The organism is Streptomyces sp. NPDC031225, from assembly GCF_055570355.1.
Genome location: NZ_JBVIHJ010000003.1, coordinates 40,535 through 95,755 on the forward strand (window position 1 = coordinate 40,535; position 55,221 = coordinate 95,755).

Below are 55,221 nucleotides of genomic sequence, written 5' to 3' on the forward strand. Positions count from 1 at the left end.
CGATCTTGACGCTCTGCGTCCGGAACCCGTAGCTCGTCGTCCTTGACCTGCGCATCAACGGCTGCCGACCGGCGTCACCGCCGCCGCCCGGTCCGGCCCCGTCTCTCTCACCCTGGCATGCGGATGCCGCCGCTCCCGCCCGGACGATCCCGCCCCCTTGCGGCCTGGGCCGACGTCTGCGCCTGTCCGCCCGGCGGCGACCCGACCATTCGCGACGACCGGCCGACGGTCGGCGATCTTGACGCTCTGCGTCCGGAACCCGTAGCTCGTCGTCCTTGACCTGCGCATCAACGGCTGCCGACCGGCGTCACCGCCGCCGCCCGGTCCGGCCAAAGCCCTGGCGATTCGTCCGACCACCCACGTACGGTGTGATCATCCGGCACGTTCCTTCGTTAAGGCGGTCCTGCATGCCCCTGTTCGACCTCCCCCTCGACGAGCTCCGCGAGTACCGCAGTGACTCCGCCGAGCCCGAGGACTTCGACGCGTTCTGGTCCAAGACCCTTCAGGAGGCTCGCGAATACGACCTGGACGCCCGCTTCGAACTCGTCGACACGGGTCTGTCCACGGTCAAGGTGTACGACGTGACGTTCGCCGGGTTCGGCGGCCACCCGGTCAAGGGCTGGTTCACGATTCCCGCCGAGGTCTCCGCTCCGGTACCGGTGGTCGTGGAGTTCATCGGGTACGGCGGCGGGCGCGGTCTGCCCCACGAGCACCTGCTGTGGGCGTCGACGGGCCGGGCGCACTTCGTGATGGACACCCGCGGCCAGGGCAGCGCCTGGGGCGGCGGTGGCGGCACCGCGGACCCGGTGGCCAGCGGTCCCGCGTACCCCGGTTTCATGACCCGGGGCATCGACGCCCCCGAGAACTACTACTACCGCCGGGTGTTCACGGACGGGGTGCGTGCGGTGGAGGCGGCCCGTTCGCATCCGCTGACGGACCCGGCGCGCACGGTCGTGCTCGGCGGCAGCCAGGGCGGCGGTATCTCGATCGCGGTGGGCGGTCTGGTCCCGGACCTGGCGGCGGTCGCCCCGGACGTGCCGTTCCTGTGCGACTTCCCGCGCGCTGCGATCTTGACGGACCGTCATCCGTACCGGGAGATCGGCCTTTACCTCAAGACGCACCGCGGCCGTTTCGAGGACGTCCTGAAGACCCTCGCCTACTTCGACGGCGTGCACTTCGCGAGCCGCGGCCGCGCCCCCGGGCTCTTCTCGGCGGCCCTGGAGGACCAGACCTGCCCGCCCTCCACCGTCTTCGCGGTCTTCAACAACTGGGCCCACGACGACAAGGCGATCGAGGTGTACGACTTCAACGACCATGAGGGCGGCGGCCCTTACCAGCAGGCGGCGAAGCTGCGCTGGCTGCGCTCGTACGCCTGAGTCCTGCCAGGGAACTTCCCTCCAGTCCGACCAGTCGGTACGTTCGGGAGGCTCGGTTCGCAGCGTCGCGGGCCGGGCTTCCGGCGACGGCGGAGGGCGCATGTCCGAGCACGAGTCATCCGAGCACGAGTCAGTGGTCCACGGTCACTGCGACGACCGCTTCGCGGCGGTGCGAAGGGCCTTCACGGAGAACTTCCGGGACCGCGGCGAACTGGGCGCCGCGGTGAGCGTCAGCGTCGGCGGCGAGACCGTGGTGGACCTGTGGGGCGGCTGGGCGGACGCCGCCCGCACCCGCCCCTGGGAGCGGGACACCCTGGTCAACGTGTGGTCGACCACGAAGGGCCCGACCGCCCTGTGCGCCCACATCCTCGCCGACCGGGGCCTGCTCGACTTCGACGCCCCGGTGGCCGTCTACTGGCCGGAGTTCGCCGCGGCGGGCAAGGAGAAGGTGCTCGTACGGCATCTGCTGTCGCACCGGGCCGGCCTGGCCGGTCTGCGCGAGCCGCACTCCCTCGCCGAGCTCTGCGACTGGGAGCTGACGACCCGGCGGCTCGCCGCGACGGAGCCCTGGTGGGAGCCGGGGACGCAGTCGGGGTACCACGCGCTGACGTACGGCTTCCTCGTCGGCGAGGTCGTCCGACGGGTCTCGGGGCTGCTCCCGGGGGCTTTCCTGCAGCGGGAGGTGACCGGGCCGCTCGGTATCGACTTCAGCATCGGGCTGCCGGAGAAGGAGGCCGCACGGGCCGCCGAACTGGTGCATCCGCCGACCGCGTCGGCAAGCGAACAGGCCGCGATCTTCGCACAGTTGACTCCCACGGCGATCGCCGCACTGGCCAACCCCCTGGCGGGCGCCGACGAGGCGAACACTCCAGGCTGGCGGGCCGCCGAGATCCCCGCCGCGAACGGACACGGCACCGCCCGGGCCGTCGCCGCGCTCTACGGCATCTTCGCGGGCCGGGGCTCCTACGGCGGTCACCGTGTCCTGTCCCCGGAGTCGGCCGAGCGGGTGCGCGAGGGCCAGGGCAGCTGCCGCGATCTGGTGCTGGGCATCGGGCTCGGGAGCGACACGGAGCTCGGGCTGGGCCTGTGGCTCAGCGGGCCGAACGGGTCGTACGGGCCCAACCCGCGGGCCTTCGGGCACGACGGTTTCGGCGGTTCGTGCGGTCTGGCGGATCCGGAGGCGGGGGTCTCGCTGGGGTATGTGATGAACCGGATGGGCCCGCATATCGCCAACGACCCACGCAAGATGGCCCTGGTCGACGCCTTGTACGACGCGCTGCGACAGCGGACCGACTAGGCAGGGCGCCTCGCCACGACCATGCGGACCCGTGGGCTGCCGTCGTCGCGTTCCCCGAACTCGGGCAGGGCGTGCAGCTCCACCTGGAGACCCGCCCATTCCAGGTCCCGTCGCACGTCACCGAGCCGGAAGTCCCGGTAGTACATGACGAAGGGCGGCCGCCACACGGCGTTGCGCACCCGCATCACCGTGTCGAAGCCGAGGAGCATCCAGTAGGCGCGGGACCGGGGGTGGGGTGGGGCGACGATCGGGAAGGCGAAGCAGCCGCCGGGCCGGAGCACCTCACGGGCCTGGGCGAACAGGCCAGGCAGTTCACCCGGCAGGAAGTGACCGAAGGCCCCGAAGCTCACGACGAGGTCGAAGGAGGCGGGGGCGAAGGGCAGGGCGCGCGCATCACCCCGCACCCAGGACACACGGGGCCCACCGGAGCGCGTCCGCTGCCGGGCCACGTCCAGCATCCCGGCACTGAAGTCCACTCCGGTGACGCTCTCCCGGCAGACCCGTGTCAGCACCCGGGCTCCGGCTCCGGTGCCGCAGCACAGGTCGAGCCCGGCATCGAAGGGGCCCGTCCGCCGGAGCGCGGACGCCACGGCGTCCAGGACGGAGTCCGGTGTGCGGAAAGGCGTGTGGTCGAACTTGGGGGCGAGCAGGTCGTAGCCGCGCTCGACGGACGACAGCGCCTGGACGGCGAGTTCGCGGACGCTGGGGCCTTCTGGGCTGAACATCCGCGTCAGCTTAGGGGAGCCCGGTGCCGCAGAACCACGAGAACCCGCTCGCACCAGCGGACGTTCTCCGATTCGAGGGCGATCCCGCCCATGAGCGTGAGGTAGGGGCCGACCCGGTCGGCCTCCGCGAGGTACTGCTCCTCGGTGCGGCCGTCGAGGAGCCGGTCGCGCAGGCGTTCGTATCGGGCGAGTTTGCCGCGTGCCCACGACAGGCGCTCCTCGACGAGTTCCCGTGTGACCTCGGGGTCGGTGCCGTCCATGGCCTGGATCTTGATCAGGAACTCGTCGCGCAGGGCCGCCGGCCTGCGGGGCGGTTCGGCGGCGAAGGCGCTCAGTTCGCGCCTGCCGGTGTCGGTGAGGGTGAACAGCCGCTTGTTGGGCCTGCGTTCCTGCTGCACCACCCGCGCCTCGATCAGTCCGTCCTGCGCCAGGCGCTCCAGTTCGCGGTAGAGCTGCTGCGGCGTCGCGGGCCAGAAATTCGCCAGTGAGGCGTCGAAGGACTTGGACAGTTCGTAGCCCGAGGCCTCGCCCTCCAGCAGGGCGGCCAGGACGGCGTACTTCAGCGACATATGGACACGCTAGCAGTCGGTGATTACCCTACTCCACACCTACTCAACAAATTGATTATGGAGGCTCGATGCGGGCGTTCCGAGAAGCGGTCGAAGCGGGCGACCTCGGTGCCGTCGAGGCGCTGCTGGCCGAGGACGTGGTCTTCACGAGTCCGGTGGTGTTCAAGCCGTACGAGGGCAGGGCCATCACGGCGGCGATCCTGGGCGCGGTGGTGAAGGTCTTCGAGGACTTCCGCTATGTGAGCGAGCTGAGCGGCGAGGACGGTCGCGACCACGCGCTGGTGTTCGCGACCCGGGTGGGTGAACGGGCCCTGGACGGCTGCGACTTCATCCATCTCGACGAGGAGGGGCTGATCGACCGGCTGACGGTCATGGTCCGTCCGCTGTCGGGCGCGCAGGCCCTGGCGGCGGCGATGGGGGCGCGGTTCGACGAGATCGCGAAGGAGGCGCAGGCGCGGGCCGCCACCGCCTCCTGAGTTCACACGTCAGCTCACAGCACGGTCAGGGTGAGCGTCCCTGTGCGGGTCGGGTGGGACGTCAGGGCCGTACCGGGCGTACCGGCGGCGGCCCCTGCGCCGGTCGGCAACCCGCCAGACGCTTGGCCAGGAAGGTCCGCTCGGCGTCGTTCTCCACCAGCTCCAGCGCCCGCTCGTACGCCGTGGCCGCCTCCGTCGTACGGCCGCTGCGGCGCAGCAGGTCGGCGCGGGTGGCCGGGAGCAGGTGGTAGCCGTTCAGCTCGCCCTCCCGCTCCAGTTCCGCGACCAGTGCCAGGCCCGCGTCGGGGCCCTCGGCCATACCGACGGCGACCGCGCGGTTGAGACGGACCACGGCCGAGGGCACGAAGCGGAGCAGTTCGCCGTACAGGGCGGCGATGTCGGCCCAGTCGGTGTCCGCGGCCGTGGCCGCGGTGGTGTGGCAGGCGGCGATGGCGGCCTGGATCTGGTACGGGCCGGGGCGGCCCCGGCGCAGTGCGGTCTCCAGCAGGGCGGCGCCCTCGTCGACCTCGGCGTGGTCCCACGCCGTGCGGTCCTGGTCCTCCAGGGTCACCAGCTCACCGGCCCCGTCCACCCGGGTCTCGCGGCGGGCGTCGTGCAGGAGGAGCAGTGCGAGCAGGCCGAGGGCCTCGGGCTCGTCGGGCATGAGGCGGGCCAGGACGCGGGCCAGCCGGACGGCTTCCGCGCACAGGCTCCGCCGTACGAGATCGGCGCCCGAGGTGGCCGCGTACCCCTCGTTGAACAGCAGGTAGAGCACGCCGAGCACACCGGTCGTGCGTTCGGGCAGCAGGTGGGCGGGCGGTACACGGTAGGGGATGCCGGCGTTGCGGATCTTTTTCTTGGCCCGCACCAGGCGCTGCGCCATCGTCGCCTCGGGGACGAGGAAGGCGCGGGCGATCTCCGGTGTGGTGAGCCCGGCGAGGGTGCGCAGGGTCAGGGCGACGCGGGCCTCGATGTGCAGCGCGGGGTGACAGCAGGTGAAGATCAGGCGCAACCGGTCGTCCTGGACGCCGCTGTCGTCGTACGGCTCCTCGTACCCCGTGAGCATCGCCGCCTCCTGCACTTTTCGCGCCCCGACCGCCTCCCGGCGCCGCACGTCCATGGCCCGGTTGCGGGCGGTCGTGGTGAGCCAGGCACCGGGGCGGCGCGGGACGCCGTCGCGCCGCCACCGGTCGAGGGCCTGGGCGAAGGCGTCCTGCGCGCACTCCTCGGCGAGGTCCCAGTCGCCGGTCACCCGGATCAGGGTGGCGACGACCTGGCCCCACTCCTCGCGGAAGGCGGCGGCGACGGCTTCTTCCGGGGTCACTCCCACACGGGCCGCACTTCGACCGAGCCGCCCCCGAGAGCCGCCGGATGCCGGGACGCGAGGGAGATCGCCTCGTCGAGGTCGGCGACCTCGATGATGTCGATCCCGGCGATGTACTCCTTGGACTCGATGAACGGCCCGTCGGTGAGCAGGACCTCGTCCCCCTGGACGCGCACGGTGGTGGCGTCGGAGGCGGGACGCAGACGGGCACCGCCCTTGACGATGTCGCGGCTGCGGACCTCCTCGATGTAGGAGGTGAAGTGGGGGTTCTCGGCGATCTCGGCCGGGCTCAGTTCCGCGCCGCCCACGGGGGTGCAGATCAGCAGGGCGTACTTCATGACCGGTCCTCCTCGACTCCGGCGTCGAACGCGACGGATGTGTGCTGGTGGGCGATCAGCCACCGGTCGGTGGGCAGCCGGTAGCCGGTGGTCACCCGCAGGGTGCTGTCCAGGCGTTCCCCCGTGGTCAGCGCGGCCCGCATCCGTACCAGCGCGTGGCTGAACGCGACGCTTTCGTCGACCCGGAGCCGGAACTCCAGCACGTCGCGCTCCACGGGCCCGGTGACGGTGGAGAACCACCACTCCTGGGCCTTGCGGAAGGCGTCGATCCCGCGCTGTTCGAGGCCGGTCATGGGATGGAACACCTCGACGTCCGGGGCGTAGCAGGCGAGCATGCCGGTGAGGTCGCGGTCCCGGACGGCCCGGGTGAGTTCCGCGTCGAGGCGCCGGATTTCCCCCTCGGTGTCCTCGTCCTCCCAGAAGGGCCGCACCTCCATGGCCCCGACGGAGGCCACGGGGTGCCGTGCGGCCGCTTGGACCGCCTCCTCCAGGCTGTCGCACTCCAGGATGTCGAAGCCGGCGACGTACTCCTTGGTCTCCGCGAACGGCCCGTCGGTGCGCAGTACTTCACCGCCGCGCACCCGCACGGTCACCGCGTCGGCGGGCAGCGCGAGCCGGTGCCCGTGCCGCCGTACGCCACGGTCTCCGAGCTCCTCGACCCAGGGTTCGACCGGGGCCATGCCCGAGGCGTCGTTGGTGTCGTCGCCGCAGACGAGCAGCATGTATTTCATGGATCCTCCCGGTCCTCATGAGCTTCCTACACCCCACCGACGAACGCGACCGACCCGAATCGACACCCGACGCGCACGAAAAATGAGGAGCCGGAGATCCAGCCCCTCAGGCTGTACGTCGGTCCGGCGACCGCGGACTGCACCGCCGCCTCCGTCGGCGGGTATGCGGCGTGTCACGGCCCGGTTCGCGGTTGGATGACTTCATGACCACTGACGAGCACGAGCGGCTGATGCGGGCCAACCAGGCCAACTGGGACGCCCGCACCCCCGTCCACCTCGGCAGCCGGTTCTACGGCCTCGACCAGGACCTCGATCACGAGCGCTGGTTCGCCGCCTTCGAGTGGGAGGACCTCGGCGACCTCACCGGCCGCGATGTGCTCCACCTCCAGTGCCACCTCGGCACGGAGACCCTCGCCCTGGCCCGCCGCGGAGCCCGCGCGGTGGGGCTCGACTTCTCGGAGGCGTCGGTGGCCGCCGCGACCGGCATCGCGGCGAAGGCGGGCGTGGACGCCACGTACGTACGGGCGAACGTGTACGACGCCGTCGAGGCGCTGGGCGGGCGGCGCTTCGACGTCGTCTACACCGGCAAGGGTGCCCTGTGCTACCTCCCGGACCTGGAGCGCTGGGCGGGCGTGATCGCCCGACTGCTGCGCCCCGGCGGCCTGTTGTACATCGTCGAGTTCCATCCGCTGCTCAACTCGCTGGGCCCGAAGCCCGAACCGGGCCAGGGGCCCGAACTCCTGCTGCGTCATGACTACTTGGGCGGCGCGGGACCTGTCCACCGGGACGCGACCCACACCTACACCGACGGTCCGGCCGTCGACGGCGCCACCGACAGCTTCGAGTGGATGCACGGAATAGGAGAGGTCGTCACCGCGTTGACGGGGGCGGGACTGAATGTCCGGCGTCTCAGGGAGAGTGACGAGCTGCCCTGGCCGCGCTGGCCGCAGATGCAGCGCACTCCGTCCGGTTGGTGGCGGCTTCCCGCACCGCGGATCCCGCTCCTCTACGGCCTTCTCGCCCAACGCTGACGGATACGTGCTACTCTCCCGACAGCGCTTGTGTACGCCCCGCTGTGGGCGCCGGTGCCAGTTCCCTTCGAATCGCTGAACCTCCCGTCGCCTTCCGACCGGATTTCTCAGCTTCTCAGCACCACCTCGTGATCAAGGCCCCCTCGCCCTGTGCGAGTTCGCCGTACCCGAGGTGCTGTTTCCCGCCGCCCGAAGGCGCTGTCCGTCTTCCTCGCGCGGCTTCCCCCCTTCCTTCCGCATGTCCCATGCCTTCCGTCCTCGAAAGGACAGACCACCATGACCACCACTCTCGAAAACCCCCAGGTACAGCAGCAGCCCCCGGTCCGCGCCGTCACCGGCGTCCTCGACATCGACGCGAACGGGAAGGGGCATCTGCGCGCCGCGAGCCTGCTTCCCTCGCCCTCCGACCTCCAGGTCTCCCCCGCACTGATCCGCAGGTTCGGCCTGCGCAAGGGAGACACCGTCGACGGGGTGCGCGGCACCCAGCGCGCCCTCACCGAGGTCGCCCGCGTCAACGGCGGCACCCCCGACACGGGCCGCCGTCACTTCCGCGACCTCACGCCGCTGCACCCCAACGAGCGGATCCGTCTCGAACACCCGGCGTCCGGCCTCACCGGCCGCGTCGCCGACCTGATCGCCCCCGTCGGCAAGGGCCAGCGCGGGCTGATCGTGGCCCCGCCCAAGACCGGAAAGACCGTTCTGCTCCAGCAGATCGCGGCTGCCGTCGCCGGCAACCACCCCGAGTGCCGCCTGATGGTGGTGCTGCTCGACGAGCGTCCCGAGGAGGTCACCGACATGCGGCGCTCCGTGCGCGGCGAGGTGTACGCCTCGACGTTCGACCGCCCGGCCAAGCAGCACATCGCGCTGGCCGAGCTGGTGATCGAGCGGGCCAAGCGGCTCGTCGAGGCCGGTGAGGACGTCGTGATCCTGCTCGACTCACTGACCCGGCTGTGCCGGGCGCACAACAACGCGGCCGCCGGTGGTGGCCGCACCCTCAGCGGCGGGGTCGACGCGACCGCGCTGATCGGGCCGAAGCGGTTCTTCGGTGCCGCCCGGCTCACCGAGGAGGGCGGCTCGCTGACCATCCTCGCCACCGCCCTGGTGGAGACCGGCTCCCTCGCCGACAACTTCTACTTCGAGGAGCTCAAGGGCACCGGCAACATGGAGCTGCGCCTGGACCGCGAGCTGGCCTCCCGGCGTGTCTTCCCGGCCGTCGCCATCGACCCCTCCGGCACCCGCCGCGAGGAACTCCTGCTGCCCCCGGCCGAGTTGGCGACCGTACACGGTCTGCGCAGGGCGCTGCGGACCCGGGACGGCCAGGCCAGTCTGGAGACCCTCCTGGAGCGCATGCGCGAGAGCCCGGACAACGCGACCTTCCTGCGCCGGATCCAGCCGACGCTGCCCGCCGGCTAACCGAGCCGCAGAGCGGCCCAGCCCGCCTCGTCGAGGGCGAGACGGCTCTCGACCTCCGCCGGGGCGAGTGCCGTGGGGACATCGCCGAGGCTCGCCATGGCCGTTGCGGCCATCAGGTGCCCCAGACGCAACGCCGCCTCGGTGTCTCGCCGTTGGAGCCGCGCAGCCAGGTACCCCGCGGCGAACGCGTCACCCGCGCCCACCCGTTCGACAACCGCCGAGTCGGGCGTGGCCACGAACACCTCCTCGCCGTCGCCGGTGAAGGCGACCGCCCCGCGTTCCGCGTCCTTGACCACCACGGTGGGCGCCGGGGACAGCAGGTCGCGGATCTCCCCGGGCTTGCCTGTACCCCAGAGGGTCTCCGCCTCGTCGCGTCCCACGAAGACGATGTCGGCGGCACGCGCCGACTCCAGCAGCACGTCCGCCGGGTCCACGGGCCGGTGCCGCCACAGGGCCGGGCGGTGGTTGACGTCGAACGACACCTCCGGGCCCGGGCGGGACAGCAGGGTCCGCACCAGTTCGGCGCAGCTGTCCGACAGCGCCGCGGTGATGCCGCTGAGGTGCAGCATCCGGGCCCTGCGCAGGTGCGGACGGTGGGCGAGGGCGGGGCCCATCAGGGTCGCCGCGGAGCCCGAGCGGTAGTAGTGCGTGCCGGTCCCGCCGGCGCCGGTGTCCTTGAAGTACACGCCGGTGGGCCGGTCGGGGTCGGTCTCGACGCCCGAGACGTCGACACCGCGTACCGCGAGGTCCGCCAGGACGCGTCTGCCGAGCGGGTCGTCGCCCACGCGGCTGACCCAGGCCGCGCGGTGCCCGAGGGCGGCGAGCCCGCACGCCACGTTGGACTCGGCACCGCCGACCTCCAGATGCAGGGTGCGCTGCCGCTCCAGCGGTCCACCGTCGGACGGCACCAGGACGGCCATGGTCTCGCCGACGCAGACGACCTCGGCATCCGGCTCGTGCCTCACGTGTCGAGCACCCGGTGCAGGAACTGCTGGGTGCGCGCCTCGGCCGGACTGCCGAACACCTGCTCCGGCGTGCCCTGTTCGAGCACGACACCGCCGTCCATGAACACGACCCGGTCGGCGGTGTCCCGCGCGAACCGCATCTCATGCGTGACGACGACCATCGTCATGCCGTCCTCGGCGAGCGAGCGCATGACACCGGTGACCTCGCCGACCAGCTCCGGGTCGAGCGCGGACGTCGGCTCGTCGAAGAACATGATCGCCGGGTCCATGGCGAGCGCACGGGCGATGGCCACCCGCTGCTGCTGGCCGCCGGACAGCTGCGCCGGGTAGGCGTCCGCCTTGTCGGCCAGCCCCACCCGGTCCAGCACGGCCCGGCCGCGCTGCTCGGCCTCCGCCTTGGCGAGCCCGCGGACCTTCAGCAGCGCCAGAGTGACGTTGCCCAGGGCGGTCTTGTGCGGGAAGAGGTTGAACTGCTGGAAGACCATGCCGACACGGCCGAAGATCTCGTGCGCGCGCTTGCGTTCGTGCAGGGGGACGTCGTTCACCCACACCTCGCCGCTGTCGGCCCGCTCCAGGTCGCACATGATGCGCAGCAGGGTGGACTTGCCGGAGCCGCTGGCGCCGATGAGGACGACGACCTCACCGGGTTCGACGTCGATGTCGACGCCCTTGAGGACCTCCAGTGCGCCGAAGCGCTTGTGGACGCCGGAGAGGGAGACCCGGGCGGTCTGCCGGTCCGTGAGGGTGTTCGTCATGCGGTGACAGCCTTTCTCTCCATCCGCCGTACCAGGACCGACAGCGGGTAGCAGATGACGAAGTACAGGACGGCGACGGCGAGGTAGGAGGTCGCCGGGTCGCCGACGCGGTCGATGACGGCCTGTCCCTGGCGGACCAGTTCGACGTAGCCGATGACCACGGCGATCGAGGTGTCCTTGATCAGGGAGAGGTACTGGCCGACCAGCGGGGGCAGCACGATCGCCCTGGTCTGGGGGAGGATCACGCCCACGAAGGTCTGGATCCGGCCCAGCCCGAGGACCCGAGAGGCCTCCCACTGGCCGCGCGGGACTGCCTCGATGCCGGCCCTGAAGATCTCCGCGATGTAGGCGCCCTGGTAGAGGGTGAGGGCGAGCAGGGCCGCGCCGAAGACGCTGATGGCGAACCCGCTCAGATAGGCCGCGCCGAAGTAGATGAAGAGCATCTGGATCAGCAGCGGGGTGCCGCGGAACACCTCCAGGTAGCCGCGCGCGAGCTGGGCCAGGACCGGGATCCGGCTGGTCCGCACGGCCGCGACGAGCAGCCCCACGAGCGTCCCGGTGGCGATGGCCGCGAGGGACAGCAGGACTGTGGCCCGCAGTCCGGAGAGATACACCTCGCGGTTGTCGGAGATGACCGACCAGTCCATCAGGCCTCCTTACGGCGAGGAAGGGCCGGCAGCAGCCGTCGTACGGCGTCCAGCGGCCGGGGTCGTACGGCGGCGGGGTTCAGCGGTGGTTTGAAGACGGCCCGTCCGACGAGTCCGGCGGCGAGCGCGACGAGGTTGGTGAGGATCAGGTAGAGGGCCGCGGCGATGCCGAAGACCTGAACCGTGAGCAGGGTGCGGGAATTGACGACCATGGCCGTGCCGGTGAGTTCGGGCACGGAGATCGCCGAGAGCAGTGACGAGCCCAGGATGATCTGGACGAGCTGGTTGACCACGGCCGGGTAGACGTTGCGCAGCGCCTGCGGAAGCACGATGTGGGCGAAGGCGCGGGCCGGGCTCAGTGCCAGGACGCGGGCTGCCTCGCGCTGGCCGCGCGGCACGGCCTGGATTCCCGCGCGGAAGATCTCGGTGAGGTAGGCGCCGACGTTCACGCCGAGGGCGAGCACGCCCGCCTGGACCGGGCTGAGCCGGATTCCGGCGGACGGCAGCACGAAGTAGGCGACGAACATCTGGAGCAGGACAGGGGTGTTGCGGATGACCTCGACGTAGACGGCGGCGACCGCCCGCAGGACCGCATGGCGGGATCTGCGGGCCGCGGCGCCGAGCAGGCCGAGGGCGCACGCCAGGGCGAAGGCGGCCAGCGACAGGCGCAGCGTCAGCCAGGCCGCGTCGACATAGGTGGACCAGTCCCGCAGGGCGTACGTCCAGTCGGTGAGCATGAGACTCCTCAACGGGCCGTTCAGTACGAGGGGTTGAGCGGGAACGAGCGGCTGACGCCGAACCACTTCTTGTAGAGCGCGTCGGCCTGCCCCGAGGTGTTGAAGTCGCGCAGCCAGGTGTTCACCCACTGGAGCCAGGTGGCGTCGCCCAGCGGCACGCCGATGCCGTTGTACTCCAGCGGCACGACGGAGTCCTTGGTGACCTTGAGCGAGGAGTCCAGCTTGGCCTGGTAGTTGAGGAAGTTGGAGTCCTCGACCATGGCGTCCGCCTGGCCCTGCTTGACCGCGAGGACGGCCGCGGACGAGGTGTCGTACTCCTGGATCCGCGCCTTGGGGTTGCCTGCCTTGACCGCGTCGCCGTTGGTGGAGCCCTTGGTCACGGCCACCGTCTTGCCGCTGAGGTCCGCAAGTGCCGCTATCCCGCTGGACTTCTTCACCAGCATGACCTCGCCCGCGACGATGTACGGGTCACTGAAGGAGACCTGCTTGGCGCGTTCCGCGGTGGTGGTGAAGTTGCAGACGACCGCGTCGACCTTCTTGGTCTGCAGGTTCGGGATGCGGTTGGCGGAGGTCGTGTCGACGATCTTCACCTTGACGCCGAGGGCGGTGGCCATGGCGGTGGCGACGTCGACGTCGAAGCCCTGCGGCTTGTTGCCCTTGCTCGTCGAACCGAACGGCGGGAACGTCAGACAGCTGGCGACGTTGAGGGTGCCGCGCTTGATGACCTGCTGGAGGGTCGAGGAGCCGGCGGAGGAACCGGTGGCGCCGGCGGCGGAACTGCACGCGGAGAGCGATGCGGCGGCGGTCACACTGGCGCAAATCACCATCAAAGGCCGGGTACGGTGACGAAATGGCATGGCGGGACACCCTTCGGGGACTCACGGGGAGAGGGCGAAGCAGGCGGGGAGGTGGCGGTCGTCATCGGCCGCAGACGGTGATGTTCTGCAATGCAAAACCTTGTTTCACATTGCGTTGCGCAGAAGCTAGCCCCGACATTCCTGAACCGTCAACCATGGATTTCGATATGTGACACACCGTTTTGCTATGCAGCACGATAGGATGCGTCGCATGGTCTCCCCCGACGACGCCGCTCCCCGCCGCAACTCCTCGTCCTCACTGCGCCGCGCGCTGGGCATCCTCATGTTCCTCGCCGAGGAGCGGAGTCATCCGCACGGCTCCACCCTGAGCGACCTCGCCACCGGCCTCGAGCTGAGCAAGAGCACCGTGCTGCGGCTGATCGCCCCGCTCAGGGACGTCAGGCTGGTCGACCAGGACCCCGAGTCCGGCCGCTACCGCCTCGGGCCGCAGAACGCCCTGCTCGGACAGGCCTACCTGGAACGGCGCGACACCCGGCAGATCACCTCACCTCTTCTGCACCGCGTGGCCGAGGAGAGCGGCGAGACGGTCCACCTGGTGACCTTCGACCCGCCGGAGATCGTCTACATCGACAAGGTCGAGAGCCCGCGGGCGGTCCGTATGCACTCCCGCATCGGCGGCCGCCTCCCCGCCTACTGCACGGCGACCGGCAAGGTGTTCCTCGCCCACGCCGCCGACGACGTGGTGGACAGGGTGATCGCGGCGGGCATGCCGGCCCGGACCCCGACCACCATCACCTCTCCCGACCGGCTGCTCGCCGAGCTCGACCTCATCCGACGGCGCGGCTACGCCGTCGACGACGTGGAGAACGAACAAGACATCCGCTGCGTGGCCGCTCCCGTCCACGACCACACCGGTGCCGTCACCACGGCCGTCAGTATCTCGGGGCCCGCCGCCCGGGTCACCCGCGAACGCGTCTCGGGGCTCGGCACCCTGCTCATCTCCGCCACCCGCACCATGACCGAGGACCTGGGGGGCACGGCACCGACGCTTTCGCAGGGCTGACACGCGGGCGGCGTGCGGCATCCGGGTGCTCGCGCACGCTCCTCGGCCGGGGCAGCGCGGTGTATGGCCGGTCTCTTCCTAGCTTTGCGGTATGACAATCGGACTTCCCTCTCGGATGGCCGTCTCAGCCTGCGCACTGTGCACGACCGGCCTGCTGGTGTTCGCTCCTGTGACGGCGGCCGCGCACCCGGCCTCCGGACCCGCCGGGCCCGGCGGACCTCGGACCTCGGCCGTGTCGCCCGCCCTGCTGTACCGCTCCGGCACCCAGGTCCGGCCGCACCCGGGCGCGCCGAGGGTCCCGGACGTCTCCGCGCTGTCGTGGGTGGTGGCGGACGCCGGCAGCGGAGCGGTGCTCGCCGCGCACGACGCCCACCGGAAGCTCCCCCCGGCCAGCACGCTCAAGACCCTGTTCGCCCTGACCGTGCTGCCGACGCTGCCCGGGGGCCTCAGGCACAGGGTCGGGCAGGACGAACTGGCGGACGTCGCGCCCGGCAGCAGCCTGGTCGGGGTCGCCGAGGGGCAGACCTACCGGGTGGCCGACCTGTGGCGCGGGGTCTTCCTCAACTCCGGGAACGACGCCGTGCACGTCCTGGCCGGGCTCAACGGCGGCTGGCGTGCCACGGCAGGCCGGATGCAGGCCAAGGCACGGGCCCTGGGCGCCCGTGACACCCACGTCCGCTCCCCCGACGGCTACGACACCCCGGGCCAGGTCTCCTCGGCGTACGACCTCGCGGTCTTCGGCCGGGCGGGGCTGCGCAACCCGGACTTCGCGCGGTACTGCGGCACGGCCGAGTCGACGTTCCCCGGCCGGGGCGGGTGGTCGTACGGCATCCAGAACACCAACCGGCTACTGACGGGCGCCAACGGCGTGGCGCGTTATCCGGGGCTGATCGGGATCAAGAACGGCTACACGAGCCGCGCAGGCAACACGCTCGTCGCCGCCGCCCGGCGGGGTGACCGGACGCTGGTCGTCACGGTGATGAACCCTCAGCAGAGTGGCGGCTTCACCGTCTACGAGGAGGCGCGCGACCTGCTCGACTGGGGGTTCGGCGCGGCCGGCCGGGTGGATCCGGTGGGCTCGCTGGACGCGCTGCGGGTCAGGCCCCGGCCGGGCCCGGCGGCGGTGCCGGTCGCGGCCGCGCTGTCGCCGGACGAGAAGAAGGGCGGGCCGGGCTGGCTGGAGACCTGGGCCATTCTGGGCGCCGCCGGGCTCGGCGCGGGATCGATGGCGATGGCGCTGCGGTCCCGGGCCGGCCGTTCGGCACGGGGCTGAGCGACCGGCAGCCACAGCAGCAGGCCGAGCGTGATCCAGGTGTAGGTGTTGGCGCCGAGGAAACCGTCGACGCCGGACGCGTCGTCGAACCACAGCCACACCACGCTGGTGCACAGCACGCCGTACAGGGCGCCTGCGATCCGCGCGTGCCCGGTCCGCACGAGAACGGCGAAGGACGGCAGCAGCCACACCAGGTGGTGGACCCAGGTGATCGGGCTGACCAGGCAGGCGGTCAGCCCGGTCAGCGCGAACGCGGCCGCCCAGTCCCCCGCCCCCGCGGCCCGCCGGGCCCGTACGGCCCACACGCACAGGGTCAGCAGCACCGCCCCGGCCCACACCGCGCGGTCCGGTTCGCCCAGCCGGGCCAGGATGCCCTGCAACGACTGGTTGGAGACGTAGTCCAGGCGGCCCACCCTGGTCGTGTCCCACAGGGCGTCGGTCCAGTAGAAACGCGAGGCGTCGGGGGCCACGACGGCCGTGAACCCGGTGGCCGCCAGGGCCACCACGGTGGCGACGGCCGCCGCCCGCCAGCGCCGCGCGATCAGCAGCAGACCGATGAACAGGGCCGGCGTGAGCTTCACCGCGGCGGCCAGACCGATCCCGACACCGGCCCGGCGTTCCCGGCCGGTCGCGAGCAGCCACGCGTCGACGAGGACGAGGGCCAGCAACAGCAGGTTCACCTGGCCGAAGCTGAACGTGTCGCGCAACGGTTCGAACAGCGCGAGCACGCACGCGCCCAGCGCACAGCCGTACCAGCCGTAGCGCCGCCAGGCGCGGCCGGTGAGGAGGCGGACGACCACGGCCAGCGCCGCCAGGTTGAGCAGCAGGCCCGCCACGATCGCGGCGCGCAGACCGAGCAGGGCCATCGGCAGCATGGCGACGGCCGCGAACGGAGGGTAGGTGAAGCCGTACGGCGTCCCCGGCACCCGGTAGTCGTAGAGCCCTCCGCCGTGGTGCACCCAGGTGTCGACGGCCCCGTGGTAGACGCGCAGGTCGAACCAGTCACGCAGGAGCGGCACGGTCGCCGTGAACACGGTGACCGCGGCGGCGAGGGCCAGGACCAGCGTCAGCCGGCCGCGATCCGTGGTCGGCGTCCTCATGCCGTACGTTCCGTCGCCGTGGCCTGTGCCGTCTGGTGGGCCTGCACCAGCACCATCAGGGCGAGCACGCCGCCGGAGACGGCCAGGACCAGTTGCCCGACGTCGGCCGCGCCGCCGCTCGGCAGGGTGGCGAGCGCGAGCACGCCCGTCACGGTGGCCACCCGGCGCCGTACCGACGCGCTGGGCGCGGCGGCCGCTATGAGGAACAGGCCCCACAGGGCGTACCAGGGACGGACCGCCGGGCCCAGGGCGGCGACGGCGGCGAGGCTCAGACCGAGGGCGTAGAGGGGCCGGGGGCGAAGGCGCAGCCAGATGCAGCCGATGACGGCGACGGCGGTCACGATGCCGAACGCGTGCCAGGCCGGTACGGCCAGCGGGGCGAGGTCGCTGCCGAGCCGTTCCAGCAGGGCTCCGGTGGCCCGTCCGAGGAGGCTGGTGAGGGCCCAGTTCCCGGACGACACCGGGGTGTTGAGGGCGCCTATCCAGCCGTAGCCGGTGCCCGCGACGGCCGTGGCGGCGACCGTGGTCGCGGCCGCCGACGCGGCGGCGGTCAGGACGGCTCTCGCCGGACGGTCGCCGGCCCGGATCCGCAGCACGACGATCGCCGCGAGCCCGAGAACGGCGGGCGCCTTGACCAGCGCGGCGAGCGTCACGAGCACGGCTCCCAGGATCGGCCACCGGCCCAGTGCGGCGACCAGGCCGAGGCCGAGCAGGCCGAGCATCACGGCGTCGTTGTGGGCGCCCGCGACCAGGTGGAGCAGGACGAGCGGGTTGAGGGCGCCGAGCCAGAGCGCTGCGGCCGGGTCGGCGCCGCTGTGGCGGGCGAGGCGGGGCAGGGCTGCCGCCATGAGTGCCACGCCCAGCAGGGCGACGAGCCGCATACCGAGCAGCCCGACGGGGAGTTCACCGCGGGACGCCTTCGCCAGTGCGGAGGCCACGCCGAGGAACACGGGTCCGTACGGGGCGGCCGTGTTGCGCCACATCGGGGCGACCTCGTCGGCGAGCGGGCCGCCGAGCAGGGCGGGCCCGTGGCTGTAGACGTCCATGTGGGCGTCGGCCATGGCGCCTTGGGCAAGGTAGCTGTAGACGTCCCGGCTGAACAGGGGCGGGGCGAGCAGCAGCGGCGCCGACCAGATGACCAGGACGGCCATGAGCTCGCGCGTGCTGGGTCTGGTGTCGGGACTGCGCACCAGGCGGCCGAGGAGGAGCCAGGCCGCGATCAGGAGGACGACGCCGAAGTAGGCACCCACCAGGCCCAGTGCGGCGCGCGGAGACGACGGGGTGAGCAGTTCCCCCACCGGGAGGGCGCCGGCCGTCTCACCCCCCGCGGCCAGGAACGTGGTGCCGACCAGACCGAGGATCTGGCAACGGCGGAGATCGACGGAAACGGTGGCCAACACATCAGCAGCGTGTCAGGTTCGGGTGGCTGGAAGGCGACGCGGTGGCGACCGGGGTGTGACCGGTGCGTAGTCGCACACGAGATGTCCCACCCTGCTTCGAGCCCGCTCCGCACACCTCCCGCTCAGAACACCGAGACACCCGTCAGTGTCGTGAACCGGTCCAGGGCCGCCACTCCCGCCACGGAGTTGCCCCGCTCGTCCAGTCCCGGACTCCACACGCACAGCGTGCAACGTCCCGGCACCACCGCGATGACACCGCCGCCGACCCCGCTCTTGCCCGGCAGCCCCACCCGGTAGGCGAAGTCGCCCGCCGCGTCGTACGTGCCGCAGGTCAGCATGATCGCGTTGATCTGCTTCGCCTGGCTGAGGGTGAGGAGGCGGGTGTCGTCTGCACGGATGCCGTGGCGGGCCAGGAAGGTGGTGGCGAGGGCCAGGTCGGCGCAGGAGGCCCGGATCGAGCACTGGCGGAAGTACTGGTCGAGCAGGGTCGGGATGTCGTTGTCAATGTTGCCGTACGCGGCCATGAAGTGGGCCAGGGCCGCGTTGCGGTCGCCGTTGGCGGACTCGGAGGCGGCCACCTCCTCGTCGAAGTCCAGGGCCGGGTTTCCGCTCTCCTCCCGGAGGAAGGACAGCAGTTCGCCCGCCGCGTCCCCGGTACGGGTATGGAGGCGGTCGGTGACGACGAGGGCGCCGGCGTTGATGAACGGGTTGCGCGGGATGCCGCTCTCGTACTCCAGCTGCACCAGGGAGTTGAAGGGGTTGCCGGAGGGTTCGCGGCCCACGTGCTCCCAGAGTTCGTCGCCCTCGCGGGCCAGGTCGAGCGCGAGGGTGAAGACCTTGGTGATGGACTGGGTCGAGAACGGCTCGCGCCAGTCCCCCACGCCGTACACCGTGCCGTCCAGCTCGGCCACGGCCATGCCGAAGCTGCGTGGGTCGCAGGCGGCGAGTGCCGGGATGTAGTCGGCGGGCGTGCCCCGGTCCGGGGTGCGTTCGATCTCCTCGGCGATGCGCTCCAGGACCGGCTGGAAGGTGAACGACGACGTCGTTGTCATGATCACTATTGTGCCTCCGGGCAGGTCCTGGCGCGTATCGACTCAGGGGGACGGTCAGGCCTGGGGTGCGCCGCTGCCCGCGAGGACCTCGGGCCGCAGCAGTTCGGCGAGCGTCTCGGCGGGCAACAGGCCCTTCTCCAGGACGAGTTCGGCCACTCCACGGCCGGTGGCGAGGGCTTCCTTGGCGATGTCCGTGGCTGCGGTGTAGCCGATGTGCGGGTTGAGGGCGGTGACCAGGCCGATGGAGTTCTCGACGGTCCGGCGCAGCACTTCGGTGTTGGCGGTGATGCCGTCCACACAGCGCTCGGCGAGGGTGAGACAGGCGGCCCGCAGGTGGGTGATCGACTCCGACAGGGAGTGCAGGATGATCGGTTCGAAGGCGTTGAGCTGGAGCTGTCCGGCCTCCGCGGCCATCGTGATGGCGACGTCGTTGCCGATCACCTCGAAGGCGACCTGGTTGACGACCTCGGGGATCACCGGGTTGACCTTGCCCGGCATGATCGACGAACCGGCCTGTACGGGCGGCAGGTTGATCTCGCCGAGCCCGGCGCGCGGACCGGAGGAGAGCAGGCGCAGGTCGTTGCAGCTCTTCGAGAGCTTGACGGCGATCCGCTTGAGCACACCGGACATCTGGACGAACGCCCCGCAGTCCTGGGTCGCCTCGACCAGGTTGGCGGCGGTGACCAGCGGCAGCCCGGTGAGGGCGGCGAGATGCCGGCGGGCCGACTCGGCGTATCCGGCGGGGGCGTTGAGCCCGGTGCCGATGGCCGTGGCACCCAGGTTGATCTCATGGATCAACGTGACGGCCTCGTCAAGACGACTGCGGTCCTCGTCAATCATGACGGCATACGCCGAGAACTCCTGACCGAGCGTCATGGGTACCGCGTCCTGCAACTGTGTACGGCCCATCTTGATCACATCGCGGAACTCGACGGCCTTACGGGCGTAGGAGTCCTGCAGTACGGCCATCGCGTCGAGCAGTCCCTGCACCGCGAAGACCGTCGCGATCTTGACGGCGGTCGGGTAGACGTCGTTGGTCGACTGGCCGAGGTTGACGTCCTCGTTGGGGTGCAGGAAGGCGTACTGCCCCTTCTCGTGCCCCAGCAGCTCCAATGCCCGGTTGGCGATGACCTCGTTGGCGTTCATGTTGGTGGACGTGCCGGCCCCGCCCTGGATCACGTCCACCACGAACTGGTCGTGCAACTTGCCCTCGCGGATCTCCCGGCAGGCCTCGACGATCGCGGCGGCCTTCCTGGGCTCCAGCAGCCCGAGCTCCTCGTTGGCGAGGGCGGCGGCCTCCTTGACGGCGGCGAGGGCGTCGATCAGGTGGGGGTAGGCGGAGATCGGGGTGCCGGTGATGGGGAAGTTCTCCGTGGCACGCAGGGTGTGCACACCCCAGTAGGCATCGCCGGGAACATCCCGATCGCCCAGCAGATCGTGCTCACGGCGGCTGAGGTCGTTCATGAGGGTGCAGATCCTCTTTCCAACGGGGTGAGGGTGAACGCGCCCCAAAGGGGCGCGGGAAACGGCGCGACCAGCCACAGCAAGCCGGCACCGGCAACGCGACACAAGCAAGCGCTATAGGGGCGCGGGGAACTGCGCGACCGGCCACAGCGGACCCGCACCCGCTACGAAACAGAAGTAAGCACATCCAGGGGCGCGGGGAACGGCGCAACAAGCCACAACGAACCCGCACCCGCTACGAGACACAAGCAAGCACCACCAGGGGCGCGGGGAACGGCGCGACCAGCCGCAACGAACCCGCACCGGTTACAGAACGGAGGCCGCCGCGAGCGGATCCAACGCCCGTACCGGCCGAACCGCACCCACCGGCTCCCCGCCACCGAGCAGCGGTTCACCGGCGAACTCCGTGAGCAGCGCAGGATCGACGCCCGCCCACGCCAGCGCCGCCGCGGCGACCGGCACCCGCGCCCGGTTCGCCCCGTCGGCGATCTTCACGGCGACGGCCCGCCCGTCGGGCAGCGCGGCGACCTGGACCCCTTCGAAGCCGTCCTTGGCCAGCAGCCCCGGCACGGCCCGCATCAGCGCGGCCACATCGCGCCCCGCACCGGAGGCCATCTCGGCGTGCTCGCGCATCGCGTCGGCGACCCGGGCCTCAGGGGTTCCGGGAACCGCCGAGGTGATCCGGGCAGCGGCCCGGGCGAGCCCGTGCAGCGACACGGAGAACAGCGGCGCGCCACAACCGTCGACGGTCACCCGTGCGATCCGCTGCCCGGTCAGGTCCTCCACGATCTCCGCAATCGCCTGCTGAAGCGGGTGCGCGGGATCGAGGTACCCCTCCAGCGGCCAGTCGTTGAGCACGCACGTGTACAGCATCGCCGCGTGCTTCCCCGAGCAGTTCTGCGCGAGCCGCGAGGGCGCGCGACCCTCGCGGATCCACGTGTCCCGGACGGCCGGGCCGAACGGCATGTCCGGGACGTTGCGCAGGGCGTCCTCGGACACTCCCGCCAGTTCGAGAATCCGCCGGGTCCCGGCGAGGTGGCGTTCCTCGCCGGAGTGGCTGGCCGCGGTCAGCGAGAGGAGCTCGCCGTCGAGCGGCAGGCCGGCCCGGACCATGGCGACGGCCTGGACCGGCTTCAGCGCGGACCGCGGGTAGAACGCGGCCTCGATGTCGCCGAGCTGGAAGCGGACGTCCCCGCCGGCGTCGAGGACGACGACGGAACCGTAGTGGGTGCCCTCGATCAGGCCACCGCGGAAGAGGTGGGCGACGGGAGCGTGAAGGGGTTCACGGACAAGGGGTGCGTCCGCGGGGGAACTGCTGTACATCACTGCCTTCTCTTGGAGCGCGTCACACGGATCACGTGTGAACACGTCGGGGTCGGGGCCCGGCACCCGCGCGAGCGTTCACTCGTCGGTGCCGGTGGTGGATTTCTCTGCGACCCGGCCGCGGACGGCGAACCATCCGGCGACCAGGGCCGCGACGATCAGCGGAAGGCACAGCACGGTGGTGCGGCCGGCGCCGCCGTCGGCGTACATGAGGACCAGGACGGAGGCGAGGAAGGCCAGCGTCACGAGTTCGGTCCAGGGTGAGCCCGGCAGTCGGTAGCCGGGGCGGGTGAGGTCGCCCTTCTCGGTCTTCTGCCAGAAGAGCAGGTGGCAGACCATGATCATGCCCCAGGTGGACAGGATCCCGATCGCGGCGAAGTTCAGCACGATCTCGAACGCGTCGGCCGGGACGACGAAGTTGAGGCCGACGCCGAGGACGCAGATGCCGCTGGTGAGCAGGATGCCGCCGTAGGGGACCTGGCTGCGGCTCATCACCGAGGTGAACTTCGGGGCCGAGCCGGACATGGCCATGGAGCGCAGGATGCGGCCGGTGGAGTACAGGCCGGAGTTGAGCGAGGACATGGCCGCGGTGAGGACGACGAGGTTCATCACGCCGCCCGCCGCCGGGATGCCGATGTTGGACAGCACGGTCACGAAGGGGCTCTGGCCGGACGTGTACTTGTTCCAGGGCAGCAGCATCGAGAGCAGGACGACCGAGCCGACGTAGAAGACGCCGACGCGCCACATGATCGAGTTGATCGCCTTGGGCATGATCTTCTCGGGGTTCTCGGTCTCGCCCGCGGCGACTCCGACGAGTTCGACCGAGGCGTAGGCGAAGACCACGCCCTGGATGATCAGCAGCATGGGCAGCAGGCCGTTGGGGAAGACGCCGCCGTTGTCGGTGATCAGGGAGGGGCCGGGGGTGGTACCGGCGACTTCGTGCTGGGTGACCAGCAGGAAGATGCCGATACACATGAAGATCACCAGCGCGCCGACCTTGACGATCGCGAACCAGAACTCCATCTCGCCGAAGAACTTCACCGAGATGAGGTTGACGGTCAACACGACGGCGAGGGCGATCAATGCGATCAACCATTGAGGGATGTCGGAGAACAGACCCCAGTAGTGCGTGTAGGTCGCCACCGCGGTGATGTCGGCGATGCCGGTGGTGGCCCAGTTGAGGAAGTACATCCAGCCCGCGGTGTACGCGCCCTTCTCGCCGAGGAACTCCCTCGCGTACGACACGAAGGCGCCGGAGGAGGGCCGGTACAGGACGAGTTCGCCGAGGGCGCGCACCACGAGGAAGGCGAAGACGCCGCAGACCGCGTAGGCGATGAACAGGGAAGGACCGGCGTCGGCGAGGCGGCCGCCGGCACCGAGGAAGAGGCCGGTGCCGATCGCGCCACCGATGGCGATCATGTTGACGTGTCGGTGCTTGAGGGACTTGCTGTATCCCTCGTCTCCGGCGTCGACATGGCCGGAACGTTTCTGCACGCCATCGTGCAGGGACTGCTCGCTCACGCCTGGGGTTCGCCTTCCGTGGGGATGTCCGAGCCCGTGCGCGAGGAACGCACGATGTCGGTGAGGGTGGTCTCGACGCGGTCGAGGTGGTGGGACATGGCCTCCACCGCGTCGTGCTCGGAACCGTCGATCAGCGCCTCGACGATCGCGCGGTGCTCGCGGTTGGACTGCTCCCGGCGGCCGCCCAGTTCGTTGAGGAAGGCCGACTGACGCGCCAGCGCGTCGCGGATCTCCTCGATGACCCGGCGGAAGACCGGGTTCTGGGCGGCCTCGGCGACGGCGAGATGGAAGAGGGTGTCCATCGCGACCCACGCCGTGGTGTCGGTCTCCCGTTCCATCCGGTCCAGGAGGTGGGCCAGGTGGTCCAGGTTCTCCGGGGTGCGGCGCTGCGCCGCGTACCCGGCGACCGGGATCTCGACATGGCGGCGCACTTCCAGGAGGTCGCTGGCCGCGTAGTCGCCGAAGGTGGGGTCCTCCACCGCGTCGGCGACGACGAAGGTGCCCTTGCCGGTCTTGGAGACGGTCAGTCCCATGGTCTGCAGAGCCCTGAGGGCCTCTCGCAGGACGGGCCGGCTGACCTCCAGGGTGCGGCAGAGCTCGGCCTCCGAGGGGAGCTTGTCGCCGATGGCGTACTCCCCGCGCTCGATGGCGCCACGCAGATGCGCCAGCACCGCCTCCATGGCGCTGATACGCCGTGGAGGCTGACTGGCTGTCCGGCTGTCTGACAGGTTCACGGGGACGATACTCCGGGCGGCGAGAGGGTGCTGTCAAGGGTGGGCGAGGAAGAGGCCCATGGGGTGTGGGACGGGAGCGCCGCCTCACACCCCCCGCGGTCAGCTGTCGAGGGTGCCCGTGGCCAGCAGGCCGAAGAGCAGGACGCCGACGACGATCCGGTAGATCACGAAGGCGTTGAAGGAGTGCTTGGCCACGAACTTCAGCAGCCAGGCGATCGACCCGTAGGCGACGACGAAGGAGACGACGGTGCCGACGGCGAGGGGAGCCACGCCCACGCCCGCGCCGAGGGCGTCCTTGAGCTCGTAGATACCGGCGCCGGTCAGGGCGGGAATGCCGAGGAAGAACGACAGCCGGGTGGCCGCCACGCGGTCCAGGTCGAGGATCAGCGCCGTCGACATGGTGGCGCCGGAGCGGGAGAAGCCGGGGAAGAGCAGGGCGAGGATCTGCGAGCTGCCGACCAGCATGGCGTCCTTGAAGGTGGTGTCGTCCTCACCGCGCTTGTGCCGGCCCATCTGGTCCGCCGCCCACATCACCCCACTGCCCACGATCAGGGAGCCCGCGACCACCCACAGGGAGGCCAGGGGCCCCTCGATGAGCGGCTTGGCGGCGAGACCGACGATGACGATCGGGACGGTCGCGGCGATCACCCACCAGGCGAACTTGTAGTCGTGGTGGTACCGCTCCTCCTTGTTGGCCAGGCCCCTCCCCCAGGCGGAGACGATCCGCACGATGTCCTTGAAGAAGTACACGAACACGGCGGCGATCGCGCCGACCTGGATGACGGCCGAGAACCCGACGACGGCGTCGTCGTCGACGGGGATGTTCATCAGCCCCTCGACGATCTTCAGATGGCCGGTGGAGGAGACGGGCAGGAACTCGGTCACCCCCTCGACGGCTCCGAGGACGACGGCCTGACCGACGCTGATGACGCTCATGGGATCCAGTTCTTCTCGGGGGACGCGGGTGCGGCGGGGACAGTCCTACTACACCCGGACGAGGACCGGTTTCCTACGCCCACACCGCCTGCGCCAGCGCCACTCCCGCGAAGGCCGCTCCCAGCCCTGCCACCACGCTCGCGACCACGTTGGCGGTGGCGTGGAACCGGGCCCCGGTCTCGGTCAGCCGCAGGGTCTCGTACGAGAACGTCGAGTACGTCGTCAGCGCCCCGCACAGGCCGGTGCCCAGCAACAGCTGAAGGTGGGCACCGGCGGCGCCGGCGGCGACCGCGCCGGTCAGCAGGCCGAGGACCAGACAGCCCGTGACGTTGACGGCGAAGGTGCCCCAGGGGAAGACCGAGTCGTGCCGGGACTGCACGGCGCGGTCGGTGAGGTAGCGGAGCGGGGCACCGACCACGGCACCCGCTACGACCAGCAGCCAGTTCACAACGACTTCTTACCCTTCGTGCCCGCTTTGCCCCGAGTCCGGTCCCGGGTGTCGTCGCGGCCGATGTACCGGACGACCTCGCACGCGTCGAGCGTCACCAGGCCCTCGGTGACGAGTCCGTCGAGCTGCGGCAGGAACTCCCGTACGCGCGTGTCGGTGTCGACGATCACGACGGCCACGGGCAGGTCCTCGCTCAGGGACAGCAGCCGGGAGGTGTGGATCAGCGAGGAGGCGCCGAAGCCCTCGATGCCGCGGAAGACGCTGGCCCCGGCGAGGCCGGCGGCGTGGGCGCGGTGCACGATCTCGCTGTAGAGGGGCTTGTGGTGCCAGGTGTCGTGCTCGCCGATGTGGACGGTCAGACGCAGGGCACTGCCGGTCAGCCTCGTCATGGCTGCCTCCGCTTCAGGACGCGGCGGGCCGCCGTGGAGGCGAGCCACACCGCGGTGAGGGCCGCGAACAGGGTCGCGGCGAGGTAGGCCAGGCCCGTGGCGGGCCGGCCGTGGTCGACGAGTTTCTGGATGTCGACGGCGTAGGTGGAGAAGGTGGTGAAGCCGCCGAGGACACCGGTTCCGAAGAAGGGACGGACCAGGCGGTGGGCGGCCCACACGTCGGTGATGACGACCATGAACACGCCGATGACGGCACATCCGACGACGTTGGTCCAGAAGGTCGCCCAGGGAAATCCGCCCGGCTGTGCGGGCCATTGGAGGGCGATGGCGTACCGGGCCGTGGCGCCGAGCGCGCCGCCGAGGGCCACCATCGCGACCACCGGTGCCTGGCCCCGCCAGAGCAGCTGCCGTGGGGGTCCGGCGGGGGCGCGGAGGCTCTCCGGGACGGTCATGGTCGTGTCTTCTCCTACTCGCCGGGGCCCTGGCACACGGGGCGCGCTGCGTCGCAAGTAGGGACCGTTGGCGGCGCCTTCGCCGCGGTTCGGGTACGGCGGGCCCCACCGCCGTGCCGCGAGGGTGATCGCGGCAGAGAACCAGACTAACGCCGGGGCCCGGCGGGGGTCACTTCGCGGCGGGCGGCTCGCACAGCGCGATGCCGCGCTCCCAGAGGCTGCCGAGGACCAGGTGGCCGGAGGCCTCGCAGACGCTGGTGACCATGCGGAAGCGGGAGCGGTGGCGGGCGAGGATGGGGGTCCCCCCGCTCGAACGTAGTTGAGAGTGGGGGCGGACGATCGTGCCGTCGTCGTCGACCGCGAGGACACCGGCGCTGCCCGTGGGGCGGAAGGGGACGCGCACGGCGGCGCGGGCAGCGGCTCGGCGCACTGATGGGGCGGCGCGGTGCAGCAGGTCGAGCGGGGGTACGCGGGGGCCTGCGAGGGAGACCCAGACGGGCCCGTCGGGTCCGCCGCGCCAGATGTTGTCGGGCATGCCGGGGAGGTTCTCGGCGAGGGCGTCGGCGCGGCCGGCCTGCGGCCCGTCGAGCCAGTAACGGGTGAGCCGGTACGCGCCGGTCTCGGCCACGACCAGGAAGGACTCGTCGGCGCTCGCGGCCAGGCCGTTGGCGAACTGGAGCCCCTCCAGCAGGACTTCGGGGGTGTCGTCGCCCGGCGCCAGCCGCAGCAGGCGGCCCGTCCCGGAGTGTTCGACGATGTCGCCGAGCCACTGGTGCAGGGGATAACGGCGGCTGGAGACGGTGAAGTACACGCTGCCGTCGGACAGTGCGACGACGTTGCTGCAGAACCGCAGCCGCTCTCCCGCCACCTCGTCGGCGATGACCCGGACGGTGCCGTCGGCGAGGTCGACGCCGAGCAGCCCGCGTTCGGCGTCGCACACCAACAGGCCGCCGTCCGGGAGGAGTTCGAGGCCGAGCGGCCTGCCACCGGTGTCGGCGAGCGTCTCGACGCGGGCCGCGAGGGGCTCCGCCAGCCCGTCGACGCGCAGGATGCGGCCGTCCTCCACTCCCGTCAGGACCCGGCCGCGTGCGTCGGCGACGACGTCCTCGGGGCCACGGCCGCCGATCGCGACGTAGTGGCGTGGGGTCAGTGCGGTGGGACGGTCCATGAGCTGCCTGTCCTTCCGGAGCGGATCGCTACCAGCCCTTCTCGAACATGCGCGCCACCTCGGCGATGCGCATCTCGTCACGACGGTAGTACGTGCGCCACCGGATCCTCTTGGTGCGCAGCAGGCCGATGTTCACGAGAAGGGCGAGGTGGGTCTCCGCGACCGAGCGGCGCACTCCCATTTTGCCCGCGACGGCGCCGACGGTGACCCCGTCCTCGGCGGGGTCGATGTGCCGTCGCGGCGGGAAGTGGGCGGCGGGGTCCTTCAGCCACTCCAGGATGTCCAGTCGCTTCTCGCCGACGGGAGTCCTCAGCATCGCGCGCCCCTCCGTCCGGGCCTTCGGCAACCGCGTGTGTGCCCACTGTCCCGCAGCCGGAGCTGCCCTGTCCCGCAGTCACCGAGCTTGTCCGATATCAAACTCCTCTGCGGCACAGGGCCGTTCGGCGCGTGCGGCAGCCGGGAGGGAGAGGCTGCCACGCCCCGAGGAGGTGGGGTCGCCCGCGGCTCGTGGTCTCGCGGGCGGAGAGGAGTCGGTTCAGCCGTCGAGTCGTACGACCCGGACGGCACCCGCCGGGACGGCGAGTCCGCCCGCCGCGCGCTCGCCGGTGAGCAGTTCGGTGCCGTCGCTCTCCAGGGTCACCTTGGCCTCGGCGGCGGTGTGGTTGACGACGAAGACATAGGAACCGGACTCCCCTTCGCGCCGGACGACCTCGACGTCGCGGGGCAGGTCGGCGCGCGAGGGGAGCCGGGCGTCCTCGGCGGCCCAGCCCAGCAGCACGTCGAGGCCCTGGGCGGCCAGCCGCGTGGAGACGTACCAGGCGGTACCCTCCCCGTGCCGGTGCCGGGTGACGGCGGGGTGGCCCTCGGTGAGGCCGTCGGCGTACGTCCACACCGTCTCGGCGCCGTGCGGCACCACGAACTCGGTCCACACGTCGCCGGTGAGCTCGGAGCCGTCGGGGCCGGTGATCCGCACCAGCTGGTCCGGCAGCAGCGGCGAGAACTCCTCGACGGTCAGGCCGAGTACGTCACGCAGGGCACCCGGGTGGGCGCCCTCGTGCACGGCGTCGTACTCGTCGACGATGCCGGAGAAGTACGACACCACGAGGGTGCCGCCGTTCTCCACGTACTCCCGGAGGTTGGCCCCGGCCCGCTCCGTCATCAGGTACAGAGCCGGTACGACGACAAGGGGATAGGCCGACAAGTCGGCTTCCGGGTGGGCGAAGTCGACCGTGAGGTGGCGGTCGTAGAGGGCCTCGTAGAAGGCGTCGGCGCGCTCGCGCGCGTCATGGTCCTCGCTGGGCCGCCAGTCGAGGTTCTGCGCCCACCAGGAGTGCCAGTCCCACAGGACGGCGACGTCCGCCCGGGTGCGCGTGCCGCGCAGGGTGCTCAACGAGTCGAGGGAGGCGCCCAGTTCGACGACCTCGCGCCACACGCGTGTATCGGTGCCGCCGTGCGGGACCATCGCCGAGTGGAACTTCTCGGCGCCCCGCCGGGACTGACGCCACTGGAAGAACATCGCTCCCTCGGAGCCGCGGGCCACGTGGGCGAGGGAGTTGCGGGCCATCTGGCCGGGGGCCTTGGCTGGGTTGCGGGGCTGCCAGTTGATCCCGGAGGTGGAGTGCTCCAGCAGGATCCAGGGGGCGCCGCCCGCGACCGAGCGGGTGAGGTCGGCGGCCATGGCGAGGTTGACGTGGGTGCGGCGGCCGTCGGTGATGAGGTAGTGGTCGTTGGTGACGATGTCGACCTCGCGCCCCCAGGCCCAGTAGTCGACGGAGTCGCACTGGCTGAGCGCGGTCATGAAGTTGGTGGTGACGGGGATGCCCGGGGAGAGACGGTGCAGGATGTCCCGCTCCATACGGAAGTTCTCGCGCATCGTCGCGTCGGCGAACCGCTTGTGGTCCAGCGCCTGGCCGGGGTTGCCGACGGTGGCCGCGGTGCGCGGCGGGTCGATCTGCTCGAAGCCGGTGTAGCGCTGCCCCCAGAAGGCGGTGCCCCAGGCCTCGTTGACGCCGTCGACACTGCCGTAGGTCGTCTCGAGCCAGCGGCGGAAGTGCGCGGCGCAGGAGTCGCAGTAGCAGGCGGAGACGGGGACGCCGTACTCGTTGTGCACGTGCCACATCGCGAGGGCGGGGTGGTCGGCGTAGCGCTCGGCGAGCTTGGTCGTGATGTTCGCGGCGGCCGCGCGGTAAGCGCTGTTGCTGTGGCAGATGGCGCCCCGCGAGCCGAACGCGAGCCGGGTGCCGTCGGCGGTGACGGGCAGTGCGTCGGGGTGGGCGCGGTAGAACCAGGCGGGCGGCACGACCGTGGGCGTACCGAGGTCGACGCGGACGCCGTTCTCGTGCAGCAGGCCGATGATCCGGTCCAGCCAGCCGAAGTCGTACACACCGGGCTCGGGCTCCAGGAGCGCCCAGGAGAAGATCCCGACGCTCACCATGGTGACCCCGGCCTCGCGCATCAGCCGTACGTCCTCGTCCCAGACGCTCTCCGGCCACTGCTCCGGGTTGTAGTCCCCGCCGAAGGCAAGTCTGGTGAGGCCCCTGGGGGTGGTCTCCGGCATGGGTCTCTCCCGTATCGACTCGTTGGGAACGTGCACACACAGCTCCAGAGGTGCGCCGCCCAAGATAACCGCATGTGAGGTGCGCTTGCCAAGTGCCTGACATCCGCATTTGCTGTGCACGATCACAGATCGGGCACACCCTGTCGTTCCCTCGGGCCGTTCCGGCAGCCCCTTCACCGGACCGCGGGGCATAGAGTCGTGACCATGAACAATGCGGGGGGCCGGCGCAGGGCACCGACGATCCACGACGTGGCACGCGAGGCCGGGGTGTCGCGGGGCACCGTCTCGCGCGTGCTCAACGGCGGACACTACGTCAGCCCCACCGCGCACGAGGCCGTCGACGCCGCCATCCGCAAGACTGGTTACGTCGTCAACCGGCATGCCCGCTCACTGATCACCGGGCGTTCCGACTCGGTCGGGTTCCTGCTCACGGAGCCGCAGGAGCGGTTCTTCGAGGACCCCAACTTCAACGTCCTGCTGCGCGGCTGCACCCAGGCGCTGGCCGCGCACGACATCCCGCTGCTGCTGATGCTGGCGGGGGCCGAGGACGAGCGGCGCCGGATCAAGCGCTTCATCACGGCGGGCCACCTCGACGGAGTACTCCTGGTGACCAGCCACTCCGCCGACCCGGTGGCCGAGGAACTGCACAAGGCGGGCGTGCCCGTCGTCCAGTGCGGCAAGCCCATGCGGTCAGGGTCGAAGGTGAGTTACGTGGCGGCGGACGACCGCGACGGCGCCCGTGACATGGTGCGCCATCTGCTGTCGCGGGGCCGCCGCCGCATCGGCATCGTGACCGGCCCGCTGAACTCGCCGGGCGGTGTCGACCGTCTCGCCGGCTACAAGGAGGTCCTCACCGAGGCGGGCATCGAGATCGACGAGCGGCTCGTCGTCTCCGGCGACTACAGCCGGGGCAGCGGGGAGTCGGCCACCGAGCTCCTGCTCACGCAGGCCCCGGACATGGACGCCGTGTTCGTCGCCTCCGACCTCATGGCCCTGGGCGCCCTGACCGCGCTGCGCCGTGCGGGCCGCCGGGTCCCGGAGGACGTGTCCGTGGGCGGCTTCGACGACTCCAACGCGGCCACGGAGGCCACCCCCGCCCTCACCACCATCCGTCAGCCCTACGACCGCATCAGCGCCGAGATGGTCCGGGTACTGCTGGCCCAACTGGGCGGCGAGGATCCGGCGGCGGTGATCCTGCCGACGGAGCTTGTGTGCCGGGAGTCGACGTGAGCGGCGGGCGTGGCGTGAGCGGCGGGCGCGACGTGAGCTGCGGGCGCGGCGTGAGCCACGGACGCGGCGTGAGTCACGGACGCGACGGGCACTGCGTGAGCCACGGACGCGACGTGAGTCACGGACGCGACGGGCACTGCGTGAGCCACGGACGCGACGGGCACGGCGGCTGGAGCCGGCCCGGGTCCAGGAGGGCCGGAGGCCGGGCGCGGGCGTGGTGAGGGGCGGCACGGCGTTCGGTCCTGGGCGGGCCGTCGAGGCCGGGCCCCGGGCCCGCCTGATGGCCTGACCGCCGACACGAGGAACGTCGGCAGAGCCACCACACGCACAAACGGACCCTCCGCGCGCGGGTACGCCACCCGAGGATCCGGGGGCCGCGTCAGCGGACGGACTCAGTCACCGCCGCACCTTCATCGGCCCGCACGCTCCGGAACGACCACGATCCCCCTTCTCCCGGACGGTGAGCCGGTCAGGATCGGAGAAGCGGACCGCACCTCCCCCGGCTTAGCGTGAAACCACCGACGCGGAACGTCGGGAACACCTCACGGAGGAGACACCATGACTGCCGGCCTCAAGACGATCATCTATCCCGTCAAGGATCTGGCCGCGGCGAAGGCCCTGTTCAGTGCCTTGCTGGGGGTGGAACCGTACGCGGACGAGCCGTACTACGTCGGATTCAAGGACGCGGGACAGGACGTCGGCCTCGACCCCAACGGGCACGCAAGGGGCATGACGGGCCCGGTGCCCTACTGGCACGTCGATGACATCCGGGCGACCCTCGCGGCCCTGGTGACGGCCGGGGCGGAGACGCTCCAAGACGTCCAGGACGTCGGCGGAGGCAAACTGATCGCCTTCGTCAAGGACTCGGACGGCAACCTGATCGGCCTCACCCAGGACCCGCAGGCCTGACGCACTGCTTGCACGCACACTAGTTGCACAGTCAATAAATGAACCGATCGGTGTTACCGTGCATGTATGGCGGTGAAAACGGTCGAGACCGGCCTCGAAGAGCGGTGGCGGGACATCCTGTCGGTGCACGCGCGCACGATGTGCGAGATCGACCGCGCGCTGCACCCGCACGGCCTGGGCGCGAGCGACTTCGAGGTGCTCGACATCCTCGCCACCGAGTCGCCCCGCGAGGGGGATCAGTGCCGGGTGCAGAATCTGGTCGGACGGGTGCATCTCAGCCAGAGCGCGCTGTCGCGGCTGATCGGGCGGCTGGAGAAGGACGGGCTGGTCGAGCGTTCGGTGTGCGTGGAGGACCGGCGCGGGGTGTACGTCTCGCTCACCCGCAAGGGCCGTGCTCTGCATGCCGATGTGTTGCCGCTGCAGCGCGACGCGCTGGCGCGCACGCTGGGTGGTTGAGCGCGCTCTGACAGCGCCCCGGTGCGCGGTCCGGTCGCACGGCTCACCTGACAGAGGGGCGTCGCACCTTCTCGCTCAGGCCAGCAGGTCCCGCACCGCTCCGAACGCCGCCTCCACCGTCGCCGGGTCCGCGCCCGGGCGGGCCAGCGCGCTCATGGAGATCGGGGAGACCTCGGGCAGGCCCGCGTACGGGGTCAGACCGTCGGGGGCAGGACCCACCGCCGCGAGCAGCGCCACGCCCTGGCCGGTGCGGGCGATGTCCAGGACGCCCGCGAGATAGCCGGCGTCTCCGACGACCGCGGCGGGCACCCCGCGCGCCGCGAGCGTCGAGATGGCGCGGCGCCGGATCGCGCACGGGTCCTCGATGGCCACCAGCGGCACCGGAGCGGGCGCTCGTGGCGGCTCCCAGCCGGGCACGGCGTGCCAGCGCAGCGGCAGACCCCCGACGCGGGTGCCCTCGGTCGCCGCGGCCTCGGTGACGTACACCGCGACATCGACGCTGCCGCGCTCCACGGCCTCCACGAGCCGGGCGGAGCGGTCGATGCGGAAGCGGACCCGGCAACCGGGGCGCACCGCCTCGACGGCGGCGGTCAGCAGAGGCAGGAACTGGTCGGCGGCGTGCTCGGTGGAACCGATCGTGACCGTGTCGCCGTCGGCACCGAGGAGTGTGCGTACGGCCTCGTCGTGAACGGCGAGGATCCGGCGGGCCTGTTCGACCAGCAGCCGTCCCTCGGTGGTGAAGCGGGTGCCACGGCCCTCGCGCTCGACCACGGGGTGCCCCAGGATCTTCTCCAGCTTGCGCACGTGCTGACTGACCGCGGACTGGCTCAGGGCGAGAACCTGGGCGGCGCGATGGAAGCCGCCGCAGTCGGCTATCGCGGTCAGACTGCGCAGGGCCACGATGTCCAGGACGGCTTGGGGCATGCCGTGACCCTAGCCGTTCGGGGCGATCGATCGCGATCGCTGATCGGTTTCGATGCGGAATCGTCGTTGGACGCGGCCCGTCACGGTCGGTCATCATGAACGCATGCTGCACGCGACCACCACTGCTGCCCTTCTGACGCAGCGCCGAGTCATCGACTTCGGCGTGGCGTGCAGCGCGCGCTGTCGCTGACATCCCTGCGGCGCCCGGCCGCCTCTTCCCGAGACGCTCACGTCTTGTTCTCGCGCTGATCGCGTCTACCCCGAACTGACACGTGACAGCGCCTCCTGTCTGCATTCTTTTCCCCGCTCCGACACGGGAGTTGCCCCCTCATGCCCTCCTCCTTCTCCTGGGACGAACCCGAAGGTCTCGCCGCACGCGGCACGCTGATCGTGCTGGCCGGCCGCGGCGAACACGGCGGTGTGTACGAGCGGTTCGGCCGCCGGCTCGCCTTCGACGCCTACCGGGTCCGCGCCCTCGGCGACGCGACCGCCGACCCCTCCGTGCTCGACGAGGCGGCCAAGCTGCTCGCCGACGAGTCGCTGCCCGGCCCGAAGGTGCTGGTCGGTTCGGACACCGGCGCGCTCCACGCGGCCCGGCTGGCCGTCGAGCAAGCGGCGGACGTCGACGCCCTGATCGTGGCCGGTCTTCCCACCTCACCCTGGACGTCCGGGAGTTGGGAGGCCGAGGTCGAGGCCCGCACCGCCTGCCCCACCCATCAGGGACGCCTGACGAACGACCCGGACTTCCGGCGGGCCGCCCTCGACGCGGCCCCCGAACTGCCCACCCTCCGCCTGGACCGCGTGCAGGTCCCCGTCCTGGCCCTGCACGGACAGGACGACAGGGTGAGCCCGGTCGACGAGGCACTCGCCGCCTACGCGGGGGTGCGCACGGTCCTCTTCCGCGGAGGTCGGCACGACGTCCTCAACGACGCCCTCCACCGCACCGTCGCCGCCACGATCGTCCTCTTCCTGGAGCGGCTGCGACTGTCCACCGAGCTGCCGCCGATCGCCGAGGAGCGGGCATGACCGTCACCACCTCCGTCGCGGAACTCCGCGCACTGCTTGCCTCCGGCACTCCCCCGGCGTTGCTCGACGTCCGCTGGGCGCTCGGCGACCCGCACGGCCGCGAGCACTACGCCGAGGGACACGTCCCGGGCGCGGTCTACGTCGACCTGGACACGGAACTCGCGTCCGCCCCGAGCCCCGAGGGCGGCCGGCATCCGCTGCCGTCGATCGAGGACCTGCAGAAGGCGGCGCGCCGGTGGGGCATCCGTCAGGGCCAACCCGTCGTCATCTACGACGACCTGGGCAACACGGCTGCCGCTCGGGCCTGGTGGCTCCTGCGGTACGCGGGTCTGGGCCGCGTGACGCTGCTCGACGGGGCGCTCGGTGCCTGGCGTGCCGCGGGGCTGCCCCTGGAACAGGGGCAGCCGGCCGATCCGTCACCGGGTGACGTCGTCCTGCGGGCGGGCGGACTCCCGGTGGCCGACGCGGACACGGCCGCCGAACTCGCGGTCTCCGGGCTTCTGCTGGACGCCCGGGCGGGTGAGCGTTATCGCGGCGAGGTGGAGCCGGTGGATCCGCGCGCGGGGCACATCCCGGGTGCGGTGTCCGCGCCGACCGGCGAGAACCTCGCGGCGGACGGCACCTTCCTCCCGGCCGAGGAGCTGCGCAAGCGGTTCGAGGAGCGCGGTGCCGCCACGGCGCGGCGCATCGGCGTGTACTGCGGCTCGGGCGTCACCGCGGCCCACCAGATCGCCGCCCTGGAGATCGCCGGGTACGAGGCCGTCCTCTTCCCGGGCTCCTGGTCCGCCTGGTCGGCCGACCCGGCGCGCCCGGCAGTGAAGGGAAGCCGACCATGACGACGAACTCACCGGTGCTGCGGGCCGCCTCGGCGCCACCCGCTCGGGTCACCATCCGCGGCACGTCGAAGAGCGGCAGCCGCTTCACGGTCCCCCGTTCCGTGCGCAGGGCCGCGGGACCCGTCGGTCTGGTCCTGCTGTGGTTCCTGACCTCGGCGACCGGAGTCCTGCCGGAGACGGTGCTGGCCTCCCCCGTCGATGTCGTCCGGCAAGCCTTCGAGCTCACGAAGAACGGCGAACTCCCCAGCGCCATCGCCGCGTCGGGGCGCCGTGCCGCCACCGGCTTCGTGATCGGAGCGGCGATCGCACTGACCCTGTCCCTCCTCGCCGGGCTGTTCCGGCTCGGCGAGGACGTCATCGACTCCTCGATGGGCATGTTCCGGGCGATCCCGTGGGTGGGCCTGATCCCGCTGTTCATCGTCTGGTTCGGCATCGAGGAGACCCCGAAGATCGCCCTGGTCGCACTCGGTGTGACGTATCCGCTGTACTTCAACATCTACGGCGGCATCCGCTCCACCGACGCCCAACTCGTCGAAGCGGCACGGATGATGGGTCTGGGCCGACTCGGCCTGATCACGTACGTGATCCTGCCGAGCGCGCTGCCCGGCGCCCTCGTGGGGCTCCGGTACGCGCTGTCCACCGCCTGGCTTGCGCTGGTCTTCGCCGAGCAGATCAACGCGGACGCGGGGCTCGGCTATCTGATGAGCAACGCCCAGCAGTACTTCCGCACGGACGTCATCGTGCTCTGCCTCGTCGTGTACGCGCTGCTCGGTCTCGCGTGCGACTTCGCCGTACGGATCCTTTCCCGCCGTCTGCTGACCTGGCGGGCCAACTTCGAGGGCGGGGCGTAGACATGGCCAACAGCGTGGAGATCCGGGGGCTTTCGCGGGCCTTCGACGGCAACACCGTGCTGCACGACCTCGATCTCGACATCCGTGAGGGCGAGTTCGTGGCCCTGCTCGGGCACAGCGGGTGCGGGAAGTCGACACTGCTGAGGATCCTCGCCGGGCTCGACGAGGAGATCGGCGGCGAGGTCACCGTGCCCGCCCGCCGCAGCGCCGCCTTCCAGTCACCGCGGCTGCTGCCCTGGCTGAAGGTGTGGCGCAACGTGGTTCTCGGGCTGCCCGGCAGGCCCGACCGGCAGCTGGCCCGAAAAGCCCTCGACGAGGTCGGGATCGCGGACCGCGCGACCGTCTGGCCCAAGACGCTCTCCGGCGGTCAGGCCCAGCGTGTCTCCCTGGCCCGCGCCCTGGTCCGCGAGCCCGAACTGCTGCTCCTGGACGAGCCGTTCGGCGCTCTGGACGCCCTGACCCGGGGCAGGGTGCAGCAGTTGGTCGCCGAGCTGTGGCAGCGGCACGGCTGCGCGATCCTCCTGGTCACCCACGACGTCGAGGAGGCGCTCCTGCTCGCCGACCGCGTGCTGGTGATGGACAGGGGCCGGATCGCCCACGAGCTCACCGTCGACCTGCCCCGCGCCCGTGACCTGACCGCCCCCGAGTTCGTCTCCCTGCGCGCCCGCCTCCTGAACTGGCTCGGCGTGACCCGCACTCTGGAAGGAACCCCTTCGTGATCCGCAGACTCGCCACCGCCGCACTGGGCTTCTCCGCACTGCTGGCGCTGACCGCCTGCGGCGCCGACTCCTCGGCGGACGCATCCACGTCGAAGCAGGTCACCCTCACCATCGGGGACCAGGCCAAGACCCTCCAGACCATCGTCGCCGCCTCGGACGCCCTCAAGGGCGCCAAGTACAAGGTGAAATGGGCCGAGTTCGAGGGCGCCGCACCGCTCTACCAGGCCGTGCAGGCGGGTGCCGCCGACACCGGCTACTCCGCCGACCTGCCGGCGCTCCAGGCACTCAGCGGCGGTGTGCGGATCAAGAACGTGGCCGCGCTGCAGAACGACGGCACCCACGTCGGCATCGTGGTCCGCAAGGACTCCGGCATCGACAGCGTGAAGGACCTGAAGGGCCAGAAGGTCGTGGTGTCCTCCGCCAAGGGCAGCATCGCGGAGTACCTGCTGGCCAACGTGCTCAAGCAGAACGGCCTGAGCTACAAGGACGTCAAGGTGCAATACCTGCTGCCGACCGACGCACAGGCCGCCTTCGCCTCCGGGAAGATCAAGGCCTGGGCGACCTTCGGCGTCTACCAGGCCGTCGGCCTGGAACAGGGCGGCAAGCTGCTGATCGACGGCGCGGACGGCCGGGTCAGCGGCATCGGGTTCATCAACGCCTCCGACAAGGCCCTCGCCGACTCCGCGAAGAAGGCCGCGCTGGCCGACTTCCTCAAGCGCCTCGGGACGGCCCTGACCTGGACGAGCACCCACCGGGACGACTACGCCAAGGCCATCGAGACCCGCAACGGCGCCGACGCCACCGTGGCGAAGACGCTGGCCTCGGCTGCCTACGGCAAGGTCCTGCCGATCACCGACGACGTGAACAGCACTGTCCAGGGCGTGGCCGACCTCATGAACGGCATCGGGGTCCTGGACCCGAACGTCGACGTGGCGAAGTCGGCCGACACGTCGCTTCTCAAGTAGTCGCCGCCGCAAGGGAGTTCTCATGCCTGTCGAGTTCATCAGCGCCGTCCACACCGACAGCGGGGCCTCGGGTCCCGCCGCCGCGAGCCGCACCGGCTTCGACCGCGACCACCTGCGCAGGTACGCCCGCGCCCTGGACGACGGCGGCTTCGACCACACCCTGGTCGCCTACCACTCGGCGTCCCCGGACGCCTTCCAGATCGCCCAGTTCGTCGCCACCCACACCGAGCGCATCCGCCCGATCCTGGCACACCGGCCCGGTGTCGTCCTCCCGACCCACGCGTCCCGGGCCCTCGCCACCCTGGATCAGATCAGCGACGGGCGGCTGTCCGTCCACATCATCTCCGGAGGGAGTGACGAGGAGCAGCGCCGGGAGGGCGACTACCTCAACAAGGCCGAGCGGTACGAGCGTTCGGACGAGTACATCCAGATCCTCAGGAAGGTGTGGCAGTCCGATGGGCCGGTGTCCCACGAGGGCAAGCACTTCAGGTTCGAGGGCTACTACTCGGACGTGAAGCCGGTGAACGGGCTGATCCCCATCTCCGTCGGCGGCTCCTCCCAGGACGCCTACCGGGTCGGCGGGCAGCAGGGCGACATCTTCGGCCTGTGGGGTGAGCCGCTGAAGGAGACGTCCGACCAGATCGCCGCCGTGAACGCCGTCGCCGACGCGGCAGGGCGCCCGCATCCCCGTATCTGGGTGTCGTTCCGCCCGATCATCGCCCCCACCGACGAGCTGGCCTGGGAGAAGGCCCACCGCACGCTCGGCGCCCTCAAGGACCAGGCGAAGAACACCGAGTTGCTGCGGCACTACCGCACCACGGGCCGCCCGGCCAACGTCGGCTCCCAGCGGCTCCTCGACATCGCCGACCGCGGTGAGGTCCACGACCGCTGCCTGTGGACCGCCCCCGCGGTGGCCACCAACGCGGCCGGCGCCTCGACTGCCCTGGTCGGCTCCCCGGAGACGGTCGCGAAGGCCCTGCTCGACTACGTCGACATCGGCTGCGACCTGCTGTCGATCCGCGGCTACGACCCGCTGAACGACGCCATCGACTACGCCCGTCACGTCCTGCCGCTGGTCCGGCAGGAACTCGCCCACCGCGCCGCCGGCGCCCACGCAGCCTGATGGAGGGCCCGTGTTGTTCCGCCGTTCCCTGCGCACGTCCGCCGCCGTGATCGCCCTGCTCCTGCCTTTCGCGACTGCCTGCGGCGGCGACGCCCGGGCCGAGTCCCCCACCGTCACCCTCAGAGTCGGCGCGACCGGCTGGAAGGTCGAGGAGGCGGTGCTGAAGTACGCCCACCTCGACGACACCCCCTACCGGGTCAAGTGGAGCCTCTTCCAGGGCGGCGACCAGCAGCTCCAGGCCGTCCGCGCCGGAGCCCTCGACCTTGCCTCCTCCAGCGAGATCCCGCCGGTGTTCGCCGCCGCCGACGGCCACCCCAACTTCAAGGTCGTCGCCGTGCAGAAGGGCGCGACCCTGAACCAGGAGGTCGTCGTCCCCAAGGACTCGAAAGTGACCGACATCGCCGGCCTGAAGGGCAGGAAGGTCGGCTACGTGCAGAACACCACCGCCCACTACTTCCTGTACGAGCTGCTGAAGCGGGCCGGCCTGAAGTGGTCCGACATCGACGCCAAGCCACTGCTCCCCAACGACGGTCTGGCGGCCCTGAACGGCGGCAGCATCGACGCCTTCGCCTCCTACGGCACCTCGGTCATCACCGCCCACCAGCAGGGCGCCACCACGGTCGGCTCCGGCAAGGACATCCTGTCCGGCAACTTCCTCTGGTCGGCGCGGGACAGCGTGCTGAAGACCCCCGCGCAGAAGGCGGCGGCCGCCGATCTGATCGCACGGATCACCAAGGCGTACGCCTACGTCCGCGACGGCCACCTGGACGGATTCGCCCAGGTCACCGCCGACGCCACCCACCAGCCCCTCGCCCAGGCGAGGAAGGACCTCACTGACGCCCAGGCCCAACGTCCCACCCAGGCCCGCACGGTGGGCGACGACACGGTCGCCTCGCAGCAGAAGGTCGCCGACGTGTTCACCGAACTCGGAGCGCTGAAGGAGCACTTGGACGTGAAGTCGTTCTGGACCACGGCACTGAACGCCGATCTGGAGAAGGCCCTGTGACCCGGCCTCACGAGCGCATCGCCGAACTGGCCGCCGAGTACGACCGATCCGCCGCCTTCCCCGCCGAGTCCCTGCGCATCACCCACGAGGCGGGGCTGCTCACCGCCACCATCGGCGAGCAGTACGGCGGCCGGGGCGCGGGCGTGGAGGAGAGCGCGCGCATCCTGCACTCGCTGGGGCAAGGCGACCCGTCCGTGGCCCTGATCGCGGCGATGACGCTCACCAACCACGCCCGTCAGGCCGTACAGCCGCACTGGCCCGAGGAGTTGTACGCGCGCGTGGTGAAGGAGTCGTTCGCGCGTCCCGTGCTGCTCAACCACGCGCGCGTGGAGCCCGATCTGGGCTCCCCCGCGCGGGGCGGGCTGCCCGCGACCCGGGCCAGGCGGACCGCGGACGGGTGGGCGGTCTCGGGGACCAAGCGGTTCGTGACGGGGGCCGAGGGGCTCGACTGGTTCCTGGTGTGGGCGACCACCGACGAGGACGAGCCGCGGGTGGGCACCTTCCTGGTGGCCGGCGACTCGCCCGGCATCGAGATCACCGGCCGCTGGGACCAGTTGGGGCTGCGGGCGAGCGGCAGTCACGACGTGACCTTCCGGGAGGTCGAGGTGCCGTACGAGCACGTGATCGGGATCGGGCCGCACGGTCCCGCCGCCGAGCAGGACAACCGGGCGGGCGCCTCGCTCCATCTCCCGCTCGCCGCCCTCTACCTGGGAGTCGCACGGGCCGCGCAGGAGTTCTTCCACACCTTCGCCCACGCACGCGTGCCCGCCAACCTCGGTCACCCGGTGGCCCGTACGGAGCGCTTCCGCCGTACGGCCGGGGAGATCGAGGTGCTGCTGGCCGCCGCCGAGCAGCTGGTGTTCGACGGGGCCGCGAGGCTGGACGTCGGCGACCTCTCGTACACGCCCGAACAGGCCCTGGGCGCGCGGGTGCTGGCGGACCGGCACGGGGTGCGGGCCGTCGAGGCGGCCGTACGGCTGCTGGGGAACCCGGGGCTGTCCCGGGGCAACCCGCTGGAGCGGCACTTCCGGGACATCCAGTGCGCCCCCGTGCACGCGCCCCAGGAGGACATCTCCCTGCTCGCGATCGGCACGAAGGCGCTGAACCCATGACGGCGGCACCCGAGACCACCGTGTCGGCACGGTTCCTGGGGCTCCTCGCCCGTGACCTGCCGCCCGACCGGCTGAGCACGGACCCGGACGTGCTCGCCGCCCGCGCCACCGACCGCTCGGGCACCCGGCACGCGGGCGAACCGCTGGCCGTGGTGCACGCCCGCAGCACGAGGGACGTGACGGTCGCGCTCGGACACGCCCACCAGCTGCGGGTCCCGGTCGTACCCCGGGGCGCGGGAACAGGGCTGTCGGGAGGGGCGACCGCCGGCGAGGGCGTCCTGGTGCTGGATCTCTCCGGTATGAACCGTGTGCTGGAACTCTCGGCCGACGACCAGCTCGCCGTCGTCGAACCGGGCGTGATCACCGCCGAGTTGGACCGGGCCGCGAGTGTGCACGGGCTGCGCTATGCGCCGGATCCGGCGAGTGCGGCCCTGTCCACGATCGGCGGGAACATCGCGACCAACGCGGGCGGACTGCGGTGCGCGAAGTACGGGGTGACCCGGGACAGCGTGCTGGGGCTTGAGGCGGTGCTGGCCGACGGGACGGTGATCAGCACGGGCCGCCGGACGGTCAAGGGCGTCACCGGCTACGACCTCACCGCACTCCTGACCGGCTCCGAGGGCACCCTCGCGGTGATCACCTCGGCAACGCTGCGGCTCAGGCCCGTCCCGGTGGCGACCGCCACGATCGCCGCGTGGTTCTCCTCGTTCGAGGCGGCTGCCGAGGCGTCGTACGCCATCGCCCGGGCGGGCGTCGAACCCGCGCTGGCCGAACTCGTGGACGGGCCCGTTCTGCACGCCGTCGACCCGGCGCTGCGGGAGCGGGGCGCCGCGCTGCTGGTGGTGCAGTGCGACGGGGCGGGTGCGTCGGCCGAGGCGGCGGCCGTGGTCCGGCTCCTCACGCCCCTCGCCTCGACGGTGGAGGCGACGGAGGACCCCGCCGAGGCCGACGCGCTGCTGGCCGCCCGCAGGCTCGCGTTGCCCGCGCTGGAGCGGCTGGGCCGCCCGCTGATCGAGGACATAGCGGTGCCGCGCTCCCGGCTCGCCCAGGCCGTGCGGGAGATCCGGACGATCTCGGCCCGGCACGACGTGCCCGTGTTCACCATCGCGCACGCGGCGGACGGCAACCTGCACCCGATCATCGTCGTCGACCCGGCCCTGGACCGGCTGCCGGACGCGGCATGGGAGGCGGCCGGCGAGATCTTCGCCCTGGCGCTCCGGCTCGGCGGCACGCTGACCGGCGAACACGGCGTGGGAGTGCTCAAGCGGCAGTGGGTGGCCGAGGAACTCGGGCCCGCCGCGCACTCCCTGCAACGGCGGATCAAGGAGGTGTTCGACCCACGGGGCATTCTCAACCCCGGAAAGGCGCTGTGAAACCCTGGCGCTCCCCGCCGGGTATGAGCGGCCGTCCTCGGGGTCATGCTGAAGAGCGGACCCCGAGCGCGGAGGGAGCTGACGACGCCTTGGCCGTGGAAGAGGACAGGGCCGCCGAGTTCAGCAGCTACGCCACGACCTCCCTGGAGGAGGCCCACGAGGCGATCGCGGCCCATTACTACGATCTACGGCTCGAAGTCACCGGCCGGACCTCGCAGTTCGCCACCCGGCTCAGTGTCGTCGAGCTCGGCTCGCTCACCGTGGGCGACATCCGCTTCGGCACCGACATGAGGATGACCTTCGGCGAGCCCGGCGTGTACCACGTCGCCGTCCCCTTCAGCGGCTGCTTCACCGTCCAGGAGGGGCGCGGGGACGTCGAGTTCGCCACCGAGCAACGGGCGCTGGTCTTCGATCCGGCGCGGGACATCCACATCGACACCTGGTCCGCCGACTGCCGGGCACTCACCGTCAAGATCGACAAAGCGGCCGTGTCAAGGCAGTTGGAGGTGCTGCTGGGCCGGACGGTACGCCGACCACCGCGTTTCGGACCGTACATGGACGTCTCGCGGGGGCCGGGCCTGAGCTGGATGCGCCTCGCGATGTGGAACCTGCTGGAGCGGGACGTCCCGCACGGCCTGCTGAGCCACCCGATGATCCGTGGCCGACTCGAACAGACCCTCCTGGAAGGGATGTTGCTGGCCTCGGACCACACCTACCGCGAGGCGCTGGAGGCTCCTCCCCCGCCGATGCGTCCGGCGTCGGTGAAGCGCGTCATGGACGCCGTGCAGGAGCTGCCCGCGGAGCCGTACGACGCCAACCGGCTCGCGGCCATCGCCCAGGTCAGTCTGCGCACCCTCCAGGAAGCCTTCCGCAAGCACGTCGGCATGTCGCCCATGGCGTACGTCTACGAGGTACGGCTTCAGCACGTGCACCGGCAGCTGCGGGCCGCGGTGCCGGGAACGACGACGGTCACGGACGTGGCCCACGCGTGGGGGTTCGTGCATCTGGGCCGGTTCGCGCGGCGGTACCGGGAACGCTTCGGGGAGTCGCCCTCCCGGACCCTGCGCGCCCCGTGAGCCGCCGCACCCGCCGATCCGCCGCGCTTTGCGGACATGCGCCACGTATTCCGGAGCGACGGCCTGCCGGATCGGTCCTATGGTCGGGGCACGGCGATCGCAGAACGGTCCGGGGATCAGCAGTGTCGGCGCCGCTTATCCCCGTTTCGCATGCGAGAACCGGGGTGCGCCGGCGGGAGCAGGTCCGCACCCCTCTGCGGGCCCGGCCGCTCCCCCTCCGTCGCTGCGGTGGCCGGGCCCCACCGTGCGATCAGCCCAGCGGCCGCGCCAGCAGCGTGCGCACGCCCTCGGACGTGAGCGTCAGCGGATGCGCTGAGCTGGCGTCGATGGAGAGCGACAGATCCCCGTCCGGCCACTGCGCGGCGAGCGCGCCCAGCGGCACCAGACGGTACCGGGAGACGAACGGAAGCAGTTCGGCCATCTCCGTCTCCGAGGTGAACACGGGCACCACAGGAGCGCCGTCCTGCTGCTCCAGCACGGGCAGCGCCACGGTCGATTCCTCCTCCGCGGCGTCGTCGGGTACCGGGATGAGCACCTCACTGGTCGCGAGCGTGTCCAGCGCCGTCGTGTCCTCGGTGTTCTGCGTCAGCGCGTCCAGCGCCCGCTGAGCCGGTGTGGCGATGTTGTCATTGGCGGGTGTGTCCATGGCAGATCCCCTGGTAGCGGCGGTCGTGCGGCCTGGCCCTCGGGCTTGATCGCCCGGGGCGCGGTGCTGCTCGCGTACCCGAGGGTGCCGGGAGCATGCATGCGGGGCGGCAGGGAAACGGCGTGCCGTGCACCGAGGGCGGGCCGAGGGTGTCGCATCCGACGCGCCGGACCAGAGGCAGCACTGCGTCCGTTCGCCCCCGCGCGTGTGGCGGGGAGCCGGCCGTGCGGAACGGGATGCGCTGGAGCATGTCCCAGGCCGTCCGGCCGGCGTTCAGGAACTGTCCGGTACCGACCCGATATCACCAAGTGACGTCAGAGCGACAGCAGTTGATCCGCGGAGAGGACCCGGATCAGCGGTCCGTACAGCGCCATCACGTCCAGCGCCCTGCGGTGCGAGTCGTCGTCCGCCCCGGCACAGGCGTCGGACACCACAAGGGTCTCGACACCCGCGTCGGCGGCGGCGAGGGCCGTCGACAGGACACAGCAGTCGGTACTGACCCCCGCCAGGACCAGGCGCCCCCCGGGGCCGACACGAGCGGCGAGGTCCGGAGTCCACTTGCCGAAGGTGGGGGCGTCCATGACGTGGGGCGCCCGGTCGGTGAACTCGTCGGTGAGCCGCCACAGCGGGGCATCCGGCGGCTGGAGGGCGAAGGGCCACTGCTCGTAGTACGCCTGCCAGGCGCCCTCGGGCTCGGCGGGGGCGACGAAACGCGTGAAGGTGACCCGTTCCGCGAAGGACGGCAGCAGTCGCCGTACACCTGCCGCCGCCTCGGCGAAACGCGGAGTGCACCAGGGGCTGTCGGGCTCGGCGAAGACGCGCTGCATGTCGATGACGACCAGCGCCCCTGTCGTCATACGACGTCCTCCTGCGCGCGGACCCGTCCGCGGCCCAGTGCCACGGTGCCGAGGAAGCCGACCGCGAGGGCGGCGAGCACCCCGAGGTTGGCGTACGCCCAGGCGCCGGACTTGCCGCCGAGGCCGAAGGGGTCCAGGAGATAGCCCTGCCAGTCGAGCCAGCCGGCGGCCGAGTTGGTGACCAGGCCCCAGCCCAGGGCGGTGGCGAGAACGGTCAGGATCAGCGGGGTGGGCGGTACGTCGCCGTAGCGGCCGGCCGGGCGGTAGAGGTCGTCCTCGTCGTAGTCGCGGCGGCGCAGGGCCAGGTCGGCGAGCATGATGCCGCACCATGCGGCGATGGGGACGCCGAGAGTGGTGAGGAAGCCCATGAACTGGCCGAGGAAGTCGTCGGCGAAGAACACGATGTAGACGGAACCCGCGATCATCAGGACACCGTCGACGAGCGCGGCCAGATAGCGCGGGATCCTGAGGCCGGCCGACAGCAGGGCGAGGCCCGAGGAGTAGATGTCGAGGACCGCGCCGCCGACCAGGCCGAGGACCGCGACGACGGCGAAGGGCACCAGGAACCAGGTGGGCAGGATGGTGGTGAGCGCGCCGATCGGGTCGGCGGCGACGGCGTCGTTGAGCTTGGTGGACGATCCGGCCAGCAGCAGCCCGGACACCAGCAGGAGCAGCGGGGCGACGGAGGCGCCGAACGTGGTCCAGCCGACCACTCCCCGGCTCGACGAGGTCCGGGGCAGATAGCGGGAGTAGTCGGCGGCCGCGTTGACCCAGCCGAGGCCGAAGCCGGTCATCATGAAGACGAGCGCGCCGATGAACTCCTGGGCGGAGCCCGCCGGGAGGGCACTGACGGTGCTCCAGTGGATGTGGTCGGCGACGAGACCGACGTAGACCACGGTCAGTACGCCCGTCACCACGGTGATGACGGTCTGCAGCCGCATGATCAGGTCGAAGCCCATGACTCCGCCGACCACGGTGAGGCCCGCGACCACGATCAGCGAGATCACCTGCGTCTCCGTACCGCCGCCCCAGCCGAGCCGTCCGAAGACGGTCGCCGTGGCCAGGGTCGCGAGGGCGCACAGCACGGTCTCCCAGCCGACGGTGAGCACCCAGGACACGACGGACGGAAGACGGTTGCCACGCACCCCGTAGGCGGCACGGCTGAGGACCATCGTCGGGGCGGAACCGCGCTTGCCCCCGACCGCGACGAAACCGCACAGCAGGAACGAGAAGACGATCCCGATCACTCCGGCGACCAGCGCCTGCCAGAAGGAGATCCCGAAGCCGAGCGCGAAGGCACCGTAACTCAGGCCGAGAATGGACACGTTGGCCCCGAACCACGGCCAGAACAGGGTGCGCGGGGTGCCCTTGCGCTCGGCGTCGCCGATCACGTCCAGACCGTGTGTCTCCATCTGGAGCTGCCGGCCGGTGGATCTGTTGTCGGGGGGACCCGAGGAGTCCGTCATCATCGACCTGCCTGTTCAGACGTGGTTCAGACGTGTTGGGGCGACGGTAGGCAGGGCCCGCCGGGGCGTCAATCGCGCAACGCGGTTCCCGTCCGCGGTCTCCCTGCCCGCGCGGACGGCCAAGGTGACGTGCGCACCCGGACCGCGAACTCAGGCTGTGCCGCGAACAGCACGTCCGTGGACGCTCGCGGCATGGCAGGCGATCACGTGTTCCGCCCCGGTCTCAGCGGGTTGCCGGGAACCCGCTACCCGCTGCTCACGGCCTCACCCGGCCGCCTGCCCGGCGGAGTGGCGCTGCATCGCGTTGTCCAGGTGGGTGATGACGGCCGGCACGTCATCGCTCTCGGTTCTGCGGATCAGCTCCAGGGCCGGCCGGACGAGGCCGCTCGGTCGCGCTATCAACCGAGCGAGCACGGCGGCCCTGATGTCGAGCCGCTCGATGGTGGCCTCGCGCTCCACCTCGTTCTGGCCCGCCAGGAGGACGGCGTTGTACCACGCCTCCTGCCGGGACTGCCGGACACTGAAGTCGAGGATCCACTCGTCGGCGCGGCCTCCGACCCGGTCCAGCAGGGACATGAACGGCGACAGGGCGTCGACGGAGTCCTGCACCTTCAGCACCACGCCCGCGAGAATGTCGTTGATCAGCAGGAAATCGCGGCGCATCGCGTGGATGTCCTCGCCCGGGCTCGTCCGCGCGGCGGCGACGGCCAGGTCCAGGTTGATGTGCGCGTTCACCCCGAGTATCAGGTGCTGCACGATGACGGTGTCGGAATCGTCGAGCAGCCCGAACGTCTCGCGCCAGCACCGCGGCCCGCTCCGGTCACGACGCCACGCGTCGTACGCGTCGAAGTAGCGGTTGCCGAACAGCGTGTCGAAACGGTCCATGCGGTCGCCGTCGTCGAACCGCCCGTCGTGAATGGCCGTGCGGACCGCGACGGTCACCTGTCGGTACAGGGCCCCGAAGTATCCGACCCGGTCACCGGCGTGTTCGGCCTCCCGCACGATCCTGGCAAGTCCGTCCACGACATCGTCGATGTTCTCTGCCGCCATGCCCAACTCCCCTCTCACAGACCCTCGTTCGGCCCGCCCACCCTCCGGCTGCCGCCTGCACCGCCGATCACAGGCTCGTTCTACCACCGCACGCCGCGGAGCGCCCCGCCGAACGGGAAGCCCGTTGGCGGGGCGCTCCGCGGCGCCCGAACCTCCGCCCGCGTTCGGCCGGTTACGGTCAGCGGTGGGTGACGCCGGTCCGCGCGGCGGGCGCGAGGGTCGGCTCGGTGACGGGGACGTCGCCGAGCGCCTGGTCGATCGCCTTCAGCAGGTCGTCGGACAACTCCACGCCGGAGGCTGCGGCGTTGCTGTGGACCTGTTCGGGGCGGGAGGCGCCGACGATCGCGGAGGCGACTTCACCGCGTCGAAGGACCCAGGCGAGAGCGAGGGCGGCCATGCTCATCCCGGCCTCCTCGGCGATCGGTACGAGGCGCTGGACCGCTTCCAAAGTGGCCTCGCTGTACACGAGGTCCTGGGAGACGGCCATGTCCGCGGAGGCGAACCGGCTGCCTTCCGGGACGGGCTGTCCGGGCTTGTACTTGCCGGTGAGCACGCCCTGGGCGAGCGGGGACCAGACGATCTGGGAGATGCCGTTCCCGGTGCACAGGTCGAAGACCTCGGCCTCGGGGGCCTGCCACAGCATGGAGTACTGCGGCTGGGAGGAGACGAACAGGTCGGGCCCGGCGATGTCGACGGCCGCCTGGATCTGTTCCGGGGTCCACTCGCTGAAACCGAGACAGCGGGCCTTGCCCTGTTCGACGACCTTCCGGAACGCCTCGACGGTGTCCTCGATGGGCACCGTGGGGTCGAAGCGGTGCGCCTGGTACAGGTCGACGTGGTCCGTCCGGAGACGGGACAGGGAAGCGTCGATCTGTTTGGCGATCTGGGCGGGGGCCAGGCCCCGGTCGTCCGGGTCGTCCGACATCGGGAAGTACACCTTGGTGGCCAGGATGTACGAGTCGCGGGGGTGGGCCGAGAGGATCTCGCCCCAGGCCGTCTCGGCGGCTCCCTGTCCGTAGGCGTTGGCGGTGTCGAAGAAGTTGATGCCCGCGTCGAATGCCGCTTCGGTGCAGGCGCGGGTCGTGTCCGCCTCGATGCCGCCGGAGTAGGTGAGCCAGGACCCGAGCGAGATCTCCGAGACGTTCAGGTCCGAGTTGCCGAGGGTGCGGTAGCGCATGGTTGCTCCTTTCGGTGAACGGGTGACGGGTACCCGTTCCAGTCCGCCGGCCGAGGCGCTGCGCGCGGGAGTCGGGTTCACGGCGGTGTTCGCGGGGTCCGACATGGTCGCGCTGGGGGCGCCGGCCGCCCTGCGCGAAGCCGGGGTGAGCGTGCCGCGCGATGTCTCCGTGGTCGGCTTCGACGACGTCCCGTTCGCAGCCGACCTGACTCCCGCCCTCACCACGGTCCGCGTCCCCTTCGAGGAACTGGGCCGCACCGCCGTACGCCTCGCGCTGGAGCGGGAGGTCGGTTTCACGTCCGACAACCATGTCGTGATGAGCACACAGCTCGTGATCCGTGATTCGGTGCGCCCGGTCGGCTGGGAGCGCCAGCCGCCCACGCGCACGGGGCCGAGGTCCCACCCGTCCCGGTACATCGGAGGCGCGTGCATTCGAGTGAGCGCTTTCCCCTACTCTTCGGCTGGTCGAAACACTTGCGGGTCAGGGTCCGAAGCGGGGGAAGGCACATGACGTATCGGCGCGCGGCGATACCGGCACTGCTCGGGGGGCTGCTGATCACAGTGCTGCTGTGGTGGGCGGGGGCGAGCGCGCAGGCACTCCAACTGCGCGGCAGCACGGGCGTGTTCGACATCGATTCCGTGAACGAGGTGCGGCAGTGGCTCGCACCCTGGTCGTACGACCCCGCGGCGGCAGCCGCGAGCACGGGCACGGGAGGAGGCCTCCAGTACGCCGACCTGTACAGGACCGGCATGCAGATCAGGTTCGCGGCGGTCTTCGTGTTCTTCGTGGCGGGCGCGTTGCTCCTGGTCCGCAGGATTCCGCCGACGCGGGGCCGTACCCCGGCCACGGTGCTCGCGCTGTGGGCCTGGGGTCCGGTGGCCGGGACGCTGGCCGTGACGCTCTCCGCACCGTGGCTGCTCGCGGCCCGCGGGCACGGCAGTTACCGGATCCTGCCGCAGCTGGCCGGGGTGATCTCCTCGGGCGGGCCGGCCATGGTGTTCGCGGCGTTGGTGACCGCGTTCGTCACGGTGCTGGTGGCCCGGCTCACCGACGAGGGCGAGGATCCGCTGCCCCTGAGCGACGTGCCGCCACGCGCCGCTCGGCTGGCCGCGAGCGTGGGGACGGCCGTGGTCGCGCTGTCGTTGGTGGTCCTCTCCTATGTGTCGGTGGCGGCCTGGATCCAGACGTCGTTCGACGGCGGCGGGCTGCTGTCCGAGCCCGGCGACCTGCTGCGCGAGTGGCTGCTGCTCGGCAGCTGGACGGGACCGACGGCCACGCCTCTCGGCGACTGGCTGATGTACCGGACCGCCGACGTGGTCGTGCTGGCCGTGGTGTGGTGGTCGCTGCGGCTGCTGCCCGGACTGCTCACCCGGGCCACACTGCCGGTCATGGCGGTGGGTGCGGTGTGCGCGACCGTCCTGGGGCTGTTCGCGAGCCAGCTGCTGCACATGGTGATCGACGACACCGGCTCCGTGTGGGGTCCTGTGCACCTGTTCTCGGGTCTCGGCGGGGGTGTGCCGGCCGCCCTCACCTTCGGCGTCCTCGCGGGGGCGGCGGCCCTGGCGACCCTGCGGCTGACCGGGGACCGTTCCCCCACCGAGTCCTCCGCCGAGTCCTCCGCCGAGTCCTCCGCCGAGTCCTCCGCCGAGTCCTCCGCCGAGTCCTCCGCCGAGTCCTCCGCCGACGGAGCCGTACACGGGTGACCGGCCCCTCAGGGGGTCCGGGCCCGATGAGTGTCCGAGCCCTATGAGTGTTCGGACCTCATGGGTGTCCGGACCCCATGAGTGTCCGGGCCTCACGGGTGCCCGGGCCGCAGGGGTGGGCGGGCCACAGGGGGTGGGCGGGCCGAGGGGTATCCGGGCCGCATGGATGGGCGGGTCTCATAGGTGTCCGGGCCGCAGGGGTGGGCGGCCCGAGGGGTGGGTGAGGCCGGCTGTGGACCGTCAGCCGTCGGCGGGCATGACCCGGGTCACCTTGCCCTGGGGGGTCGCCTCCAGGTAGCCGGCCTGGCTGTACTCGTTGCTCAGGTAGAGGGCCATTCCCAGGGGGGTGTCGAACACGTCGTTCGGCGGTCTCACCACCACGTAACGGGTGTTCGGATCATCGACGTTGAGCTTCTTCCGCGCCTGCGCGAAGAGCCCGGGAAGCTTGTCCCAGTCGAATCCGGCAAGACCGAAGGGCTGGTTGCCGCCGACGAGTGAGCCCTTGATGATGCCCTTCTCCACGCCCTGCCCGGGGCGGTAGGTGTAGGTGTCGTACTTGGTGTCGCTGCCCTTCACCATCAGCTCGACCGACACGAAGTCGTCGTAGACGGTGAAGTCGCCGAACCTGCTGCGGCCCGTCTGATTCTTGATCGCCGCGATGGCCGTGCGGATACCGCCCGGGGTGAGCAGACCGGTGGTCGTCGCGCTCTGCGACTGCCGGCCGGCCGGGGCGGCGGCCGGGGAGCCGGTCGTGGAGCCGGTGGCCTCCGGGGCCGACGTGAAGGGCGAGGCGCCTGCGCCCGCCGCCCCACCCGAACCGCCGGATCCACCCGAACCGCTTCCGAAAGGCAGCAGCCACCACACGAGGACCAGGGCGCCGGCGATCCCTGACACGCCGAGCAGGACAGTGGGACCGGCGCGTCGCCTACCGCCGGCTCGCACGGGCGATGTCGCCGGCTGGGGCGGGGCACCGCCGTACCCGGGATGCATCGGCGGCCCGAATCCGGCGGGGGCGGGCGCTGCACCCGGGGGGACGGGAGCACCGGGCGCGGCGGTGACGGGCGTGGTCGGCGACGTGAAGGCTCCTGGATACCCGGAATACGCCGGATACGAAGGGGCGGTGGCGCCGGACTGCGGGTTCAGCGGGTAGGCGGTGGGCTGCTGCCACGCGGTCGCCGGACCGGCCTGTCCCGACTCGACCTCGGCCAGCCTCCGGTCCAGCACGGCGGACGACGGCCGCGCCGCCGGATCCCGTACGAGCACGCTCATCAGGATGTCCCCGAGTGCACCGGCCCGCACCGGCGGTGGCACGTCGTCGCTCAGGACGGCGGCGAGAGTGGCCAGGGTGTTGCCCCGGCGCAGCGGGTGGTGGCCCTCCACGGCGGTATAAAGCATCATCGCCAGCGACCACAGGTCGGAGGCGGCACCGCCCTCGTGGCCCGAGATCCGCTCCGGTGCCATGAAGTCGGCCGTGCCGATGATGGACCCGGTGGCGGTGAGGCTGGTCGTCTCGCGGATCGCGGCGATGCCGAAGTCGGTGAGCACGGGCCGCCCGTCGGACCTCAGCAGAACGTTGGCGGGCTTGACGTCCCGGTGCTGGATGTCGGCGTCATGCGCGGCGGTCAGCGCGGCCAGCACTCCCCGGCCGATCCGGGCCGCCTCGGCCGGCGGCATCGGCCCCTGGGCCAGCCGGTCGGCCAGCGAGCCGCCGCTGACCAACTCCATGACGATCCACGGATAGGTGCCGTCACCGCCGTCGACGATGTGATGGATGGTGACGACGTTGGGGTGGTCGATCCGGGCCAGGGCCCGCGCCTCCCGCAGCACCCGCTCGCGCAGCGTCCGGGCGCCCTCGGGGTCGTACTCTGCGAGATCCCGGTCGGGCGGGCGGACCTCCTTGACCGCGACCATCCGGTGCAGCACCAGGTCCCTGGCCCGCCAGACCGTGCCCATTCCGCCGCCGCCGAGGCGGGCCTCCAACTCGAAGCGCCCGTCGACGACTCGTCTGCCGGGGCCTCCTTCTGCCTCACTCATGGGCGGGAGCTTAGTGGCCGCCACCGACAGCGTTCACCGTGCCCGGACCTGCCGCCGCGTCCGTGCCGGTCCGGCGGTGCCGGCCGTTCCCCGGCCGGGACACACCCCGGCCGTACGGCAGTCGAGCCGCTCGTTCAGGAGGGGGAGACGTGCGGCGCGGGCTCGGCCGGGGTCGCGTCCGTGGCCGGGGCGACGGAGGACTGGGCGGTGCCGTCCTCCTTCATGGCCTTGGCCTCGCTCTTGAGGATGCGCATCGACTTGCCCAGTCCGCGGGCGGCCTCGGGCAGCTTCTTCGAGCCGAACAGCAGAATGATCATGATCGCCACGATCAGCAGGTGCCAGGGCTCCAGTCCGTTGCGAAGCATGCCGCGGGTCCCTTCTCTACGTTCATTGTTGCCAGCTTGCGCAACTGTACAACCAAGGGCCCCGTTCCCGCCTCAGTCGTCGGAGTCCTTCTTGTCGGTCGCCGCCGCGTAGGCCTGTGCGGGGGTCATGGGGACCCCGTTGAGGGAGACCGTCTTGTAGGGGCTGACCTTGGCGCAGTCCTTGGCCTGGTCGGCGGTCTGGGCGTTGGCGTCGGAGACCGCGGCCTTGGTGTCGGCGGGCGCCGGCGACGAACTGCCGCCCGGGTACGTGGTTCCGCTCGTCCAGTCGCCGCCGATCACCAGGGTCAGGCCCGTACCGGTGCCCTGCCGAAGGTGCGAGGAGGAAAGTCCCAGGGCCTTGGCGGCGGTCTGCGCCTCGGCCTTCTGGCCGGTGCCGTAGGTCAGGGTGGTGGTGGCCGAAGGGCTCGGCGCGTTGGCTGTGGTCGTGGCGGAGCTGAAGCCCTGACCGGTGAGCGCGTTGGCGACGTCGGAGGCGCGGCCGGTGATCTCGGTGCCGTTCTCGACGGTCACGGCGATCCGGGCGGCGGGCACGGTCGAGGCGGTGGCCGTCGCGGAGGCCTTCGCCTTCTTGCCGGAGCCGGTGCTCAGGGACTGGTCGCCGGCGATGCTGGCGAAGAGGTCCTTTGCGCCCCCGCCCACCACCACCCGGTTGGTGTCGTTCGGGTCGGGAGCGGTCTGCATCGTGGTGAACGTCATCCGCTTGGTGGGGACCTTGTTCACGTCGGCTGCGAGGGCGATCAGCTTCTTGACGCTGCCGAGTCCGTCGTCCACGGTCAGCGCCTTGGTGGCGGCGTCGGCGAGGTCGTAGACCGCGGTGGGGTCGGTGAGCGTGCCCGCGCTCTTGAACTTGCGGATCATCGCGCCGAGGAAGATGTGCTGGGAGATCGTACGACCGAGGTCGCTGCCGTCCCCGAACCCGTGCCGGGAGCGGACGAACTCCAGGGCCGCCTCGCCCTTGAGGGTGTGGGTGCCCTTGGACAGCTTCAGGTGTGAGTAGGTGTCGTACACGTTGCCGTTGACACACACGGAGACACCGCCGACCGCGTCGGACATCTTGACCACACCGGAGAAGTCCAGCTTGACGAAGTGGTCGATGGGGATGCCGGTGAGCTGGTGGATGGTGGCCACCTGGCAGGCGGGGCCGTACCGCAGGGCGCTGTTGATCTGGCCGTAGTAGCCGGACGTGGACTCGCCGTTCTCGCTGTCCTTGCAGGCCGGGACGTTGACCATGGTGTCGCGGGGGATGCTCATGACGGTGGCGTTGGAGCGGTCGGCGGATATGTGCACCACCATCTGGACGTCCGCGTTGCCGTTGCCGGTCTGGACGCCGGTCTGGGAGCAGCCGCCGCCCAGTTTGCAGTCGGCCTTGCTGGTCCGGCCGTCCGAGCCCATGACCAGGATGTTGATCGGGGTGCGACCGAACGCGTCGGCCGTCTCGGAGCCGCCCTTGCCGTTGAGCGCGACACTGTTGATGTTGCCGTTGAGGTGCTGGTAGAACCACCAGCCCACACCTGCCGTGCCCAGGACGAGTATCGCCAGGGACAGTCCGGCGATCTTCAGTATTCGCCTGCGGCGCGACACCGGGCGGACCCGGCGACGTGAGCGCTTGCCCCCGTGCGAGCGGGCCGCCTCACGCGCCGCCGCGCGGCCCCCGGGCCGGGGCCCGGACTCACCCGCACGCTGGCCGGGCACCTCGCCGGTGCGGCTGCGCGTGGCCTGACCGCCCGGGCCGTCCCACCGGTCGCTCATCTAGCACTCCCACGAAACGGTCGGGCTCGTCAGGCCGGGTCCAGTGGCGTGTTTCGAGGGTCCCGTCTGCCCTGCGACGCCTGGCACGCACGCTCGCCGGGCTGTCGGGCTCGCTCCGGTACACCCGGTATCGGGGCGAGCCCCCGCCTTGCGATCGCACGCACCCGACGCCGCCGGGCCCGCCCCATGGACGGACGACGCTGCCTTCGAAACGCGCCCCAGGGGTGGGCGGCCGGGCGTGCGCGGCGGTGTACAGGCAGGCCAAGCAGGAACTTCGCCTGGGTTGCGTAGTTGCGCAATCTAACAAACCCATGGCCCGGCCAGCGCAGAGCCCGGCGCAATTCACAGGTGAGGGATCTCATGGAGGAACGCGGCAACTTTTGGGACGTCTCTGCGATCGCGGCCCGGCCCGCCCTCACCCGGTTCGCGGGAGGGGGGTCAATGCCTGGGCGAGGCAGCGCCGT

General features: G+C 71.2%; 54 protein-coding genes and 2 pseudogenes (1 of these 56 running past the window's edge). 22 read left to right on the plus strand and 34 right to left on the minus strand.

Annotated elements, in window-relative coordinates:
* Positions 1-407: 407 nt before the first annotated feature.
* Together ACZ48Z_RS05710 and ACZ48Z_RS05715 are read left to right on the plus strand one after the other, a co-directional pair.
* Complete coding sequence (locus tag ACZ48Z_RS05710) at positions 408-1,376, plus strand: acetylxylan esterase (RefSeq protein WP_468734515.1); 969 nt, start codon at positions 408-410, stop codon at positions 1,374-1,376.
* A gap of 100 nt (positions 1,377-1,476) precedes the next feature.
* Positions 1,477-2,673: a serine hydrolase domain-containing protein gene (locus tag ACZ48Z_RS05715; RefSeq protein WP_468734516.1), complete on the plus strand. Its 1,197-nt coding sequence runs from the start codon at positions 1,477-1,479 to the stop codon at positions 2,671-2,673.
* On the opposite strand, the gene ACZ48Z_RS05720 is transcribed toward ACZ48Z_RS05715, so the two are convergent.
* Both ACZ48Z_RS05720 and ACZ48Z_RS05725 read right to left on the minus strand, forming a co-directional pair.
* Positions 2,670-3,398 carry a class I SAM-dependent methyltransferase gene (locus ACZ48Z_RS05720; protein ID WP_468734517.1) on the minus strand — a complete coding sequence of 243 codons (729 nt, stop codon included), beginning with the start codon at positions 3,396-3,398 and terminating at the stop codon, positions 2,670-2,672. The genes ACZ48Z_RS05715 and ACZ48Z_RS05720 overlap by 4 nt on opposite strands.
* A gap of 5 nt (positions 3,399-3,403) precedes the next feature.
* Positions 3,404-3,967, minus strand: a complete 564-nt coding sequence (locus tag ACZ48Z_RS05725) for a PadR family transcriptional regulator (RefSeq protein WP_468734518.1) — start codon at positions 3,965-3,967, stop codon at positions 3,404-3,406.
* Between the two features lie 68 nt (positions 3,968-4,035).
* On the opposite strand from ACZ48Z_RS05725, the gene ACZ48Z_RS05730 reads away from it, so the two are divergent.
* Positions 4,036-4,443: a nuclear transport factor 2 family protein gene (locus ACZ48Z_RS05730; protein ID WP_468734519.1), complete on the plus strand. Its 408-nt coding sequence runs from the start codon at positions 4,036-4,038 to the stop codon at positions 4,441-4,443.
* Between the two features lie 61 nt (positions 4,444-4,504).
* On the opposite strand, the gene ACZ48Z_RS05735 is transcribed toward ACZ48Z_RS05730, so the two are convergent.
* The 3 genes from ACZ48Z_RS05735 to ACZ48Z_RS05745 are packed head-to-tail and all read right to left on the minus strand — an operon-like array spanning position 4,505 to position 6,836.
* Positions 4,505-5,767 (minus strand): RNA polymerase sigma factor, encoded by a 1,263-nt coding sequence (locus ACZ48Z_RS05735; protein ID WP_468734520.1) that lies wholly within the window; start codon positions 5,765-5,767, stop codon positions 4,505-4,507.
* The gene (locus ACZ48Z_RS05740) at positions 5,764-6,105 is read right to left on the minus strand and encodes a YciI family protein (RefSeq protein ID WP_468734521.1); all 342 of its coding nucleotides are present in this window, start codon (positions 6,103-6,105) and stop codon (positions 5,764-5,766) included. The genes ACZ48Z_RS05735 and ACZ48Z_RS05740 overlap by 4 nt, the downstream gene beginning before the upstream one ends.
* On the minus strand, positions 6,102-6,836 hold the full coding sequence (locus ACZ48Z_RS05745) for an SgcJ/EcaC family oxidoreductase (protein ID WP_468734522.1): 735 nt from the start codon (positions 6,834-6,836) through the stop codon (positions 6,102-6,104). Before ACZ48Z_RS05745 ends, ACZ48Z_RS05740 begins: the two co-directional genes overlap by 4 nt.
* Positions 6,837-7,039: 203 nt before the next feature.
* Between ACZ48Z_RS05745 and ACZ48Z_RS05750 the strand changes: the two genes are divergently transcribed.
* Both ACZ48Z_RS05750 and rho read left to right on the plus strand, forming a co-directional pair.
* Complete coding sequence (locus tag ACZ48Z_RS05750) at positions 7,040-7,867, plus strand: class I SAM-dependent methyltransferase (protein ID WP_468734523.1); 828 nt, start codon at positions 7,040-7,042, stop codon at positions 7,865-7,867.
* Between the two features lie 276 nt (positions 7,868-8,143).
* Positions 8,144-9,280 (plus strand): transcription termination factor Rho, encoded by a 1,137-nt coding sequence (rho, locus tag ACZ48Z_RS05755; RefSeq protein ID WP_468734524.1) that lies wholly within the window; start codon positions 8,144-8,146, stop codon positions 9,278-9,280.
* Here rho and ACZ48Z_RS05760 read toward each other — a convergent pair.
* The 5 genes from ACZ48Z_RS05760 to ACZ48Z_RS05780 are packed head-to-tail and all read right to left on the minus strand — an operon-like array spanning position 9,277 to position 13,193.
* Positions 9,277-10,245, minus strand: a complete 969-nt coding sequence (locus tag ACZ48Z_RS05760) for a sugar kinase (RefSeq protein WP_468734525.1) — start codon at positions 10,243-10,245, stop codon at positions 9,277-9,279. The genes rho and ACZ48Z_RS05760 overlap by 4 nt on opposite strands.
* Positions 10,242-11,000 (minus strand): amino acid ABC transporter ATP-binding protein, encoded by a 759-nt coding sequence (locus ACZ48Z_RS05765; RefSeq protein ID WP_468734526.1) that lies wholly within the window; start codon positions 10,998-11,000, stop codon positions 10,242-10,244. Before ACZ48Z_RS05765 ends, ACZ48Z_RS05760 begins: the two co-directional genes overlap by 4 nt.
* Positions 10,997-11,647 carry an amino acid ABC transporter permease gene (locus tag ACZ48Z_RS05770; RefSeq protein WP_468734527.1) on the minus strand — a complete coding sequence of 217 codons (651 nt, stop codon included), beginning with the start codon at positions 11,645-11,647 and terminating at the stop codon, positions 10,997-10,999. Before ACZ48Z_RS05770 ends, ACZ48Z_RS05765 begins: the two co-directional genes overlap by 4 nt.
* Positions 11,647-12,384, minus strand: coding sequence for an amino acid ABC transporter permease (locus ACZ48Z_RS05775; RefSeq protein WP_468734528.1), 738 nt, complete (start codon positions 12,382-12,384; stop codon positions 11,647-11,649). The genes ACZ48Z_RS05770 and ACZ48Z_RS05775 overlap by 1 nt, the downstream gene beginning before the upstream one ends.
* 20 nt (positions 12,385-12,404) lie before the next feature.
* A complete protein-coding gene (locus ACZ48Z_RS05780; RefSeq protein WP_468734529.1) occupies positions 12,405-13,193 on the minus strand; it encodes an ABC transporter substrate-binding protein in 789 nt (262 codons plus the stop codon).
* Positions 13,194-13,452: 259 nt separating this feature from the next.
* Between ACZ48Z_RS05780 and ACZ48Z_RS05785 the strand changes: the two genes are divergently transcribed.
* Both ACZ48Z_RS05785 and ACZ48Z_RS05790 read left to right on the plus strand, forming a co-directional pair.
* Positions 13,453-14,265: an IclR family transcriptional regulator gene (locus tag ACZ48Z_RS05785; protein ID WP_468734530.1), complete on the plus strand. Its 813-nt coding sequence runs from the start codon at positions 13,453-13,455 to the stop codon at positions 14,263-14,265.
* Positions 14,266-14,380: 115 nt separating this feature from the next.
* Positions 14,381-15,193: pseudogene (locus tag ACZ48Z_RS05790) on the plus strand (D-alanyl-D-alanine carboxypeptidase family protein); the annotation flags it as partial.
* 83 nt (positions 15,194-15,276) lie between these two features.
* On the opposite strand, the gene ACZ48Z_RS05795 reads toward ACZ48Z_RS05790, so the two are convergent.
* From ACZ48Z_RS05795 to ACZ48Z_RS05860, 14 genes are all read right to left on the minus strand, one after another.
* Positions 15,277-16,638, minus strand: coding sequence for a glycosyltransferase 87 family protein (locus ACZ48Z_RS05795; protein WP_468734531.1), 1,362 nt, complete (start codon positions 16,636-16,638; stop codon positions 15,277-15,279).
* On the minus strand, positions 16,635-18,038 hold the full coding sequence (mptB, locus tag ACZ48Z_RS05800; protein WP_468734532.1) for a polyprenol phosphomannose-dependent alpha 1,6 mannosyltransferase MptB: 1,404 nt from the start codon (positions 18,036-18,038) through the stop codon (positions 16,635-16,637). Before mptB ends, ACZ48Z_RS05795 begins: the two co-directional genes overlap by 4 nt.
* Positions 18,039-18,160: 122 nt before the next feature.
* Positions 18,161-19,090, minus strand: a complete 930-nt coding sequence (locus ACZ48Z_RS05805) for a glutaminase (RefSeq protein ID WP_468734533.1) — start codon at positions 19,088-19,090, stop codon at positions 18,161-18,163.
* A gap of 54 nt (positions 19,091-19,144) precedes the next feature.
* Positions 19,145-20,554, minus strand: coding sequence for an aspartate ammonia-lyase (gene aspA, locus ACZ48Z_RS05810; protein WP_468734534.1), 1,410 nt, complete (start codon positions 20,552-20,554; stop codon positions 19,145-19,147).
* A gap of 306 nt (positions 20,555-20,860) precedes the next feature.
* Positions 20,861-21,877 (minus strand): asparaginase, encoded by a 1,017-nt coding sequence (locus ACZ48Z_RS05815; protein WP_468734535.1) that lies wholly within the window; start codon positions 21,875-21,877, stop codon positions 20,861-20,863.
* Positions 21,878-21,955: 78 nt separating this feature from the next.
* Entirely contained in the window at positions 21,956-23,398 is a 1,443-nt protein-coding gene (locus tag ACZ48Z_RS05820) for an amino acid permease (RefSeq protein WP_468734536.1), read from the minus strand.
* The gene (locus ACZ48Z_RS05825; protein WP_468734862.1) at positions 23,395-24,078 is read right to left on the minus strand and encodes a FadR/GntR family transcriptional regulator; all 684 of its coding nucleotides are present in this window, start codon (positions 24,076-24,078) and stop codon (positions 23,395-23,397) included. Before ACZ48Z_RS05825 ends, ACZ48Z_RS05820 begins: the two co-directional genes overlap by 4 nt.
* Positions 24,079-24,231: 153 nt before the next feature.
* Complete coding sequence (locus ACZ48Z_RS05830; RefSeq protein ID WP_468734537.1) at positions 24,232-25,068, minus strand: undecaprenyl-diphosphate phosphatase; 837 nt, start codon at positions 25,066-25,068, stop codon at positions 24,232-24,234.
* 73 nt (positions 25,069-25,141) lie between these two features.
* Positions 25,142-25,516 carry a fluoride efflux transporter CrcB gene (gene crcB / locus ACZ48Z_RS05835; RefSeq protein ID WP_468734538.1) on the minus strand — a complete coding sequence of 125 codons (375 nt, stop codon included), beginning with the start codon at positions 25,514-25,516 and terminating at the stop codon, positions 25,142-25,144.
* Entirely contained in the window at positions 25,513-25,905 is a 393-nt protein-coding gene (locus ACZ48Z_RS05840) for a DUF190 domain-containing protein (RefSeq protein WP_468734539.1), read from the minus strand. The genes crcB (ACZ48Z_RS05835) and ACZ48Z_RS05840 overlap by 4 nt, the downstream gene beginning before the upstream one ends.
* Entirely contained in the window at positions 25,902-26,357 is a 456-nt protein-coding gene (gene crcB, locus ACZ48Z_RS05845) for a fluoride efflux transporter CrcB (protein ID WP_468734540.1), read from the minus strand. Before crcB (ACZ48Z_RS05845) ends, ACZ48Z_RS05840 begins: the two co-directional genes overlap by 4 nt.
* A 169-nt stretch (positions 26,358-26,526) precedes the next feature.
* Positions 26,527-27,525 (minus strand): SMP-30/gluconolactonase/LRE family protein, encoded by a 999-nt coding sequence (locus tag ACZ48Z_RS05850; RefSeq protein ID WP_468734541.1) that lies wholly within the window; start codon positions 27,523-27,525, stop codon positions 26,527-26,529.
* Between the two features lie 28 nt (positions 27,526-27,553).
* A complete protein-coding gene (locus tag ACZ48Z_RS05855; RefSeq protein ID WP_468734542.1) occupies positions 27,554-27,841 on the minus strand; it encodes an ArsR family transcriptional regulator in 288 nt (95 codons plus the stop codon).
* A 219-nt stretch (positions 27,842-28,060) separates the two neighbouring features.
* Complete coding sequence (locus tag ACZ48Z_RS05860) at positions 28,061-30,082, minus strand: beta-galactosidase (RefSeq protein WP_468734543.1); 2,022 nt, start codon at positions 30,080-30,082, stop codon at positions 28,061-28,063.
* 198 nt (positions 30,083-30,280) lie between these two features.
* Between ACZ48Z_RS05860 and ACZ48Z_RS05865 the strand changes: the two genes are divergently transcribed.
* The 3 genes from ACZ48Z_RS05865 (at position 30,281) to ACZ48Z_RS05875 (ending at position 32,677) form a co-directional block, all read left to right on the plus strand.
* Entirely contained in the window at positions 30,281-31,312 is a 1,032-nt protein-coding gene (locus ACZ48Z_RS05865; protein ID WP_468734544.1) for a LacI family DNA-binding transcriptional regulator, read from the plus strand.
* A 558-nt stretch (positions 31,313-31,870) separates the two neighbouring features.
* On the plus strand, positions 31,871-32,221 hold the full coding sequence (locus tag ACZ48Z_RS05870; protein ID WP_468734545.1) for a VOC family protein: 351 nt from the start codon (positions 31,871-31,873) through the stop codon (positions 32,219-32,221).
* 66 nt (positions 32,222-32,287) lie between these two features.
* Complete coding sequence (locus ACZ48Z_RS05875) at positions 32,288-32,677, plus strand: MarR family winged helix-turn-helix transcriptional regulator (RefSeq protein ID WP_468734546.1); 390 nt, start codon at positions 32,288-32,290, stop codon at positions 32,675-32,677.
* 75 nt (positions 32,678-32,752) lie between these two features.
* On the opposite strand, the gene ACZ48Z_RS05880 is transcribed toward ACZ48Z_RS05875, so the two are convergent.
* Positions 32,753-33,601 (minus strand): LysR family transcriptional regulator, encoded by an 849-nt coding sequence (locus ACZ48Z_RS05880; protein WP_468734547.1) that lies wholly within the window; start codon positions 33,599-33,601, stop codon positions 32,753-32,755.
* Between the two features lie 330 nt (positions 33,602-33,931).
* Between ACZ48Z_RS05880 and ACZ48Z_RS05885 the strand changes: the two genes are divergently transcribed.
* From ACZ48Z_RS05885 to ACZ48Z_RS05930, 10 genes are all read left to right on the plus strand, one after another.
* On the plus strand, positions 33,932-34,627 hold the full coding sequence (locus tag ACZ48Z_RS05885) for an alpha/beta hydrolase (RefSeq protein ID WP_468734548.1): 696 nt from the start codon (positions 33,932-33,934) through the stop codon (positions 34,625-34,627).
* The gene (locus ACZ48Z_RS05890; protein ID WP_468734549.1) at positions 34,624-35,463 is read left to right on the plus strand and encodes a sulfurtransferase; all 840 of its coding nucleotides are present in this window, start codon (positions 34,624-34,626) and stop codon (positions 35,461-35,463) included. The genes ACZ48Z_RS05885 and ACZ48Z_RS05890 overlap by 4 nt, the downstream gene beginning before the upstream one ends.
* Positions 35,460-36,314 (plus strand): ABC transporter permease, encoded by an 855-nt coding sequence (locus tag ACZ48Z_RS05895; protein WP_468734550.1) that lies wholly within the window; start codon positions 35,460-35,462, stop codon positions 36,312-36,314. The genes ACZ48Z_RS05890 and ACZ48Z_RS05895 overlap by 4 nt, the downstream gene beginning before the upstream one ends.
* Positions 36,315-36,316: 2 nt before the next feature.
* A complete protein-coding gene (locus tag ACZ48Z_RS05900) occupies positions 36,317-37,033 on the plus strand; it encodes an ABC transporter ATP-binding protein (RefSeq protein WP_468734551.1) in 717 nt (238 codons plus the stop codon).
* The gene (locus tag ACZ48Z_RS05905) at positions 37,030-37,998 is read left to right on the plus strand and encodes an ABC transporter substrate-binding protein (protein WP_468734552.1); all 969 of its coding nucleotides are present in this window, start codon (positions 37,030-37,032) and stop codon (positions 37,996-37,998) included. Before ACZ48Z_RS05900 ends, ACZ48Z_RS05905 begins: the two co-directional genes overlap by 4 nt.
* Positions 37,999-38,020: 22 nt before the next feature.
* Positions 38,021-39,121, plus strand: a complete 1,101-nt coding sequence (locus tag ACZ48Z_RS05910; protein WP_468734553.1) for an LLM class flavin-dependent oxidoreductase — start codon at positions 38,021-38,023, stop codon at positions 39,119-39,121.
* 10 nt (positions 39,122-39,131) lie between these two features.
* On the plus strand, positions 39,132-40,127 hold the full coding sequence (locus ACZ48Z_RS05915) for an ABC transporter substrate-binding protein (protein WP_468734554.1): 996 nt from the start codon (positions 39,132-39,134) through the stop codon (positions 40,125-40,127).
* A complete protein-coding gene (locus ACZ48Z_RS05920; RefSeq protein ID WP_468734555.1) occupies positions 40,124-41,239 on the plus strand; it encodes an acyl-CoA dehydrogenase family protein in 1,116 nt (371 codons plus the stop codon). The genes ACZ48Z_RS05915 and ACZ48Z_RS05920 overlap by 4 nt, the downstream gene beginning before the upstream one ends.
* Positions 41,236-42,612 (plus strand): FAD-binding oxidoreductase, encoded by a 1,377-nt coding sequence (locus ACZ48Z_RS05925; RefSeq protein ID WP_468734556.1) that lies wholly within the window; start codon positions 41,236-41,238, stop codon positions 42,610-42,612. The genes ACZ48Z_RS05920 and ACZ48Z_RS05925 overlap by 4 nt, the downstream gene beginning before the upstream one ends.
* A gap of 95 nt (positions 42,613-42,707) precedes the next feature.
* A complete protein-coding gene (locus ACZ48Z_RS05930; protein WP_468734863.1) occupies positions 42,708-43,688 on the plus strand; it encodes an AraC family transcriptional regulator in 981 nt (326 codons plus the stop codon).
* A 250-nt stretch (positions 43,689-43,938) separates the two neighbouring features.
* Here ACZ48Z_RS05930 and ACZ48Z_RS05935 read toward each other — a convergent pair whose 3' ends face one another.
* The 5 genes from ACZ48Z_RS05935 to ACZ48Z_RS05955 form a co-directional block, all read right to left on the minus strand.
* Positions 43,939-44,334: an SseB family protein gene (locus ACZ48Z_RS05935; RefSeq protein ID WP_468734557.1), complete on the minus strand. Its 396-nt coding sequence runs from the start codon at positions 44,332-44,334 to the stop codon at positions 43,939-43,941.
* 314 nt (positions 44,335-44,648) lie between these two features.
* On the minus strand, positions 44,649-45,191 hold the full coding sequence (locus ACZ48Z_RS05940) for a cysteine hydrolase family protein (RefSeq protein ID WP_468734558.1): 543 nt from the start codon (positions 45,189-45,191) through the stop codon (positions 44,649-44,651).
* Entirely contained in the window at positions 45,188-46,603 is a 1,416-nt protein-coding gene (locus tag ACZ48Z_RS05945) for a purine-cytosine permease family protein (RefSeq protein ID WP_468734559.1), read from the minus strand. The genes ACZ48Z_RS05940 and ACZ48Z_RS05945 overlap by 4 nt, the downstream gene beginning before the upstream one ends.
* 318 nt (positions 46,604-46,921) lie before the next feature.
* Complete coding sequence (locus ACZ48Z_RS05950; RefSeq protein WP_468734560.1) at positions 46,922-47,707, minus strand: DUF5995 family protein; 786 nt, start codon at positions 47,705-47,707, stop codon at positions 46,922-46,924.
* 178 nt (positions 47,708-47,885) lie between these two features.
* Entirely contained in the window at positions 47,886-48,884 is a 999-nt protein-coding gene (locus tag ACZ48Z_RS05955) for an aldo/keto reductase family protein (RefSeq protein ID WP_468734561.1), read from the minus strand.
* 52 nt (positions 48,885-48,936) lie between these two features.
* Here ACZ48Z_RS05955 and ACZ48Z_RS05960 point away from each other — a divergent pair.
* Both ACZ48Z_RS05960 and ACZ48Z_RS05965 read left to right on the plus strand, forming a co-directional pair.
* Positions 48,937-49,236: pseudogene (locus ACZ48Z_RS05960) on the plus strand (substrate-binding domain-containing protein); the annotation flags it as partial.
* Positions 49,237-49,391: 155 nt separating this feature from the next.
* Positions 49,392-50,588 (plus strand): hypothetical protein, encoded by a 1,197-nt coding sequence (locus tag ACZ48Z_RS05965; protein ID WP_468734562.1) that lies wholly within the window; start codon positions 49,392-49,394, stop codon positions 50,586-50,588.
* Between the two features lie 240 nt (positions 50,589-50,828).
* Here ACZ48Z_RS05965 and ACZ48Z_RS05970 read toward each other — a convergent pair whose 3' ends face one another.
* The 4 genes from ACZ48Z_RS05970 to ACZ48Z_RS05985 all read right to left on the minus strand — a co-directional run.
* A complete protein-coding gene (locus tag ACZ48Z_RS05970) occupies positions 50,829-52,622 on the minus strand; it encodes a serine/threonine-protein kinase (RefSeq protein ID WP_468734563.1) in 1,794 nt (597 codons plus the stop codon).
* 134 nt (positions 52,623-52,756) lie between these two features.
* Complete coding sequence (tatA, locus tag ACZ48Z_RS05975) at positions 52,757-52,987, minus strand: Sec-independent protein translocase subunit TatA (protein WP_468734564.1); 231 nt, start codon at positions 52,985-52,987, stop codon at positions 52,757-52,759.
* Between the two features lie 72 nt (positions 52,988-53,059).
* Positions 53,060-54,757: an LCP family protein gene (locus ACZ48Z_RS05980; protein ID WP_468734565.1), complete on the minus strand. Its 1,698-nt coding sequence runs from the start codon at positions 54,755-54,757 to the stop codon at positions 53,060-53,062.
* 438 nt (positions 54,758-55,195) lie between these two features.
* Positions 55,196-55,221 carry the final stretch of an ArsR/SmtB family transcription factor gene (locus ACZ48Z_RS05985; RefSeq protein WP_468734566.1) on the minus strand. It continues 328 nt past the right edge of the window, so only the last 26 of its 354 coding nucleotides appear in the window; the start codon falls outside the window, past its right edge — the gene reads right to left on this strand; its stop codon occupies positions 55,196-55,198.

Coding starts and splice junctions, on each gene's coding strand:
- ACZ48Z_RS05900 (WP_468734551.1), top strand. CDS start 36,317: ATGGCCAACAGCGTGGAGATCCGGGGGCTTTCGCGGGCCTTCGACGGC.
- crcB (WP_468734540.1), bottom strand. CDS start 26,357: ATGACCGTCCCGGAGAGCCTCCGCGCCCCCGCCGGACCCCCACGGCAG.
- rho (WP_468734524.1), top strand. CDS start 8,144: ATGACCACCACTCTCGAAAACCCCCAGGTACAGCAGCAGCCCCCGGTC.
- ACZ48Z_RS05795 (WP_468734531.1), bottom strand. CDS start 16,638: ATGAGGACGCCGACCACGGATCGCGGCCGGCTGACGCTGGTCCTGGCC.
- ACZ48Z_RS05715 (WP_468734516.1), top strand. CDS start 1,477: ATGTCCGAGCACGAGTCATCCGAGCACGAGTCAGTGGTCCACGGTCAC.
- ACZ48Z_RS05745 (WP_468734522.1), bottom strand. CDS start 6,836: ATGAAATACATGCTGCTCGTCTGCGGCGACGACACCAACGACGCCTCG.
- ACZ48Z_RS05710 (WP_468734515.1), top strand. CDS start 408: ATGCCCCTGTTCGACCTCCCCCTCGACGAGCTCCGCGAGTACCGCAGT.
- ACZ48Z_RS05885 (WP_468734548.1), top strand. CDS start 33,932: ATGCCCTCCTCCTTCTCCTGGGACGAACCCGAAGGTCTCGCCGCACGC.
- tatA (WP_468734564.1), bottom strand. CDS start 52,987: ATGCTTCGCAACGGACTGGAGCCCTGGCACCTGCTGATCGTGGCGATC.
- ACZ48Z_RS05965 (WP_468734562.1), top strand. CDS start 49,392: ATGACGTATCGGCGCGCGGCGATACCGGCACTGCTCGGGGGGCTGCTG.
- ACZ48Z_RS05750 (WP_468734523.1), top strand. CDS start 7,040: ATGACCACTGACGAGCACGAGCGGCTGATGCGGGCCAACCAGGCCAAC.
- ACZ48Z_RS05935 (WP_468734557.1), bottom strand. CDS start 44,334: ATGGACACACCCGCCAATGACAACATCGCCACACCGGCTCAGCGGGCG.
- aspA (WP_468734534.1), bottom strand. CDS start 20,554: ATGAACGACCTCAGCCGCCGTGAGCACGATCTGCTGGGCGATCGGGAT.
- ACZ48Z_RS05830 (WP_468734537.1), bottom strand. CDS start 25,068: ATGAGCGTCATCAGCGTCGGTCAGGCCGTCGTCCTCGGAGCCGTCGAG.
- ACZ48Z_RS05785 (WP_468734530.1), top strand. CDS start 13,453: ATGGTCTCCCCCGACGACGCCGCTCCCCGCCGCAACTCCTCGTCCTCA.
- ACZ48Z_RS05775 (WP_468734528.1), bottom strand. CDS start 12,384: ATGCTCACCGACTGGACGTACGCCCTGCGGGACTGGTCCACCTATGTC.
- ACZ48Z_RS05730 (WP_468734519.1), top strand. CDS start 4,036: ATGCGGGCGTTCCGAGAAGCGGTCGAAGCGGGCGACCTCGGTGCCGTC.
- ACZ48Z_RS05805 (WP_468734533.1), bottom strand. CDS start 19,090: ATGACAACGACGTCGTCGTTCACCTTCCAGCCGGTCCTGGAGCGCATC.
- ACZ48Z_RS05970 (WP_468734563.1), bottom strand. CDS start 52,622: ATGAGTGAGGCAGAAGGAGGCCCCGGCAGACGAGTCGTCGACGGGCGC.
- ACZ48Z_RS05815 (WP_468734535.1), bottom strand. CDS start 21,877: ATGTACAGCAGTTCCCCCGCGGACGCACCCCTTGTCCGTGAACCCCTT.
- ACZ48Z_RS05770 (WP_468734527.1), bottom strand. CDS start 11,647: ATGGACTGGTCGGTCATCTCCGACAACCGCGAGGTGTATCTCTCCGGA.
- ACZ48Z_RS05945 (WP_468734559.1), bottom strand. CDS start 46,603: ATGGAGACACACGGTCTGGACGTGATCGGCGACGCCGAGCGCAAGGGC.
- ACZ48Z_RS05765 (WP_468734526.1), bottom strand. CDS start 11,000: ATGACGAACACCCTCACGGACCGGCAGACCGCCCGGGTCTCCCTCTCC.
- ACZ48Z_RS05720 (WP_468734517.1), bottom strand. CDS start 3,398: ATGTTCAGCCCAGAAGGCCCCAGCGTCCGCGAACTCGCCGTCCAGGCG.
- ACZ48Z_RS05870 (WP_468734545.1), top strand. CDS start 31,871: ATGACTGCCGGCCTCAAGACGATCATCTATCCCGTCAAGGATCTGGCC.
- ACZ48Z_RS05940 (WP_468734558.1), bottom strand. CDS start 45,191: ATGACGACAGGGGCGCTGGTCGTCATCGACATGCAGCGCGTCTTCGCC.
- ACZ48Z_RS05850 (WP_468734541.1), bottom strand. CDS start 27,525: ATGGACCGTCCCACCGCACTGACCCCACGCCACTACGTCGCGATCGGC.
- ACZ48Z_RS05980 (WP_468734565.1), bottom strand. CDS start 54,757: ATGAGCGACCGGTGGGACGGCCCGGGCGGTCAGGCCACGCGCAGCCGC.
- ACZ48Z_RS05840 (WP_468734539.1), bottom strand. CDS start 25,905: ATGACGAGGCTGACCGGCAGTGCCCTGCGTCTGACCGTCCACATCGGC.
- ACZ48Z_RS05875 (WP_468734546.1), top strand. CDS start 32,288: ATGGCGGTGAAAACGGTCGAGACCGGCCTCGAAGAGCGGTGGCGGGAC.
- ACZ48Z_RS05825 (WP_468734862.1), bottom strand. CDS start 24,078: ATGGAGGCGGTGCTGGCGCATCTGCGTGGCGCCATCGAGCGCGGGGAG.
- ACZ48Z_RS05740 (WP_468734521.1), bottom strand. CDS start 6,105: ATGAAGTACGCCCTGCTGATCTGCACCCCCGTGGGCGGCGCGGAACTG.
- ACZ48Z_RS05910 (WP_468734553.1), top strand. CDS start 38,021: ATGCCTGTCGAGTTCATCAGCGCCGTCCACACCGACAGCGGGGCCTCG.
- ACZ48Z_RS05725 (WP_468734518.1), bottom strand. CDS start 3,967: ATGTCGCTGAAGTACGCCGTCCTGGCCGCCCTGCTGGAGGGCGAGGCC.
- ACZ48Z_RS05925 (WP_468734556.1), top strand. CDS start 41,236: ATGACGGCGGCACCCGAGACCACCGTGTCGGCACGGTTCCTGGGGCTC.
- ACZ48Z_RS05955 (WP_468734561.1), bottom strand. CDS start 48,884: ATGCGCTACCGCACCCTCGGCAACTCGGACCTGAACGTCTCGGAGATC.
- ACZ48Z_RS05860 (WP_468734543.1), bottom strand. CDS start 30,082: ATGCCGGAGACCACCCCCAGGGGCCTCACCAGACTTGCCTTCGGCGGG.
- ACZ48Z_RS05950 (WP_468734560.1), bottom strand. CDS start 47,707: ATGGCGGCAGAGAACATCGACGATGTCGTGGACGGACTTGCCAGGATC.
- ACZ48Z_RS05855 (WP_468734542.1), bottom strand. CDS start 27,841: ATGCTGAGGACTCCCGTCGGCGAGAAGCGACTGGACATCCTGGAGTGG.
- ACZ48Z_RS05895 (WP_468734550.1), top strand. CDS start 35,460: ATGACGACGAACTCACCGGTGCTGCGGGCCGCCTCGGCGCCACCCGCT.
- ACZ48Z_RS05880 (WP_468734547.1), bottom strand. CDS start 33,601: ATGCCCCAAGCCGTCCTGGACATCGTGGCCCTGCGCAGTCTGACCGCG.
- ACZ48Z_RS05890 (WP_468734549.1), top strand. CDS start 34,624: ATGACCGTCACCACCTCCGTCGCGGAACTCCGCGCACTGCTTGCCTCC.